Here is a 47,967-nt window from a genome sequence, read left to right on the forward strand (position 1 = left end):
CGCGCGCAGTGTCGCCAATCTCGCCGGAACGCGCGTTTGGAGAGTCTCAATGCTGGTTTCATCGACATGATCGACGTTTCAATGTCGATTTCATCGACATTGACCTCCACACTCCGGGGTTCAAGGGGTTGAAGCGATCTCATGTCAATGCCGGAATCGCCGGCATAGCTTCCATATACGAGTTTATGGTCGCCCGGACAGATGAACAGATCCTCGCTTGCATTCCAGAGGGCACGTTTGTCCGAGCTTACGCCGATGTCCCACATGCGTCTGTGTCCCATATTCGGCACCCTGACGGCACAGGGTTGAAGGTTTTTTCAGCCGATTAGCAGGCCTGCGAATGGAAAGTGATTCCTTTACGGTCTGAATGAGTCGGATAAGGTCTGGAACGGGCGAGTGATCGAGCAACTGGTAAGTCAACTCACCGACAATCTGACGGAACTGGTGTATGTGGCCGATCCGGCTAGCGAGCAAATAAGCCTTTAGCTGGTCACTCTCCAAATGCCTGCTTGCCATGTGTTACATGCGGAACGTGAGCTCTTGCGTGACATGCCCCATCTTTCGCACCATTGATGACATAGAGGTGAAGGTTTTTGAACCGGTTGACAGGCCTGCAAATGGAGACAGCTCCCTTGTACTCTTGGCGTGGTGAGGCCGGTGACCGCAGGCGCGACTTCTCTGATCGCCGCCATGGCGAAGGAATTGGCCTGGCCGACATAATCGATAGATGCTGCGAATGGGACCGGACGAGATGCATAGTCTCGCCTGGACAGGCCGTCGAAGCCTTGGCAATCCGCATCCTCTCGGATCAGAAGGCGCTCTACCGTGTCGAGGAGTTCTACGAAGGCAAAGACGTAGAGGCGCTCTTCGGCGCAGGCGGAAACAGGGTTCTTGGGGAGGCGATCTCCTCCGCGCTTAAGGCGCATGACGTCGCGGTGGGTTCGGTTCACCTCGATACGACAAGCCTCTCAGTGTGTGGAGAGTATGAGAATCAGGACTGCGAGAACGCCATCCAGGTGGTCCTCGGATACAGCAAGGATCGGAGGCCTGATCTAGAGCAGACCAAGTTCGGAATCGGAGTGACTCGCGTTTGACGTCTGTCTACATGAGCAATTCCAATCGGGTATAATGAACTCGACGACCTATCCATGTCAGAGTGTGCCCGACGCCGCAAGTGGGCAAGAACCCATTCGGAAGGAGGTAGTGGTATGAGCATGGTTGAAGTCAGTGAGCAGGTCTTGAGTTGGGCGCTGAATCGCGCCAATCTCACTGAGGACCATCTTGTGAACAAGTTTCCAAAGATCCATGAATGGATTTCCGGAACAAAGCAGCCCAGCCTTAAGCAGCTCGAACGCCTTGCGCAGACCACTCGCACACCACTCGGATACTTCTTTCTGGATGAGCCGCCCGAGGAAAGCCTGCCGATTTCCCACTTTCGAACTCTGGACGATGGGATGCCGAGTCAACCCAGCCCCGACCTAATAGAGACGATCCACACAATGCAGAGTCGCCAAAATTGGATGCGAGAGTCTTTCATAGAAAGGGGTCAGGAGTCGCTGCCTTTTGTGGGATCGGTTCATATGGGTGAAGATCCAAAAACGATCGTGGAAAGCATGCGCCATGCATTGGGCTTCGAAGCGGGCTGGGCTGCATCGTATTCGAATTGGAGTGAGGCTTTGCGCGCTTTGCGAGAGGCCATGGATGAGATTGGAATTCTGGCCGTCGTGAACGGAGTTGTGGGGAATAATACCAATAGAAGACTCTCCCCAGATGAGTTTCGCGGATTTGTCCTGGTGGATGAGTACGCCCCCTTGTTGTTCGTGAACGGCAGAGACAGCAAGGCGGCGCAGATGTTCACGCTTGCCCATGAGCTAGCTCATGTTTTCTTTGGCAGCAGCGCTGCTTTTGACCTACGCGGCATGCAGCCGGCCAAGGATCCCATGGAGAAAGCCTGCAACCGTGTAGCCGCCGAGTTTCTTGTGCCAGAAAGTGAGTTGCGACGAATCTGGCCGTACGTTCAGAGCAATCCAGAACCACTTCAAGCGGTTGTCTATCAGTTCAAAGTGAGTACGCTCGTCGCAGCGCGCCGAGCGTTGGATCTGTTACTGATAAGCAAAGATCAGTTCTTCAAGTTCTATAATTCGTACCTAGATGATGAACGCAGAGTGGCTGATGGCAAAGAGAGCGGCGGAGATTTCTATGTGAACCAGAGTCTGCGTGTCGGGCGAAGATTTGCTACGGAAGTCGCTAATGCTGCTGCAGAGGGCCGATTGCTTTACTCCGAAGCTTATGATCTGACAGGGCTGCATGGAAACACATTTCATCGGTATATAAACTTGATCGGGATGGATGGAGTATAGCGATGGAGTGTCCAGTCTATGTCCTTGATTCCAACGTTTTCATACAGGCGGTGCGTCAGTACTATGCGTTTGATCTCGTTCCAGACTTCTGGGAAGGGTTGATTTGGCACGCCAATGAGGGAAGAATACAGAGCATTGACCGCGTCAGAAAGGAATTGGAGAAAGGGAAAGATGAGCTCTGGAGTTGGGTGCGTGATCATTTCAGCCACGCGTTTGCCTCTACAGATGATGAGGATGTCATAAGAGTGTACAGGGATATCATGGGGTGGGCACAACGACAGCCCCGGTTTACCTCCGCGGCTAGATCAGGTTTTGCCAACGGGGCAGATGCTTGGCTGGTTGCATATGCCAAGGCAAGGGAATGTGTTGTCGTGACTCATGAAACGTCGGATCCGAAGAGCAAGACACGGGTGAAGATTCCGGATGTATGTGATGCTTTTGGAGTGCCTTTTACGAACACATTTGACATGTTGCGCGAGCTAGGCGGATTGGGCAACCAGGTTGCTGCAACGAGTGATGACCTTTGACTGACCGCTGCGTTCGATGGTCATGTACTGTCTACCTACGGCATATGGGCTATTGCCCGCATAGCTGAGGCGAAGATGCATGAACAGAAACGCGCGGCATGAGGGCACGAGCGTCAAGCTGCATGGTTGCTGATCTTGGCTGCTCATCAAGCAGGGATAGGATTCTGGAGCGCCATTGGCCCGAATTCCAGGAGGAAGACCGCGATGAGTATGCACGTTACTCCAACCAATCACCCGCCTCCGTGCAGGATCAACTGCCATCGGAGGCGATCGACACCAGCACCAGTGTAAGCTGGTCCTGCCCATTGTCAACCACATCGTATGGCGCCAGGCGCGCCGTGTCGGACGCAGCCCACAGCAGATCTCCTGCTCCCAGGCTACATGTTGAGGCATTAGGCAGCGAGAACATTGCATGCCCATGCCAGCAGTAGGCCAGGGCATGCTGCGCGGTGTCTTCCGGTCGCCAAGTAAGGCGCTCTCCGGGCGCGAGGACGATATGGGTCAGACGTCCGGCCCAACCTGTGGCAAGCATCAGGTTGAAGTCTGTTGCCAGCCCATAGCTGATCATAGGCGTTTCGCCCTGAAAGACGTGCTGTTCGCCCGGATGCAGCACTACTTCCAGGCCAGCGGCTGGCCGTAGGCGAAGCTCACCCGCCAACAGAAGCAGGCGCCGCTCGTAGCCGGGCAAGCGTGTGAACTCACTAGTCATGACGGCCACTGTGGCTGAGCTCACGCGCCAGGCGAAATCCCGAGCCGCGTAATGGCTGTGGAGAGGGAAGATGGCCAACTCGGTCGTTTCGCCGCCACTCCAGGTACTGATGCGGTGCTCGTCTCGGCGCACCACGCGCACATCTGCGAACATGCTGCAGCCTCCTATTGTGATTCGGAGAGCAGGTTACCGACACCTGACCCCCTACGGCTGAGAAACCCTTCATCCTGTGACGTCAAGGGTGCTGAATACCGACTGTAGTTAGAGCAAAATCCAATTTCGTCAGAAACGAAGAAGGAGACAAGGGAATGGTGTCGAAAGATAGCACTAAAATTAGTTGGGTTACTAAACAAACCAAAGTAGCCCCGCTGTGTTGAGGTAGTGTTCCATGGAGATGAGTGGACGCGTAGACTGGCTAATGCCTGTTCAAACAGGGAATCAGGGATTCGTGAAGGGCCTAAACAAGGCTATAGTGCTCAACGCCATATGGAACCAGCCCGACATATGCCGTGCAGAGATCTCGAGGCTATCGGGGCTGAACCGCGCGACAGTCTCTAGCCTGGTCGAAGAGTTGATTGCAGATGGGTATGTAGTGGAAAACGGAATGGGCGAATCGGCTCTTGGCAGGAAACCGGTGATGCTCCAGGCCAATCCCAACGCATGTTTGATGGTGGGTGTGGATCTGGGAGTGGACTATGCCAAACTCGCCATGGCCGATTTCACCATGAAGGTGCTGGCCACAGAAACACTGCCCATTGGCGAAGATCCACGTCATGAAGACGTAGTTAGCGGAATCAACGCGTGCATTCGTCAGTTCGTTGAAAGGGCTCCTGCGACAGTACGGGGGCTGGCGGGGATCGGGTTGGGAGTGCCTGGCCTTGTGGATTCCGACAGAGGCGTGCTTGCTTTCGCCCCTAACCTGCATTGGGAGAACGTGCCGCTGAGGGAGCTTGTTCAGTCTCAATTCCACGTTCCAGTGTTTGTTGACAATGAAGCAAATGCAGGCGCCATAGGAGAGAAGTGGTTTGGAGCAGGGAAGGGCGCTCAGAACATGATCTACTTCAGCGCCGGCATAGGAATCGGAGCGGGGATCTTCGTAAATGGGGGGTTGCTGCGCGGTTTCAGAGGATACGCGGGTGAGGTCGGCCATTTCACTGTGATCCCGGGCGGGCTCCAGTGCGGTTGCGGCAACCATGGCTGCTGGGAAACGGTGGCATCGGAAAGCGCCGCGATACATCGGGTCAAGTCATCCATTAAGGCTGGGCGACAAACGCTCTTGCAGGAGGCCATTTCTTCGCGGCGCAGCCATAGCAGCGGTTGTCGCCTTACCGCGGATGACCTGCTTGAAGCCTGCGAGAAGGGCGATGCAGTGGCGATTGAGGCTTTGAAGGAGACGGGACGAAGCCTTGGAACTGGCATTGCCGGTTTCGTAAACGCTTTCAACCCTGAACTAGTGATTGTGGGCAACTCCATGGGCCGCATGATGGGTTTCGTATTGGAAGAAGCAGAACGGGAAATGCGCAAACACGCTCTAGTGCAGCTTGCCGACGGCTTGCAGCTTGTGCCAGCGATGCTAGGGGCAGACGCATGTGTCATCGGAGCAATATCTATGGTTCTCAATCAGATCCTAAGTCTTCCAAACATATACTCATAGTGTGCATCGTGCATGCTGTCAAAGGGGGATAACGATCCAATGCAGAGTCGAGTCAAGAATAGCGTCGGGATATGGGCCTTTGGCCATAATGCCACACGTTTCATGCCGTCAGGCTATCATCCTGAGGCCCATGCTGAGGCTATGCCCGACAGGGTTCGCAGAGTAGTTGATTCACTGGGCGATCTAGTTGATGGATACGAGTTTCACTATCCAGGAGAGGTAGACGAGAACACCATTGACAAGGTCATGGATGTGCTTCGCCCGGCAGATCTCTATGCGGTTGCACTTGGGTTGTTCTCCAATCCTAGATATGCGTCGGGCTCATTCATCAATCCTGACCCTGCCATCCGCAAGGAATCAACCGAGATTGCCAAGAGAGGTGTAGACCTAGCAGCGTCGGTTGGCGCCAAGTTTATTATCTGGCCGGGCGGCGAGGGGTACAACTATTCGTTCCAGATCAGGTACGGTCAAGTATGGGATCATTTCGTATCTGCCATAGCCGAGATTGTGGCCCATGCCAATGAGCGCGGCGTAACGGTTCTTTTGGAGCACAAGAACTCCGAACCCGCGATGAGGATACTTATGAGGGACATCGGCATGACGATGTTTGTGATTCGCAAAGTCAAGGAGTTGGGAGTCAACACCGACAACCTCAAGATAAACATGGACTGGCAGCATCTGATCATGAATGGTGAGCCTCTTGCTGAATACGCTGCTTTGCTTGCCAAAGAGAACCTGCTCGGTCACAACCATGGGAACTCTGGCTGGGGCACATTTGATGACGACAACATGGTGGGGTCGTCTTTCTTCATGCAGACCCTTGAGTTAGCCCTAGAGCTGCGCAGGAATGGCTACGGCGCCAATGGCGAGCGAGTGGGATTCGATCTGTTCCCATACACGGAGGACCAGATTGAGGCAGTTCGCCAGAACGTGTACCAGTGGGAGTTCATAGACTCACTGGCTGCGCGAGTTGACTCCGACACGCTTGCTCGAGCACAGGAAGCACACGATGCCGTAGGCGGAAGCAAGATAGTGTTCAGGGCCTTGGGCCTCGACAACGAATTCGTCAAGTCGGTTCACGCAAGCCGGAGCCGAGGTTAGGTGGGCGAAGTGGACGGGTTTTTGGGTATTGATGTGGGAACCACCGGCGTCAGAGCCATCGTCATAGATGTAGAAGGCAAGGTGGCAGCAGAGGGGAAGGCGGATCACGCACTGCACATTCCCAGGCCAAACTGGGCGGAGCAGGATCCCGCCGATTGGTGGAACGCAACCATCAGAGCTGTGCATGCCTGCATCGAGCGAGCATCGGCCGTTGATGGGGGGCGTTTGCCTCGGGTCATGGGAATCGGTCTCACAGGGCAGATGCATGGCACGGTATTCCTCGACGCCGATGGTGAAGTCCTCCGCCCGGCCATGCTCTGGTGCGATCAACGTACCGATGAGCAGTGCAGTGAGATCGAGGAGCGTGTTGGAGGCCGGGAAGCCTTGGTAGAACTCACGTCAAACAAGGCGATCAACGGCTTTTCAGCTCCAAAGATCTTGTGGGTGAAGAAGAACGAACCCCACGTTTACGCGCGAACTCGCAAGGTGCTTCTGCCAAAGGACTACGTTCGTTACAGAATGACAGGTTCAATGGCGACCGACGTATCTGACGCTTCCGGCACTCTGCTGTTCGATGTGGCAAACAGAAAGTGGTCGTCGCAGATGCACGCCGCATTGGGGATACCGGAATCATGGATGCCCGACTGCGCTGAATCGCCTGAGATCGTGGCCAGAGTCACACATGAGGCCAGTCAGGCACTGGGAATCCCAGCGGGTACGCCTGTGGTTGCTGGCGCAGGCGACCAAGCGGCGGGAGCAGTGGGCAATGGTATCGTAACCACGGGAGCGGCCTCATGTGCCTTGGGCACCAGCGGGGTCGTGTTCTGGCACTGCGATGAGCCTGTGTTCGACCGCCAGGCGCGGCTGCACTCGTTTTGCCACGCGATCCCTGGCAAATGGCACCTTATGGGCGTAACTCTGGCTGCAGGAGGTTCGTTGAGATGGTTCCGCGATACGTTGTGCCAGGAGGAACTGCTTCGAGCTGGCGCAACTGGTGAAGATCCATATGACCTGATGACGGCTGAGGCCCAAAAGGTCGAGCCGGGCAGCGAAGGATTGCTGTTTCTGCCATATCTGGCGGGCGAACGCACACCCTACACCGACGCTAACGCGAGGGGAGCGTTCGTAGGGTTGTCGCTGCGACACGGCAAGGCGCATATGACTCGCGCCGTGCTGGAAGGCGTAGCCATGAGCCTGAGGGACTGCGTGGAACTGGCAAGAGAAGTGGGTGTTGAGGCTGATGAGATACGCGTCACTGGCGGCGGAGCAAGGAGCGAGCTATGGCGAGAGATACTGGCGGCCACGATGAACACGGCTGTCAACATCACATCAGTTGATGAAGGGCCAGCCTATGGAGCCGCCATACTGGCAGCTGTGGGTGTGGGAGCCTTCAGCTCAGTGGAACAGGCCTGCAACAGCCTTATCCGCGTTTCAAAGAGCGTGCGAGCTGATGACAATCAGGCCAAAGCCTACGATGGGATCTACTCGCTGTATCGACCGCTCTATGGGGCGTTGAAGCCGTTTTTTGAGGATTCGGCACACATGTTTGGAAGGCCCTAAGGGGCCATTGGAGGTTGCTGGCGATTGCCCGGGCACATGAAGTACAGGGTCGAGGCAATGCAAGGCTATTGGTTGGGATATAAAACAAACTAAGTATCCAGCATACTGCCTTGGCAATTGTCAGCACATTCTTAAGGGAAAGGTGATGATGCTGCAGGGTTGGGGATCTAGCATCGGGCGCCTCGTTCTCCGGTATGGTTAGGTGTCTGGGTGGGTAGGAGTCTACCAGAAGCTCGACATCGGAACAAGACTAAGACATGAGGAGGATCCGTAAATGCGCAAGTTGCTTACAATCGTAATGACTGCTGTTCTTGTTGTGACCATCGCGACGATGGGCTTCGCGGCGAAGAAACCCGTGATCGCCTTCTCACAGTGCGCCATGAACCACCCCTGGAGAGTGGCCATGACCAACGACATCAAGTTCTGGGCCGAGAAGCTCGGAGTAGAGCTGATATGGAACGACGGCGAGTGTGACGCAGCAGTTCAGCTCACCAAGGTGAGAGACTTGCTGCTCAAGAATCCCGACGCCCTGATCATGTCGCCGTTCCAGGCCGCGGCGCTCGATCCAGTCAAGAAGATGTGCGACGAGAAGGGAATACCGTTGATCTGCATCGACAGAAGTATCGAATCGAAGCCTGGCAGCGGCAAGTACGTTGCGTTCATCGGCAAAGACAACCTCCAGATCGCTGAAGAGTTGGGCAAGTTCGTTGCTGAGTCCCTCAAGGATACCTACGGGCAGTACAAGGGCAACATCGTGGAGATCCAGGAGATGATCGGCTCGTCGGCGACCATCGAGAGGTTCCAGGGCTTCAGAAACGCGATCAGCAAGTACCCCAACATCAAGATAATTGCCAGCCAGACCGGCAACGGCAACAGGGCTGACGGTACCAAGGTCATGGAGAACTACTTGGAGCGCTTCCCCAAGGGTAGCATCGATATCGTGTACACCCACAGCGACGAGATGGGCCTTGGTGCTCTGCAGGCCATTAAGGCAGCTGGCAGAACCGAACTGATCGGGCGCCTTGTCACCATAGACGGCCAGCGTGCAGCCATCAAGACCGTCGTGGACGGGGAGCATCTAGCCATTTCCGACTACGCGCCCCACTTCGGAGAGGCCGCGATCAAGACGGCTCTGGATTACCTGGCGGGCAAGCCCGTGCAGCCAGTGCAGATGCTGAAATCGAACTTGTACCAAATGAAAACACCTGCTGGCAAGTCGTTCACCGTGAACTACTACAACAGGATGCTGGCAGAGGATCTGTTCTACTAGGCATCAGCTTGGGGGGCCATAGCCCTGGGCTTCGGCCCCCCTTCTAGACTCTGCGGGCCATATAGACTAAGGGATTGAGGTAGTGAGCATGCGATGCGCTTCATCACGCGTGATACTTGTGATAGGTGTTGCGCTGATCATGTCGATGTGCGGGGTGGCCGTGGCGGATGACGCTCCCGAGATTCCCATCCCCACAACTGACATTTCAAGATTGGGCCCAGAGGATCTGGAGACAAACTACTATGGGTTGATCGTCGAATGGACCCAGAAGGCTTCACTGGCCGACAACGTTTCAGTTGAAGTGTGCTATGTAGATCCCAAACTGGCTCTGGCCTCAGCCGTAGTTGAGGGTGAGGTGAGCGAAGACAATCTTCGGGAGTACACAGCATTGCTAGAGGAATCATACGCAGTACAGACTCCCTTCAGAATCAGGCTATCGCACGGCAGCGACACGCAGAAACTTGACATCAGCGCGTGGGACTTGACTGTTAGGAACGACAAGGGTGCTGAGTTCGGCCTGGTTGATGTTTCCGGAGGAGAGCCTGAGCTCCGAACCAGTTACAGCCGGGGAACCTACTATCAGGCTGAGTACAACGCGGCTTTCTCCACTTCAGGAGAGCAGTTCATAACCTCCGACACCGAGTGGATATCAGTGGCTTTTTCAAAAGATGGCGTCAATCACGAGTTGAAGTGGGATTTCAGCAGCGGCGTTGCTGCGGAGGAGTCCTACGTGTTCGAAAATGCCGTCAAGAGCGTGACTGTAGGTTTGCTCGTGCTTGTTTGCCTGGCGTTGATCGTCACCCGACCAAGAACTGAGCACAAGGGGGATGAGTGTCGATGTACGAGAGACTGAGAGCTGCTCTGAATGAGCGAAAGGACGAGTACCTCAACTATCTCCTGGAGTTGCTATCCCGTGATACTCAGGTCATAGGCCATGGTATACAGGGCGGACGCGAGAAAAACGGCCAGGACTATCTTGAGAGCTTGCTCCAGAGCATGGGGGCGGATGTGGTTCGCGAACCCCTTGAGGAGAGTCTGGTTCAAAGGGGAATTGCGGAATACCAGGAGGGGAATCCCGATCACAACTATGACGACCGTTACAACCTTGTAGCCAGCTTCAAGGGGTCGGCAGGCGGCAGGTCGCTGATGTTCAACGGCCATGTTGATATCATGCCTCCAGGCGACTTGTCCTTGTGGCACAGCGACCCGCTCAAGCCTGAGATTAGAGATGGGATGCTGTACGCGCGCGGAGTGGCCGACATGAAGGCAGGGCTCATGGCAAGCGTACTAGGTGTGAAGCTTCTGCAGGATGCAGGCGTCGAGCTTCCTGGCGACGTTACCCTGCTATCCGTCGTGGATGAAGAGGGCGGGGGCAATGGGACCCTGGTATCGATGCTCAACGGTCGTCGGGCAGATGCCTCAGTGGTGTGTGAGCCCACTTGCAGAAACGTGATTGTGGCGCATATGGGGTTCATCTTTTTTGAGGTCAACGTCACTGGCGTTGCTCTGCACTCGTCGTCAAAGTGGAAGGGCGTCAACGCCATAGACAAGGCCATATTCCTTATCGATGCTCTGCGCGAATTGGAGAACAAATGGCTCATGACATGCAGGCATCCTGTATTGCCGCCGCCAACCTTGAACGTGGGCGTGATAAGTGGAGGCACTGCCGGAAACGATGTGCCCAACAGCTGCACCTTCAAGTTCTGCCTGCACTACGTTCCTAGCTTGATGACACACGGCGCCGTGATAAAGGAAGTCAAGGATACGTTGCTCCTGCGTTCGCAGGGCGATGAATGGCTGCGCAAGAACCCGCCCACTATCAGCATATACCAGCAGGGGCTGGGATTCGGAATGGATCCGGATCACTGCTTCGTACGAACGGCACATGCGTGTTCCTCACAGGTTCTGGGGGATGAAACCGTGGTTACCGGCAGCCCTGCCGCGAACGACGCCAGGCTGATGCGGAATATCGGCCAGATGCCCACAGTCATTATGGGGCCCGGGAGAATGGAAGATTGTCACGTGGTCAACGAGTCAATTCCTGTCGAGGAGTTCTTCGATTTCGTGTTGATCTATGCCGCGTTGATCTTCAATTGGTGCGGTCGGCGCGATGCTGAATGATGCTGGCCATCGCCGCACAGCAGTCATAGGAGGAGTGCGACATGACAGTCAGACTAGTCGAAGTAGAGTTTCCAGAACCTATGGCGCCCATGGAAGTGCCCGCCATAGCCAAGAGCGTATATGATGACCGTATCAAGCGAGCAGTCGGCGCCATGCAAGAACGCGGGCTATCGCATCTGGTGGTATACGCTGACCGCGAGCATTTTGCCAATATGCACTTTCTAACCGGATATGATCCCAGATTTGAAGAGGCGCTCCTCGTCATATCTCCGGGCAATAGGCCCGCCCTGTTCGTTGGGAACGAGGGCATGGCGTATGCAAGCATATCCGAAGTTGAAATGGATGTGGCACTCTGCCAGTCCTTCAGCTTGATGGGCCAGCCCAGGGGCAAGAGCCCTTCACTCAAGCAGATGCTGAATGATGCAGGCATCGCCAGTGGGGCAAGGGTGGGCATGGTGGGATCGAAGTATTATGGTCCCCGTGAAGTAGATGACCCAGAGCACGCAACTGATGTTCCAGGCTTGATCGTCGATATTCTTCGATCTCTCGCAGGTTACGAAAACGTCGTCAATGCAGCCGATATGTTCACAAACCCAGTGAACGGGCTTCGCGTTTGCCTGAATGTGGATGATATCGCCTTCTTCGAATACGGGGCCGAGGTAGTCTACAGTGGGGTGAATCGTGTTCTGAAAGGGCTAAGGGAGGGCATTTCGGCTCTGGAGGCGTCCGCTCTGTTTGGCTATGCAGGCTATCCGCCTCTGTCATGCCACCTTACCATGTCCTTCGGGGAGCGCGCCATGCTGGGTCTGGCTTCGCCGTCGCCCGGCAATAAGTTGAAAATCGGCGACTTCGTGAACTTCGGTTACGGCGTATGGGGCGCCAACATGGCGCGATCAGGATTCGCAGTAGAGAACAAGGATCAGCTAGCCTCTGAAACTACAGGGGTGGTGGAGGATCTCTATATACCGTATTTCAAGATGATGGCCAGATGGTATTCCAGCCTTGCGGTGGGTAAGGCTGCTGGCGAGGTATATGAGGCAGTCAAGGACTTCGTTGAGGATCAGCAATATGGAGTGGCACTGAACCCCGGTCATCTGATACACCTTGATGAGTGGCCTCATTCGCCGTTTTCACCAGGCTCCACATGCGAGCTGAGATCGGGCATGGCGATGCAGTGCGACATTATATCGTCTACAGGCGCTCCATATTACGGTGTTCACGTTGAGGATGGCCTGGTTCTGGCAGATGCTGCTCTAAGAGCCGAACTGATCAGCAGATACCCGGCGACTGCCGAGAGAATGCAGCAGAGGAGACGACGCTTCACCGAGACGCTCGGCATCAGGCTATCAGAGGATGTTCTGCTGATGAGCAGCATTCAAGGCGTTCTCAGCCCGTACATGCTAAGGCCTGAGCTAGCACTTGGGCTGCAACTGTAGCAGATCATACGTTGAAAGGACGCGTGCGCTGTGGCTGACAACAATCCTGTTCTTAAGATGGAGCAGATCACCAAGGAGTTTCCAGGCGTGAAGGCTCTAGAGAACGTGAACCTCGAGCTGAGGTCCGGCGAGGTCCACTGCCTGATTGGTGAGAACGGGGCCGGCAAGTCCACTCTAATAAAGATAATGACCGGCGCACTTTCCAAGACTTCTGGGAGGATCCTGTCAAACGGAGAACCTGTGGAGATAAACGGCCCGCAGGACGGTAAAGCCCTGGGGATAAGGGCCATCTATCAGGAACTTGACCTCCTGCCAACACTGTCGGTTGCGGAGAACATATTCGTGGAAAGCAGACCCACGACTCGTGCAGGTCTGGTGGACTGGGCCGAGATGAACCGACGGGCTCAAGAACTCCTGGGCCGGTTCAACGTTCCCATCGACGCCCGGGCCAAAGTGAGGCAGCTGACAGTAGCAGAGCAGCAGATAGTAGCCATTGTCAAGGCTCTATCACAGGATTCGCGAGTGCTGATAATGGATGAGCCTTCGGCCGTACTCACAGGCGCCGAACTCGAGCGCCTGTTCAGCATCATTCGTCAGCTCCAACAGCAAGGCGTGGCCATTGTGTACATCACGCACCGATTGGTGGAAGCTTTCGAGATAGGCGACAGAGTCACGGTGCTGCGCGACGGGAAGTATGTCGCCACTGCCGAGATGAAGGACGTGAGCATGGAGCAGCTCATCAAATGGATGGTAGGCCGCGAACTCGAGGAGCAGTTCTATAAGGAGAGAGTCGAGATCGGGCACACGGTGCTTGAGGCCAAGGGGCTCACCGTGAGCGGCAAGATCAAAGACATCGACTTTCAGCTGCGCGAAGGCGAGATCCTGGGGATAGCCGGCCTTGTGGGGGCAGGAAGAACAGAGCTGCTCAAGACGTTGTTCGGCGCCTACAAGCCAGACGGGGGTTCTGTGGCCATAAACGGCAAGCCGTACCCCATCACTTCGCCAAGAAGCGCCATCCGGCATGGCCTAGGTCTCGTTCCGGAAGACCGAAAGAACGAAGGAGTAGTGCTCTGCCGCAGTATAGAGGAGAACATCTCCGTAGGGGTGCTTGTGCACAGGGTGTTCAAGTTCATAGTGCGCTTTCCCCAACTCTTTGCCAGGGTAGCGCAGTTAGCCAACTACGTTGGCGTCAAATGTCATTCACTGAAGCAGGAAGTAGGAACGCTTAGCGGAGGAAACCAGCAGAAAACGGTTCTTGCCAAGTGGCTGGCCTCTGAATCCAGGATCCTACTGCTTGATGAACCTACGCGAGGAATTGACGTCGGCAGCAAGTTGGAATTCTACAAGCTCATAGCTGCAATGGTGCGGGAACGCAAATCCATCATACTGGTGTCGTCGGAGTTGCCCGAACTCATGGCGCTGTCTGACCGGATCCTTGTGATGTCGAATGGGCAGATCAGGAAGGAATTCATGGCGGATCAGGCAACCCAGGAAGACATCCTGAAATACGCGATTCCTCAGGAATTGAGGCAATCGCCGGCGGTCAGCTGAGTAGGGGTGAGAGAGGTGTTTCAAGTGCAACGAGACCTCGAAAGAAAGACCGCTGCTGGTCTTCTGGGCAACATGTTCTTGCCTTTGACTCTTGCAGTGATCATCGTGGTGTGTGCCTTCATTTCGCCGCCGTTCCTTACGTACGAGAACCTCAAGAACGTCATTATTGGTTCTGCGACATTCGGCATATTGGCGTGCGGGATGACAATGGTGTTGGTTACTGGCGAGGTTGATCTGTCGGTAGGATCGCAGGTGGCGTTGACCTCAGTGATAGTCGCAACACTGGCGCCAAAGAGCCTGGCCCTGGCGGTTGTCACGGCAGTCGCGGCAACTACTGTGATTGGCTTGGTAAACGGAGTGCTGCTGACGAAAACCCGGATGCCCTCATTCGTGCTGACCCTGGGCGCCATGGGCGTCGTGCGCTCCATGGCCCTGGTCATTGCCAACGGACAGCCGGTTTACGGAGTGCCACAGAGCTTCACCGCTCTGACTAGTTCCATGGTGGGGAAGATCCCGCTTGTGGGAGTAGCTATGGTTGTCATGTATGCCCTAACGTGGTTCTTCTTGAAATACACGAGCCTGGGGAGGTCCGTATATGCCGTAGGCAGTAACAGTGAGTCCGCCAGGCTATCGGGCATAGGTGCAGAGCGAGTCAAGATCGCAGTCTACGCCATATCGGGGTTCTTGGCGGGCATAGCTGGGTTGTTCTACACATCCTATGTCACCCTGGGCCTGCCTGATGGAGGCGTAGATTATGAGACTCAAGCCATTACCGCAGCCATAATCGGGGGCACGAGCTTCTTTGGAGGCGAAGGCGAGGTCCACAACACGTTCTTGGGCCTGTTCATAGTCGGTGTTGTCAAGAACATTCTCAACCTGGTGGGAGTGTCGCCTTTCGTGCAACCAGTTGCCATCGGCGTTCTCATCATAATCGCAGTGATCCTTAGAACCAGGAAGCCGGAGTGAACATAGCACAAGCCAGAAGTGAGGAGAATCGACTATGGAACTCTCAGCCGATACGAGCAAATCGAGCTGGTCGCGGATACTGGCGATCCTTGGCAGGAATCCCCGCCTGTCGGTGCTCTTGCTGCTAACGGTGGTATCGACGGTGCTTTCAAAAGGCATCTTCCTGAGCCCAGCAAACCTCCACAACATGCTGAGGCAATACGCCGGAATAGGCATCATGGCCGTGGGCCAGACTTTGGTCATTCTGCTGGCAGGTGTAGATCTATCACAGGGATCAGTTGTGGCGCTAGTATCCATGGTTGTTGCCTACCTGAACACCAGTGGATACGGCATCATCTGGCCGCTGGTCATCGGCGTATCAGCTGGCGCTGCATGCGGCCTCACCAGCGGGTTGATTGTCACGAAAGGCAAGGTTCCGCCGTTCATTGCCACACTGGCCATGTCGAGCATTGCTCGGGGCATCGCCACCCTGACCACCCAGGCTCGACCCATATACGGCCTTTCGAAAGAGCTGCTAGTGTTCGGACGAGGAACTGTGGCCGGCATTGGCATACAGATACTTGTGTGGGCGAATACCGCGCTGTTGGGTGTATTCCTCTTAGCGAGAACGGTTTACGGACGCGAGGTATACATCGTGGGCGGGAATGAAAAATCCGCCAACCTTTCTGGCATCAGCACCCACAGAGTTAAGCTGATTGCGTACATCCTCTCAGGCGTATGCGCGGCTCTAGCAGGCATCATGATCACATCCAAGATGGACATGGGCGGCCCCTACATCAGCCTGAACGACAACGTTCAGTCAGTGGCTTCAGTCGTAATTGGGGGCACGAGTTTCGCCGGCGGGCGCGGATCCGTATCAGGCGCCATAGTGGGCGCCTTGATAATCGCCATGATAAACAACTTGATGAATCTGTTGCTCATCAACCCATACATTCAACAGGGAATCATCGGGGCCATCATACTTCTGACAGTCACAATGAACCAGCGTAAGATGGGCGTGAGGTAGAACACACACGACCATAACACTTGGCGCGGAGGCGATGAAGGGTATGACAGCCACTAAGGCGCTCATAGTTGGCGAATCATGGACCAGTGTGGAAGCGCACTGCAAAGGGTTCGACTACTTCATGACGGTATCCCACAACGAAGGAGTCAAGTGGCTCAAAGAGGCCCTTGAGGATGGCGGAATCAGTGTAGACCACCTTCCATCACAGGCGGTGGCGACGAGCTTCCCTGCGGATCTCGCTGAGTTGAAGAAATACGACGTGATAATGCTCAGCGACATCGGAAGTAACTCGTTCCTGCTGCATCCCGATACCTATGTGCGTTCGCAACGCACGCCCAACCGACTAAAGCTGCTTCGACAGTATGTGAGCGAAGGCGGCGGGCTGTGCATGATCGGGGGCTACATGACGTTCCAGGGCATCGATGGACGGGGCCGTTGGCATCGCACGCCCGTAGAGGAGTGCCTCCCGGTGACCATCCATGAGTACGACGATAGAGCCGAGGCGCCTGAGGGCTTTGAACCACGAGTAGTTGACCCGGAGCATCCCGTTCTTCAGGGCATCCCGGGCGAGTGGCCGTTTTTCCTGGGCTACAACCAGGTTATCGCTAAGCCCGAAGCCCACGTGCTTCTGGAACACGAAGGCGATCCTATCCTGGCAGTTGGGGAGTACGGCCATGGCCGCACGATGGTTTTCACGTCGGACTGTGCGCCGCACTGGGCGCCATACGCTTTCCTTGAGTGGGGCCACTTCGGGCCGTTTTGGCAACAGGCAGTCAACTGGCTCGCCCAGCGGGCATAGTGACGATCTCCGCCGCGCCAGGAGTTGAACTACCTTGCTGGAGGTGCCTCTATTGGAGACTGGGAAATGGACTGAGACCGGTCGCAAGGCCATGTTGGCTGAGGCTGAAGCGATAAGCGCCGTGGCTGATGGCCTTGATCACAGATTCGACGAAGCAGTGGCCCTGCTGATGAGTTGTACCGGAAGGGTAGTCGTTTTCGGACTGGGCAAGTCCGGCCATGTAGGCCGGAAGATTGCGGCCACTCTGGCGAGCACTGGCTCACCTGCGTTCTTCGTCCATGCAGCAGAGGCGTTTCACGGTGATTTCGGCATGATTACCGTTGACGACGTAGTGCTCGCAATATCCAACAGCGGTGAGACGGCCGAAGTGGTGAAGGCGATACCTCACGTACGCGGGATCGGCGCGCGGGTCGTGGCGCTGACGGGCAACGCAGGATCATCGCTTGCCGCGGTTAGCGACGCGGTTCTGCTTTGCCCGGTGAAGAGGGAAGCCGATTCGCTTGGCTTGGCGCCCACCAGTAGCTCGACCGCCATGCTGGCGATGGGGGATGCAGTGGCTGTAGCCTTGATGACGGCGAAGCAATTCGATGCACAGGGATTCGCCGTATTCCATCCTGGCGGGAGCCTAGGCGGAAGACTTGGAAAGCACGACGACAGGAGTGAGTGAGCCTTGGGACACACGCCCAGAGTCGCAGTTGTGGGCAGTTTCATCATGGACATGGTTGTGAGGGCTCCGCGAAGGCCGGCCAGGGGCGAGACCATCGTCGGTAGCAGTTTCGGCATGTTTCCCGGAGGCAAAGGAGCTAACCAGGCGGTTGCAGCTGCCCGGCTAGGCGCCAAAGTGAACATGATTGGGTGCCTGGGGAATGACACTCTCGGCAGTACGTTTCTCAGTCTCATGGCCGAGGAAGGCATAGATGCGAGTCGCGTCGTGGCAGATGATGTTCTGGGCACTGGTGTGGGTAATCCGGTGGTCGAGGATACGGGAGAGAATAGCATCATCATAGTGCCTCAGGCCAATTCCAAACTGAGCGTGGACGATATCGAAAGGGCTTCTGAGGCCATAAGAGGCGCCGATGTGCTGCTGCTTCAACTGGAAGTGCCCATGGAAGCGTCGATGGCGGCGGCACGAATCGCGTATGGAGCCGGGGTGAGGGTTGTTCTCAATCCCGCGCCTGCTAGGAAGCTACCCGACTCATTCCTGAGCATGACGAGTGTGATCGTGCCCAACGAGATCGAGTTCCAGTGGTTTACAGGCGCCGCCCCTGACGATCTGATGGCGACGGCGGCCGCATCCAAATCCCTTATGGCGAAGGGGCCTGGCACAGTCATCGTGACTCTGGGCTCCAGGGGCGCCTATGTTGTGGAGGCTGGCAACGCGATTCACGTGCCAGCCGAAAAGGTTGACAACGTAGTGGACACCACTGCCGCCGGTGATGCGTTCTGTGGAGCACTTGCCTTTGGAATAGCATCGGGCGCGACGGTGGTTGACGCGGTTCGCTACGCTAACAAGGCAGCGGCAGTAGTTGTAACTAGGCTGGGAGCGATTCCATCGCTGCCCAGAGCAGATGAGATACGGTAGAGAGACGACAGTTTTGAAGAGGGAGCGTCCGAGTGTGGGGTCGGGGCTTACCGCATCAATACCCACATCCCGGGTCGTGCGGCCAGACTCGCAGGCTAGCGATCCGCGGCCACACAACGCCGGTTGTTAAGTCTCCACTGTGTATTGGATCTTACGATTCTCAGGGGTCGCGATTCACTTGAGGAATGGTAGTGCATACCGACGGCGCCCCGGACGACTGGTCTTCCCGGCAAAGTCATAGATATCCCCAAGCAAAGGTTAATGAATGCGCTGCAGGTGAGCAAAGTCGAATTACCCCTCAACCAGGTCGGCCGCAACCGAGTGCCCAGCCCCGCGGCGGGGATCATCGTGGTCTTGACCAGAGACATCAGCCAAGCCTCCGCACAGTCGTAACACATATCCCATGAGCGTGTTCTGGCGCCCTGGCGAGCAGGTCTGGCGATGGGGCACAGATGTGATGGGCGATGAGGAAGGCTATCATGGAAGGTGTTTCCCGCGCGGATACGAATATTCCCGTAGAGAAGCTGGGCATTTCAATCTGACCTGACGCGCTTCGCTGCACAGACGTAGCTGCTTCTGATGCCTCTCGGGCACGAAGAGTGGCGAAAAGATTGGCCATAGGCGGATTCGGGAGTCTTCGCAGCGTCTGTGTGGAGATTGCGGTTGATCTCGCTGTCGCGGCTCCACAGCTTGCTGTGTCGCTACAGAGCATACTCCATAGCATCCAACTCTGCGACGGCGTATCTGAAGTGGGGAGGAGCGAACGGTGGAAACCAGAACTGAGTTTGTTCAGGTATCCTGTGGAGCGAACCCTGCAACCCTTGTAGCATTACCGGGTCCTAGCGCCTACCCTGTGGTCATCGTGCGGACTGTCTACGGGCGGCACAACCTGCCGGGCTTTGGCAACCTCTCTGGCAGTCACGGCTACGCCACTGTGATCCAGGGCGTGCGTGGAAGCGGCGAGTCGTCTTGGCTTGCTCACCTATGAGGTGCGCGACGGCCAATGCGAGATCGTCACCTTTGCGCTGAGATTCTACCATAAAGCGGGTTTCCGCCTGGTTGCGGTTCATCGGGATGCCGTGACTCTGGCTCGGCGAATCAAGCCTGAGATACCCTTGATTGGGGAGGACGAGATACCGATTTGCGACGAGGTCGAACTTGAGATGATACTGGATCTGGATGACGGCAGCGTATAGAGGCGAGAGAGTAACGGTGCGAGAGCCATCACATATGCGCTGACCGACAGCGTCGCCAGGGCCGGTGTGCCATGGCTCGACGATCACCCTCGTCGAGTTTCGGAGGGATGATTATGACTCTGTGTATAGACGTTCTGTGCCTGGGAGAACTGAATGTGGACATAATTGTAGACGCCCAAGACGCCAAGATCGAGATGGGCAGTGAACACCTCGCTCGGTCATACAAGCTGTGCCTGGGGAGCTCCACCGCCATATGCGCAGTGGGCCTCGCGCGCCTTGGCGCAAGAGTCAGGTTCGTGGGGGCAGTGGGCGATGACATGTTCGGCGAGTTTGTCCTGAGAGCGCTGTCGTCGGAGGGAGTGGATGTATCCCACGTCAAACAGGTGGGCGGCGCACCGACAGGCTTGACTCTCAGTTTCACGAACGGAACGGACAGGGCCCTGCTGACCATTCCAGGCCTGATCTCCAGCGCTGCCGCAGAGGATTTGGACGTGATGAGTGTCTTGGCCCAAACGGGGGCGCGACACCTCCACTGTTCGTCCTATTACCTTCAATCTGGCTTAAGACCCTCGCTGCCGACAGTCTTCAGAGCCGCAAAAGATGCAGGGATGACAATATCACTCGACACAGGGCACGACCCGGATGAGATGTGGGAGGGCGGCATCCTTGACGCGTTGCCCTATGTGGACGTATTCTTGCCCAACGAGGTAGAGGTCAGGAGCATTGCAGCAAAGCTCGGCCAAGATACTGAACCAGAGCTAACTTACAAGGCTGCGGCAAGGATCGCTGCGCTGACTCGCATGGTGGTTGCAAAGATGGGGCATCGGGGGGCAATGGCGGTTTCGAGAGACGGCGACGGATATGAAGTAGCCGCGTGTCCGGCCAATGATGTGCAGGTTGTGGACACAACAGGCGCCGGCGATGCGTTCAATGCAGGTTTCATCTACGCCATGCTTCGAGGCCGCTCGACCCGTGAGTGCCTTGCAATAGGAAACGCATGCGCAGGTCTTTCGACGATGGGCACAGGCGGAACCGAGAAGATGGCGAATCTAGAGGCGCTTGCGCAGTTTCTGCATGATCACGGCGCGCCGGGGCTCGCAGCATCACTGAAACCGTGAGGCGAAATCGGAAGTATTGCTGTGGATCTTCAAGACATTACAGCCTTGCTGAACTCCGTTGAAGACGGTCAAGCCATAGCAGCGTTTAGCCAGATCCGCTGCAAGCCAGAGAATTCGTGCCTAAACTGCTTCGACCAGAAGCACGAAGTCACTGTCGCCCGTGACCCGATAGGAAATGCGGGCTTCTCTACAACGCCTAGACATCGCGTGCCTCGCGTGAACTGGGCGAGCTGATGGATGAAGTTTAGCGGCTCTGAACCTGAGGCTAAGTCACTCAGCGAGCATGACTTGGGGTAGTATTTGGGGCAATATGGTGGGCGCAAACGACAGATTCAACTACGTCCACTGAACTATATGTCCACTTAACTGATGAAATGGGGCGGCGTGTTGCGATACGACATAGGCGACATCAAACGCATGGAACGGGAAAGCAACCGGTTGATTGGCGAGATGAGGTTCGCCGAGGCTGAGGCCATGCTGAGGGAGGCATTGCAGGTCACGTCGACGCCTCCTGTTCTGAACAATTTGGCGTTCTGTCGCTTCTACCAGAACGATTCCGAAGAGGCACTCGAGATACTTCAGCCCAACCTTTCGACTGGCGTTCATAATCCCTTCGCTCACGCACTTGCAGCCCAGATATGCGTTGCGTTGGGACGCCGGGATGAGGCCGAGAAGCACCTGGAAAGCGCCATCCGCGATTTTGAAGATGGCCTGCCCAAGGCGCGCTTGGCCCCGGCTGCAATAGCCAAACCGTGGCGCCAGTACAGTGTAGCGTTGAAAAGGGCAGCCGGCGACCTCGGCCGCCATCAGCTGGTAATTGATCTGTACCGTCGCCACGAAACCTACCATGCCGGCGTAGAAGATCGCTTCTTGGCAGGTGTTGCCGAGTTTAACCTCGATCGGATCGGAAGAGCCATTTCCTATTGGAAGAAAGTGCCCTGGCAGTTTGCAGCTGATTACGTCTACGTGGCTCAAGCAGTGGACATGGGGGTGGTCCCTCGGTTTTCTCTCGAGTATCGCCTACCCGATCTTGGTGGCACATATCCCCAAATGGCCGCTAAGGGCGCTGGCCGCATGATGATCGTTCATAGTCTGCTGGCAGGAGAGACGATAGGCGGAGACACGCGTGCAGCCAGCGCCATGCTTAGCCTAGCTGTGGACGTGGATCGCGAATGGGGTTTGCAGCTTGCGAAGAACATTATCGAGTATCCCGCGGCGTCGAGTGCGGTGAAAACGGCTGCGCTTGGCATCTTGGTGGACTGCGGCGTCTGCCAAAAGGGCCAGCTCATCGATGCGGTGGACGAGAATGGGAGAGAAACTCGCGTGTCGGTCCAGGAGAAGATAATCACTTTTGACACTGACGAACAGGACAAGGAGGCCATTCTCAAGGCGGCTGAGCTCGGCGACGCCGACAGGTTCGATGAAGCAATCGAAGTGCTGTGTGAAGCAACAGATGCTCATGAAGTCAGTTTCCGAGTGTACCTTGCCCTGGCGACCACATACATGTACAAGGGTGATCTCGACCGAGCCCATGATCTGCTTTCCATGCTTCGTGACATAGCGCCTGATCACCCCATGCTTTTGTTCCGTTTAGCTGAGTACTACACGAAGTCAGGCCGTGTTGATGAGGCCATTCGCTGCTTGGATCGCATAGATCTGGAGACCATGTCCCCAACATTTCGAAAGGGAATCGCGGATCTGCGCGAAGCGTTAGGTCGGGCTTCAAACTAAAACCGAGCTCACAGGGGGTATACAGAAGGCGAGCTTGAATGTCACGTGCAGCAGATTTGGGGTTGATCTGAACCCAGCCCAGATTGTGAAGATAGGTGAGCTGTTGCAGAGTAGCCAGATTCAAATGACCGAGCGGCGATAGGGATATTCCTGGATATTCTGGGTATCTACACGGTGAGCTTCGGGTTCGGGCTCAAAGATGAGTATTTTCACGCTCCCGACGAGTTCTTTCGTATAAGCAGCTGGGATCGAGGCCAATTGGCCTACTGCAGGCTGTTTGAGCGGCTTGGCAAGGAAGGGCTGCCAATTGGGCTAGAAGGAGTCTGGGTCTTAGTACAGAATATGGGGACACGTGCGGAAACATGGGCTGCAAAAATCTGGCGGCACTTGTGCCGCTGGCCTCAACAATGATTGCTGACGGGCTACTGGCGATGTGAGAAAGTGAAATCAAGGAGGGAACTGGACCATGAGACCAGTGCGTCTGACGGGAAGGCATCTCCGGCTCATCTCCATAGGGGCTCTGTTGGCAGCTTTGACGCTCATGCTGACGGGGTGCTTTGGACCAAACCCGCCAAAGCCTCAGTTTGTATCCCTCTCGGGCACGGTGTCGGCTCCGCCCGATGAACCCTACCAGGGGTCGTCGCATTCGATAGTAGCCTGCGCTGTTGACCACACGCCAGTGAATGGGGCGAGCGTCGCGGCGTTCGACTTCGCCAACGGCAAGCAGGTGGGGGTGACGGCGACCACCAGCTCGAATGGCGGATACACGATTTCCAACATTCCCAAGGGCATCGATGTTGTGGTCATAGCGACCGCGGGCACGGGAACTCGCAATGGGTCCGGCATGAGGCTGTCTGCGTTGATTGCCGACGCGAGCCAGGGTGCAGGCGGCGATATTGATGGCGTGACTTCGCTTGTGGCGGAGGCATGGGGCAAGTTCTTCCGCCAGGCGCGCAACGTGGCGATCACGGACCTTCGTACGACTCATTTCGCCGCCATGCGGGTTCTTGAACGCCTGGGCTGGCTGGATCTTGCTCCAGACGGGGCCATTCTCTACAGAGACTACGGCAATGGCCTGAAGCCAGACGGAGCTGTAGGCGAGGTCACGGGCTCAGTCCCTGGCGAGAACGACAGCCAAGTCTGGCCCGCTAAGGAAATGATCCAGGACCTCAGAGACGCTGGCCTTACCCTCAAGGGTACATACGAGCAGGAGATCGCGGATCCATCCGGACACATTGCTACGAACGTGGCGCCCTATCTTGAGGCAGTGGCCATGCACGTGGGTGGATTGCATCCGCAGGTCATGCAGCAGCGATCGGGCTGCAGGTACCGAGAGAAGGAAGACGGAGAATTCGTGTGGGCAGGGCCGTATCTCGAAGGGAAGTGGCTCCTTGAGAGGTTCAACGAGCCGTACGAAGAGGAGTGGACCAAAGTTGGGGTTATTCCTCTATCGGCAAGCCTGCCCGAACGGTGGACTCTGCGCGATGTGGCTTCAGGCGAGATCGCGTTTGAAGTCAAGAATACCGCCGATCGGTTTTTCGTGTTCAACGGCCGCCTGAGCGTAACTATGGATGATTCCGCAGGAGGTCTCCCAACCGAGGCTCACATTGATGCGGAGCTTAGGGATCCCGAGAACCCGTTGCTGGCTGAGGCAACCACGCTAACGGGAGAATACCATGGCTCATTCGGCGATCAGCCACCGACCGTAGAGGTTTCAGTAGAAGGCGCCTTCCGTTCGCCGCATGTCAATGCCGATGGGACGTTGACCATTTCAGGGGACTTGGATTCTAGCGGCGAGGTGGAATTCTCCGGATCCATACGTACAGATGAAGTCACGCTGAGTGGAAGCATCGAGCTCTCGGCAGTGAAGAGCAATGTGATCACGATTGGTGACATTCCCTTGTTGGCGCCCAATGATGTGAGGATTAACGGCAGTTTCGCCAAAGTTGGCGTGACCGAGCCGATCTTCGAAGGTAACGCTCACATCACGCTCACCAATGCTGCTGGCTTTGATTTCCGCAACGATCCCGCCCCTGGCAACTGGCCAGAGGGCACGGTGGACTTCAGCGGCTCTGTGAACCCGCCTGGCAAGGCCAGCGTGTTGGCGCATATCGTGGTGTCGACTCGAAGCTACAAAGCCTTCACTGCTACGGTGCGCTACGACCATGGCAGCCGGTGGCTGGATGGAACGGCCAGTTATGACGGGTCCAATGACGCGAGACACACGGGCGCGCTTCAGATCCAGAACCAGGCCGGGCTGAAGGTCAACATACAGATGGTTTACATTAGCGAACGCTTTGAGGCGACGGGCACAATCAAAAACGCGAGCAATGCCGTGATTGGCGAAATAGAGACTGACAGCGATGGGCTCGTGAGGATTATCTACGAGGATGACTCCTGGGAGTCGCTTTCCTAGACGATCGTACAACCAGAATCTGGGAGGGGGAGACCCCTCCCAGACTGTTAGGTGCGCCCGGCATGATCGTTGTCTGAGGGGTGAAAGTCCCCGATGGTGAAGGCAGCAGTAGCCATAGCTTAAGGCAAGGGTGTCCGCCGCGAGGCGGAATCTGGCGGGAGCGCCTAGCCCTTCTTCGGCGCGAACCACAGAGCAACCCGGGGAGAACACGCAGAGACTCATGGAGCTCATCGTATCCAATTCCAATGTGGTAAGCGCGTGCAAACGCGTGGAGCAGAACAAAGGAGCTGCGGGGATCGATGGGATGCGAGTTGGCGAACTACGCCCATACTTGCATGTCCATTGGGCTGAGCTCAAGCAATCGCTGCTCAGCGGGACCTGCAGGCCAAGCCCTGTACGCCGGCACGAAATCCCGAAGCCGGGCGGAGGCGTAAGACTTCTGGGGATACCCACCGCATTGGACCGTTTCATTCAGCAAGCCGTTCTACAGGTGCTGACGCCGCTGTTTGAACCCACGTTCTCTGAGCACAGCTACGGCTTCAGGCCGGGCAAGAGCATGGCCAGCCGCATTCGCGAGCTCAACTCCTACCTGCGAGGTTGGATGGGATACTACCGAATCGCGCGGACCCCGAGCGTATGCCAGGAGATGGATCAATGGATACGACGACGTCTGCGGATGTGCCTGCTGAAACAATGGAAGAGGCCCAAGACGGTGCGGCGAAACCTCGTCGCTCTGGGCATTCCCGATGAGTGGGCACAAAAGATCAGCGGGTCGCGTAAAGCATACTGGCGACTCGCTAACACTCCGCAGGTGAACAAAGCCCTCGGCATCGCCCACTGGCGCAACCAAGGGCTTCTGAGCTTGACGGATCTCTACGCGCAGAATTCCTAAGGTTTCATGAACCGCCTTATGCCTAACGGCACGTACGGTGGTGTGGGAGGACGGGGGCTAGACGCCCCCTCCTACCCGATTGTGCGAAATGTGTGCGAACGAGCTGAGAGTGTGCGTGACCGCTGTGTAGTTATCCGAAGAGCATGCCCTCGAGTTTGTTCACCGCGCTCTGCTGCATGTCGGGCAGCACGTGCGAGTAGGTGTCGAGCGTCAGCTGGGTACTGGCATGCCCTAGCATGTCGGACACGATCTTGGGATGCTCGCCGGCGCCTAGTAGGAGCGTGGCACACGTATGACGGAGATCATACAGGCGTATGGCATCCGGCAATCCTGCAGCTTTGAGCGCCGGCTTGAAATGGCGGTTCACCAGGTTGTGGCTGTCTAGCGGCTGGCCATTGTCTGCCGCGAACACGAGGTCCAGGTTCTGTTACTTGATCCCAGCACCCAGCCTCTGTTCAGCTTGCCTGCTCCTGTGAACCCGCAGGGCATGGACCACCGTGGGCAGGAGTTTGACGGTGCGCCTACTCTTCGGTGTCTTGGGCTCATCGAAACGCCATTCTGCCTTGTTCCTCACCAGACTCCGGCATACGTGGATCATGCTTTCATCAAGGTTGACGTCCTTCCACTGCAGCCCTAGGTATTCCCCTGGCCTCATGCCGGTTGTGACTGCCAGCAGGAACAGGGCATACAGCGGGCTGCTCTCTGCGGAACTGAGGAACTGGGCTACTTCAGTTCTCGACATAGCGCGCATCTCGGTGTGCTTCTGACGCGGTAGATCAACATACTCAGCCGAGTTCTTAGGAAGCAGCTGCCACTTCACCGGCTGTTTCAACGCACTGCTCAGGACCGCATGGGTGTACCGAACGGTGCGCGGCGATAGCCCCTTCTCCAACATGCTGGTGTACACCCCCTGGACGTCGAGCGGGGTTATCGACGAGAGGGTTCGTAATCCCAATGATGGTCTCACATGGCGGTCCAACAGGCCACGGTAATCTGTCAAGGTCCGGCCCCTGACGCGCGGGGCGGCTGACGTCTCCAACCACCGATCCAGATACGCGTTCAGGGTCTCCTTCGAAGGCTCAACGAAAGTGCCCCGGTCAAGGTCATTAAGTACGGATGTTCGATAACGCTGGGCGTCTTTCTTCGTGCCTCTGATGGTCTTGTTGTGATAGACTCGCCCTCCGGCCTCATCAACACCAATGCAGACCCTGACTAAGTGCCTATCCTTGCCCCTGGTGATTATCTGGCCTCGTTCACGCATTCCTGACCTCCTCCCGTTAACTGAACTATAACGATGGTAGAGCCGGAGGATGCCTACTTTCCATTGCCTTCATCGCGGTCGCTGTCTCGGGCCTGTTCGATGAGCTCCCTTATCACCTGTGCCAGGCTCTTTCGGGAGTGAAAGGCAACCAGCCTAAGCCATTCGTAGGCATCATCTGGAAGCATAATGTGCAAGTCCTTCATGATGGCGCCTTCACCTGGACTATAGTCCATCACGAGTGAATGATCAACGCTCGATTGGGATGCAGGACTGAGCGTACCGTCTCGGCACCTGACTGCATCATGTATGGAGCAGGACGGTAGACAATCCGAGGAATATGCTTGAAAGAGTTGCCATGAACAAGGCGCCTGTGGAGCGCTTCGGAGCCCCCCCATGCCAGGTTGCACCCCACCTACAGATCGAGTCTCCCTGGGCCTCGCAGGGTAGCGTAACGCTGTCCGTAACGGTACGCCTGACAGAGGCTCAGCAAGATCCGCCGCGAGCTTACCCACACTCGTCCAGACAACTTGCGCAAGAGGAGCAAACAACTGAATATCTGTGCAAGGTTCGCCTAGACAATCGTCTCTGAGGAGTCGGTCAAGCCTAGGCCTACAATCACCCTAGACATCCCTGAGATCACCCTCGTGAAGCTCTCCAGGGGGCTCAAAGGGGGCTTGGAATCGTGTATGTCGGCTTGATGTTGTGATGGTGATGGGATAGGGTGGTCGGGGGCGGTGTGCACGCATGTGCCGGTACTCCTGCGGCATGGGGATCGATGCAGGGCCCATCGCTAGGTTCCGAGGGCGAGGTGAGGGGCCCTCGCCATGTGGTCGTGTTCTGCGTGTGGTGGCTGTTGGTTGGCAGGCCCTGGGACTCAGTCCCTACCTCCGAGCTCGCGCCACTGCTCCTTCAGTTCTGCAGCCCGCCGGCGCCTTTCATCCGCCTCGCGCTTGCCGCGTTCTGCGGCCTCTGCCTCGAGCTGCGCAACCCTGCGCTCATGAGCTGTCTTAAGGTTCATGAACTCGTCAGGCGAAGTGAGTATCCCTTGCTCTACCTCGCGCCTGATGCAGTCATACTCGACCGGGTAATCGTTCTTCATCCTACCATACAGCATTGCGCCTGACCAACCCCAGGACCGGCCCTGCTTGGTGATTTCCGCGGCATCCTCCAGGTGCATGAGGATACCTATGTAGCCTCGGTTCTCCCACTTGGTCTCCTTCAGACGATCACGGACGAATTGCGTCCTGATGCCTGTAAAGCTTCTTTGCGGCGTCAAGGCTTTCACGAGACCCCTAGCAAGCTCGTCTTCCTCCCTGAAGTCCTCCTTCATACGGCACACCTCCTTCCAGGCGATAGATTCGCCTCTCGAACTGGATGATACGCCAGTTGCGTGGGGTTACCTTCCTGGTAAGCCAGACTCATTCGCAGGATTCGTCGCGGGCTCGAGATCCAGACCACCGCTTTCGGAAGAGCGTGATCGCCAACTGGCAGGCACAATGGTGTAATTGTCCACAGATGGCTGAGCGGGCCAGACTCTTTTGTGAATGGCATGCCTTGGCGATTGAGCGTCGGACCTCAGGGAGGAGTGAGCGGTGATGGGTGATGACATGGAGATGCTGGCGCATGCGGAGAGCATCGCAAGAACGCTGGAGCTGTGCTCCCCTCTTATGGAAACACAGCGCATACGTGAGTGCTTCGCCGAGCTTGGGCGGAGGTTCTCAGACCTAGTCACTATCGGAAAAGAGCCCGGAGGCGCTGAAATTGTTGCCGATCCCATTAGGAACGCTATCCGAGAGGCAGAGCAGGTGCTGGACGGGCTTATCAGGATGCCCGAACACTAGTGGCGTGTCGCGTTCGAGCCATACGATTGGTGCACCATCGAATCGATGTGGATGTACGAAATACAACTCAAGACTAAGCCTGGCGCGTGGCAACACGACTTGGAGATCCGGCCTCGTTATTGCCAGGTTCACCTGCTGCCACGCGTCTTGCCTATCCGCACGATATCGAAGTCGAGGACAGGCAAGCGGTCGCGCCACCAATGAGAAAGCTCGGTCGGCGCATTCCTCCCGAGCTCCCCATGTCGGTCATACACTCATCCAGTAGTTAGCTGATGCGCCAACGGCTCCGCAGGCCCGAACACGGCCTATCCCGGCAGAGCAGTAGGGCACGACCGTACATAACAGCCGTGGTATCCCACTAGTGTCCGGGGAGGATCAAAATACGTTCTAACATAATCATCACCTCCAGAAAGTGAAATCCGAAGCTGATGTTGACATGAAATCTGCGCAGCCATATGAGTCAGGGGCAGGTGCTACGGAGTACACCACATGAATTGGTGAACAGGCCGACATTCAGCAAGAGTATTCCGAGTGAATATGAACCACTCAGTGTATACATAATACTACTAACTCATATCAAACCCGACAAAGTCCTTACAATTTGATGGCGAATATGTTACCATCACTAGTAGGTCTTAGTTGCAGGACAACCAGGAGGTAAGCAAATGCCTAACGAACCTGAGAAATGGTCAAGCCTTGAGGAGATAGCCGAACACCTCGGCGTGAGTAAGGACACAATTCGCAACTGGATTAAGAAAGGCGTCATCCCGCACCGTCGGATAGGCAAGCAGTTCAAGTTCAGAATTTCTGAAGTAGACGCTTGGGTCGACAGTGGCAAGAGCGCTGAGATTGAATAAGCCACCGATGGCAATTGAGGTCAAAGGGGCGTGAATGGGTGATCAAAAACTATGGGCTTAACTATGCCGTACAACGGCTGCCTGACTGGTGAGCAGTTCCTGTTCTACGAGATGAGGATTGTTTCAGAGCAGTATCTTGAGGGCAAGCCGATTGAAGAAATAACCGAATACATCAAGCGGGATAATCTGTTCCAGTACCCGACGGAGCGCAAGATAAGTAAACTCGTCCGCGTCTGTCACAGGCGGATTGTCGCGCTTGGCAACGAGAATCTGGTCTACGAGGTGGCGAACGCTCCCGTCGAGGTGGCGAAGCAGATTAACCTCTATGCGATGATGCGGTATAACCGCCTTGTCCGTGAGTTTATGGTTAATCTTGTCGGCGAGAAGTACCGTCAGCAGGACTTTTCTTACACCCGCAAGGACATCAACGTGTTTTTTTCCCGTCTGCAGGAGCAGAACGACAATGTAGCCGCTTGGAGCGAGCAGACGATAACCAAGTTGAAGCAGGTGCTGACCAAATGCCTGATTGAAACGGAGATGCTCGACAGCGTTAAGGATACGACGCTGAACCCAATCTTCATCAGCGCGGAACTGGAAAGCGGCATCCGCCAAAACAACGACTTGACTGCGCTTGCCGCTTTCAACTGTTTCAGATAGGAACGTGACTATGGAAGACATCAAACAGAAACTTGATAAAATCAAGGGGCGAATATCCGACGCGAACTTCCTCGCCAATAAGGGGCTTTCCAACGAAGTTGGTATTCACGTCTTCAAATACGCGCCGGAGTATGAACTCATGGTCCGCGACTACATCGAGCGGCTCGTCAGTACTCCGTCCGACGATTATAGGGTCATCGAGCAGGATATGTACAAGATACTGCTTGAGATCTTGGAGGAGAAGCGGGTGCTTGGCACGGTGCCGGGGCTTGAGGAAAAGAAGGGTAAGGACTACCTGCTCGCCCAACTCCAGAAGATAGCGACGCCGGAGGCGTTCCTTGCCAAGATGAAGTATGAGCCGCACCAACGCGGCGACGTGCTATTTTTGATGGGTGTCGGCAAAGTGTATCCCTTTATGCGGTCGCATAAGATGCTCGACAGTATGCAGCAGATGTTCTCGGATATACCGATTGTGATGTTCTATCCGGGGGAATTCAACGGGCACAGCCTAATCCTATTCAATAAGTTCCACGACGGTAACTATTATAGGGCGTTTAATTTACTTTAACCGGAGGAAATCACAATGAAGATTCAGAGTATGTTTCAAAAGGACATAAACCGTGACATCAACGGCGTTATTAAGGTGGCGCAGGACGACGAGTACAGCCTACAACAGGAACTTGGCGAGTACATAATTACGAAGGAACTCCGCCGCCACTTTAATACTTTTTTTGATAACTACTCCAAAGCCATCGACCACCCGACCGACAAAATCGGGGTCTGGATTTCCGGTTTCTTTGGAAGCGGTAAATCCCACTTCTTAAAAATCCTGTCCTACTTACTGTCCAACCGTACGGTCGGTGGTAGAACCGCCGTCGACATCTTCAAGGACAAGTTCGACGACCCGATGATGTACGCCACGGTTGTCCGCTGCACTAATATTCCCACAGAGTCGATTCTCCTTAACATAGACATCGAGGGACCCATTAACAAAGACAAAACGGCAGTTCTGCGCGTGTTCGCCAAGGTGTTCTATAACCACCTCGGCTTTTACGGCGAGGATTTGAAGATAGCGAAACTGGAACGCTTTGTGGACAAGCAGGGCAAAACCGAGGCATTTCGCAGAGTGTTTGAGGAAGTAAACGGCGCACCCTGGTTGGAGAGCCGCGCTTCCTACGCATTCTTTGAGGACGACATTGTGTCTGTTCTACAAAGTGTGCTTGGCATGAGCGAAACCGCCGCCCGCAACTGGTTCAACAGCGAAGAGAACGCCAACATGAGCATCAAGCAGCTCGTCGAGGAAATCAAGGAGTATGTGGACAGCAAAGGCAAAGACTTCCAGCTTCTATTCTGCGTGGACGAAGTCGGACAGTACATCGGCGACGATGGCGACCTGATGATAAACCTGCAGTCTATTGTCGAGGAAGTCGGTAGCAAGTGCCGGGGCAAGGTCTGGGTTATGGTAACGAGTCAAGAAGCCATCGACTCAGTTGTGAAAATCAGTGGCGATGACTTTTCTAAGATTCAAGGGCGTTTCAATACCCGTCTATCCCTTTCTTCCGCTTCGGTGGACGAGGTCATTAAGAAGCGTATCCTTGAAAAGACAGAGGACGCGGACGCACTTTTGAGTATGGTCTACGACAAGGAACGCGCCGTGTTGAAGAACCTTTTCACGTTCAATAACGCGGTGCTGGATATCAAAGGCTATGAGGACGGTGCTGAGTTCTCCGCTACATACCCGTTCGTGCCTTATCAGTTTATCATCATTCAGAAGGTACTCACCGAAATCCGCAAGCACGGCAATTCAGGAAAGCACCTATCGGGCGGCGAGCGTTCTATGCTCTCCGGCTTCCAAGAGGCGGCGCAGAAGGTACAGGGCAATTACGAGAATGCCCTTGTATCTTTCTCGCAGTTTTACGACACGGTGCATACCTTCCTTGAAAGTTCGATACGCCGAGTGATAGACCGTTGCCAGACCGCCGCTGACAAGCGCGACGGCTTGGAGCAGCGTGACGTGAACGTTCTGAAACTGCTCTACCTCGTGCGATACATCGACGACATCAAGGCGAACATCGACAATATCGCCATTCTGATGGTGGATGACATCCGCACGGACAAAATAACCCTGAGGCGTGAAATCGCTGAATCCTTGGAGCGTCTGGAAACGCAGAACTACGTCGCCCGCAACGGCGACACCTACTCGTTCCTAACCGACGAGGAGCAGGACATCGCCATCGACATCCGCAACACGTCCGTGGACAGTGCGACAATCGTCCAGAGCATCGGGCAGACGATCTTCAGCGAGATTTACCCGTCAAAGAAATACAAATATAACAAATACGACTTCGCTTATGACCAGTACATCGATGAAACCCTCGTTGGTGCGGCTACGGGCGGGGTACGTCTGCGTTTCGTCACGGTGGCAAGCGACTATTACAACGCACCCGAAGCGCGGCTGATTATGGACTCGCAGGTTAACAACGAGGCTATCGTCCTACTATCGAACGACGCCCTATACTTCGAGGAACTTGAAACGGCCGCGAAGATTCGCAAGTACATCAAGCAAAAGAACGTATCTCAGTTGCCGGAGAGCATTCAGGATATTATCCGCAAGCATCAGGCACAGGCTCGGATGCTGGAAGAGAGTGCAAAGGTACAGATTGACAAGGCTATCATAGACGGGGTGTTCTTCATTTATGGCGAGAAGGTCGACATAAAGTGCGGCGACGCCAAGACTAGACTGGACGAAGCCTTGAAGCAACTGATAGAAAGTGTCTACTCGAAACTGAACCTTGTGAACACGTTCAGTGAGAGCGACGCGGATATTCTAACTATCCTCAACGGAGAGCCGCAGCAGAGCGGACTGGTCGGAATTGGAAGCAATAACGAGTTTGCCTTAAACGAGGTCAGCCAGTGGCTTGAGGACCGCCATATGAGCCACGTCCCCGTTTCGATGGGCGACGTACAGCGCCGCTATCAGGCAATTCCCTACGGCTGGCGTGAGGTGGACATCGCCGCGCTTGTGGCAAGGCTTATCGTCGCACAAAGAATAGAAATCCGCTACGGCGGCGCGATCGTCGGCAAGGACGACAAGAACCTCGTCCGCTATCTGCGCGTCAAATCCGAGATTGACAAGGCAAGCGTGAGCCGCCGAATCGCTCCATCAGAGGAAGATATGCGGAAAGCAGTCAAGTTTCTGCGCGACTGGCTCGGACAGATGAGCATTGCCGAGGACGAGGACGGCTTGCTGCAGTTCGTCAAAGACACGCTGACCGATAAAAAGAACCGCTACGAAGCCCTGATTGCCGAATACACTCACGACCGCTACCCGCAAAAGGAAGTCGTGATGAGCGCCCGTGACTTGATGAGTGACATTCTCTCGCAAAAGAACGACAATGTAGCTCTCTTGAAACGCCTGCTTGCAAGGCAGGACGACCTGCTTGACAGCATCGAAGACATGGAGGAGATCGAAACCTTCTTCAAGTCCCAGAGGGGCATCTTTGATGCGGCGCGAAAACTTCAAACCGACCTGCAAAGTGAGCGGGACTACTTCGTCACTGACCCTAACACCAATGAAAAAATCAGCGAGATTGCCGCTATCCTCGGTATGCCGAAGCCTTACGGACGGATCAAGGACCTCTCCGATCTGATGCAGTCCATCAAAACCGCCTATGGCGTTCTTTTGGAGCAAAAGAAAGAGGAAGTGCTCGGCATCATTACTCTATGTATGGGTGATGTCCACACACTTGCGGGCGTCAGATACAGAGCTAGCGACGAAGTTAGGAAGTCAGATGACCACTTCATCGAGTACAAGCAGAGAGTCGCCGACGCTACGAGCCTGACCGTGCTTGACGCAATGATAACGCAGCTACAGAACTGTAAAGACCAAGTTTGCAGGCGGGTGGAGTCCATGCTCCACGAAGACCCCGTGCCATACGGAACGGGCGCTGAAAAGCCGAAGCCGCAGAGAATCGTGCAAGTGCGCCGTTACGATGTGTTTCCCGTCAAGCGGCTGACCTCACGCGAGGACGTGGACGGCTATCTTGATATTATCCGCAAGAAACTGTACGACACCTTGGAGGCAAATGACGGAATCCAGATTAACTGAGCGAGGGCAATGACATGAACAAGAACGCCATACAAAAATATGCGGTATGGGCTCGGAACGAGCTAATCGATCAAGTGAAGCAGCGCGCCTATCAATACGGCATCAGCGACAAAGGCTACGGCGACGAAAACGCATCAGTTATAGCCGGGCGTGTGCTGTCGGCAGACGAGAAGCGGCAACGCTGTGAGTTTGTCACGCTGATAAAAGAGAACGGTTATCAGCAGGCTGTTGAGGAAGTGGCGTACACTTGGTTCAACCGCTTTGTTGCCCTGCGCTTTATGGAGGTCAACGACTATCTGCCTTCCCACGTTCGTGTGTTCTCCGACGCGAATGGCGAGTTCAACCCCGAAATCCTGAAAGAGGTTCTGCACCTTGACTTGCCGGAGTTGGACAAGACGAAGGTGTCTGAGCTGCTGAACGCTAACCAAACCGAGGAACTCTACCGTTACCTCTTGTTGATACAGTGCAACGCACTAAACGCTGCTCTGCCGGAGATGTTCGGGAAACTGGGAAGCTACACCGAAATGCTCCTGCCAAACAACATTCTCAAACAGGACAGCGTACTCGCCCGCCTTGTGAAGGATATTCCCGAAGAAGACTGGCGCGATGCTGTGCAGATTATTGGGTGGCTATACCAGTATTACAACACCGAGCCGAAGCAAGCCGTGTTCGACGGCTTGAAGAAGAACATAAAAATCACGAAAGATAAAATTCCTGCCGCGACGCAGCTTTTCACACCAGACTGGATTGTACGGTATATGGTGGAGAACAGCCTTGGTCGGCTGTGGGTCGAACGCTGCCAAGTTGAATCCGGCTTGGATTCAACCTATATGAACGGCAGTTACTTTGGTTGGAAGTACTACATTGAGGAAGCCAAGCAAACGCCAGAAGTCGCAGAGCGTCTACGCTTTCTACGTTCGCAGTCTCCCGTGAAGTCGCCGGAGGATATTCGCCTAATCGACCCGTGCATGGGCAGCGGCCACATACTGGTTTACGCTTTTGACGTGTTGATGCAGATATATGAGATTGAGGGCTACAATCCCCGTGACGCGGCGAAGCTGATACTCGAAAAGAACCTCTATGGTCTAGACATCGACCGCAGAGCTTATCAACTTGCCTATTTCTCGCTGATGATGAAAGCGCGGCAGTACAACCGCCGCATTTTCACCGAGGACGTAAAGCCGCAGGTCTACCGCCCTACGGGATTCCTGGACGGCGAGGAATACGGCTCACTCGTGAAAGTGGAGTCGATACCGCCGAGGCCTGTTGAAAAACCAGGGCAGTTGAGCCTTGAAGATACCGCCTATGCTCTGCAACTCAATGCTTGGAACTTCAAGCGTCTTTTGGCGCAGAAGTACGACGTTGTAGTAACCAACCCGCCGTATATGGGCGGTAGGGGTATGGGCGCGAAGCTATCTAAGTTTGTGAAGAAGAACTACCCTGATAGCAAGAGCGACCTTTTCGCCGTGTTTGTTGAGAAGTGCGGCGAACTGCTGAATGCCACGGGCTATCAGGCGATGATTACGCAACACACTTGGATGTTCCTGTCGAGCTATGAGAAACTGCGCGGCAAGCTGATTCATCGCGACATCGTTAATATGACGCACCTCGGCGCAAGGGCGTTTGAAGAAATCGGCGGTGAAGTCGTGCAGACGACCGCCTTCGTGCTGTCAAAACGCAATATCGCCGACTTTGAGGCGAGCTATGTCCGCTTGGTGGATTACAACAGCCAACAAGCGAAAGAGAAAGCGTTTTTGTCCGGTACCAACCGCTACACCGCAATAAAAGAGAACTTCGAGAAGATACCCGGCTGCCCTGTGGCGTATTGGGTGGGGGATAATATTATATCAGCGTTCACTTTTGGAAGTAACTTTGGTGATGCTGTAAAGTTCTGTGTAGGTATATCAACAGCCGACAACAATAGATTTCTACGGTATTGGCACGAGATAAGAAATTCCGACTTTGCAATGCCTGTCGAAACAACAGATGAAGTTAAACGTGATAAAAAGTGGTTTCCTTTTAACAATGGTGGAGAAACGAAACGATGGTATGGTAATAATTTTTTAGTAATCAACTGGGAGAATGATGGCAGGGAGATAAAAGCGACTGGTAGAGCGTCAATCCGAAACAAGGATTACTATTTTCAAGCTGGTTTTACATGGTCAGATGTTTCAACAGGGAGAATAGGACTAAGACAATTCTCATTCGGCCATATTTTCTCGACGGCAGGATTATGTGTTTTTGGTCACGAAAATCTGAATTTCGTTGTTGCATTCCTTAATAGTGTTGTTAGTAAAGCGTTGTTGGAAATTCTTTGTCCTTCGATTCACTTTAATATCGGAGACCTTGCCAAAATTCCTATATTAGAATATTCCCTGTATAGGTTAAGAATCGACTCGTTAGTTGGTAAAAGCGTTACTGTCTCCCGTGCCGACTGGGATGCGTTTGAAACCTCGTGGGACTTTAAGGCTCATCCGCTCGTTGCCTTTCGACTCGCGGGAGCATCCGCTTGGGGTGACAACGAACCAGTTCGTCGGATTAGCTCCGCATATAAAGCGTGGGAAATGCTAGCCGATGGTCGTTTTCAGACCCTCAAAGCCAACGAGGAAGAACTCAACCGCATATTCATTGACATCTACGGTTTGCAGGACGAACTCACGCCAGAGGTTGAGGACAAGGACGTAACCGTGCGCCGCGCCGATTTGGGGCGAGAGGTTCGCAGTCTAATCAGCTACGCCGTGGGCTGTATGTTCGGACGGTACTCGCTCGACGTGGAGGGGCTTGCCTACGCCGGCGGCGACTGGGATGCGGGCAAATATCGGTCGTTTATCCCCGACAAGGACAATATCCTTCCCATCTGCGACGATGAATATTTCGATGACGACATTGTGGCACGGTTCACGGAGTTCGTCCGTGTGGTCTACGGTGCGGAAACCTTGGAGGAGAACCTGGAGTTTATCGCCGACGCGCTCGGAGGCAAAGGTACTCCGCGCGAGGTCATTCGTAACTACTTCTTGAATGATTTCTACAAAGACCATGGCAAGACTTACCAGAAGCGCCCGATTTACTGGCTGTTCGACAGCGGTAAGAAGAATGGCTTCAAGGCCCTGACCTACCTACACCGCTACTCGCGTGACCTGCTCGCCAAACTGCGGACGGATTATGTCCATGAACAGCAGGAGCGTTACCGCACACAGCTTACGCACATCGCCGCCGCTCTGAACACCGCGACGGGACCGGAGCGCGCACGGCTGCTCAAACAGCAGGATAAACTGACAGAGCAGTCGCGTGAAATAGGAGTGTATGAAGAAAAGGTTCACCACCTCGCCGATATGAACATCGCAATGGACCTCGACGACGGCGTGAAGAAGAACTACGGGATTTTCGCCGACGTTCTTGCGAAGATATAGTGGGAGGTGAACGGACATGCGGGGATACATCACGATTGAGGAACTGCTGAATGCTCCCGAAGGCGAGCATTTCGAGTTCAAGGAAGCAAAAACGCGCTTTGATTCAAACGAAGCCGCGAGATACTGCTGCGCCCTGTCAAATTGGGGCGGCGGCAAGTTCGTGCTTGGCATCAGCGACAAACGTCCACGCCAAGTGGTCGGAAGCAACGCCTTTGACCAGCCGGAGCGCACTCGCCAAGGCTTAATGGATAAGCTGCGCGTCCGCGTGGACTTTGATACTCTTGAACAAGACGGCAAGCGCGTACTGGTATTCGATGTGGCGGGTCGTCCGTTAGGTCTGCCCGTTCAAGTGGATGGTATTGCTTGGTGGCGCGATGGGGACAGCCTTGTTCCGATGCCGGAGGATGTGCGCCGCAGGATTTACGATGAAACGGGCTTTGATTTTTCGGGTAGTGTCTGCCCCGGCGCAAGTATTAAAGACTTAGGCGAGAACGCAATTAACGCTTTCCGTAGTAAATGGGCTGAAAAGAGTGGCAGCAGCCGCGTTAAGAACCTGTCAGCGGAGCAACTGCTCATCGACTGTGAGGCAATATCGGGCGGTGGCGTGACCTATGCGGCATTGGCGTTGTTCGGCACACGCGCCGCACTCGGAAAGTATCTTCCGCAATCTGAGATAGTGTTTGAGTACCGCTCGTCGGATGCTTCGGGTCCGGCACAGCAACGTGAAGAGTTCAGGGTGGGCTTTTTCGCCTGCTACGACCGCATATGGGAGCTTATTAACCTGCGGAACGACAAACAGCATTATCAAGACGGTTTGTTCGTCTTTGATATACCGACGTTCAATGAGCGTGTCGTGCGCGAGGCCCTGTTAAATGCTGTCAGCCACCGCAACTACCAGTTTAGCGGAAGCGTGTTCGTCAGGCAGTATCGCGACAGGCTTGTTGTCGAGAGCCCCGGTGGGTTCCCGACTGGTGTGACGCTCGACAATATCCTTGACAGGCAATCGCCACGCAACCGTCGTATCGCCGAGATACTTGCGCTCTGCGGTTTGGTCGAGCGTTCGGGTCAAGGTATGAACCTGATTTACGAGTTGAGTATTAAGGAAGCAAAATCGCTCCCCGACTTTCGCGGCACGGACGATAACTTCGTCACCATTACGCTGAACGGTTTGGTGCTTGACCGAAAAATGTTGTCGCTGATAAACAAAATCGGCAATGAACGACTCGAAGCTATGGCGACCGACGATTTTCTTGTAGTGAACGCCCTGTTCCATGAGAAACCGCTGTCTGACACCCTGCGGCTGCGCACCAAACGGCTGATTGAGTTAGGCTTGGTTGAACACGTCAGCCGTAACAAGTTCGTATTGGCTCGCAGTTTATACGAAGCCACGGGCAAGTCAGGCGTTCATACTAGACTTTCGGGTTTGGACCGCGATACGAACAAGGAGTTGATCCTGAAACACATTCGCAAGAACGGCGAAAACGGCACGCCCTTCAAAGAGTTGGAACAAGTTCTGCCAAGTCATTCGAAGAACCAGATAAAGGTGCTGATGAGAGAGTTGAAACAAAGCGACCAGGTTTATGTTGTCGGCAAAACCTCGTCAGCAAAGTGGTTCGCAAGATGACTTGGAACTAAGCTTGGAACCATCTTAGAACTAACTTGGAACTAAAGGTTCCAAGTCAACGGAGGAACACTATGCTGTCAGGAACGATAAAACTAAGGCTTGCGGAACGGTTCGCCGCGCCGCTGCCGGAATTTCATAAACGCCGAATTGTCTTCTGGCACGATGAAGACGGTGAGTTTGCGGATGCAGTTGACGAACTCGACTTGCCCGGCGTGAGCCTCGTCAAACTTGATGGTAGGAACAACTTCGCCGTCAAGAAGCTGTTGTCAAGCGACGACCTGACAGGAGACTACCTTATCTATGACCCGCTGTCCTACGAGAAAGACCTCAAAGACGACTGGCTCTTGGACATCAAGCTGTTCAGCGAGGAGTTCCGCGCCGACCGTGTGTCACTCCAAATGGAAGAACTGCTCGTTGAGCCGTCCTCGCCGATGCGCAAGGCGATGAAGCTGTACGCAAAGTTCCTTGACAACAAAGACCGCAAAGCAAAACTACGAAGAATAGGCAGAACGTACCAGACCCCGCTGCAACTCCACATCGACATTATGGCGGTGCTGTGCGGTCTGGCCGGCGGCTCGGCTCAGGACGTGATTATTGCCGTCCTGTCGGCGGATTTGGAGAAAGAGAACAACGACGCACTGGTCAACATAGAGAAGTTCGGCAACATCGAGGCGTTCTGGCAGCTGGTACAGAAGTACACAGGTTATGTGAACGCAGAGGACCGCCCGCTTTCCGACCTTGCCGCCCATGTCCTTATCACCGCCCTGTCGCAGACGATGCCCGTTTCTGCTCTGCGCGGCCTGGAGCGGTATGTTTCTGACTCTAACAAGGCGTACTGCTATCAGCTTGTCCACGAGTGGCAGCGCGGCGACAGCAGCGACGACTTGGCGGAACTTTGCCGCTATGTGGAGCGAGAACTGCGTCTTGCTGATCGTTTTGACAAGATCGAGACAAATGCTCTCTTAAAGAGCGACGCATTCCCCGCCATCGATGAGAGTATACTGAAACGCTTTTTCACCGAGATTGGTGAGCAAGTTATTAAGGTTGACGCTATCCTGGAAGCGGTGGAGAACCGCCGCGCTTCCAGCTGGTATCCCATGACGGATAACTACTTTGAGTGTCTATACTACATCGCCAAGATGCAGGAGTTTTACTTGGCACACATCGAAGGTTTTCACATTGTAGAGCCCGCTAGGGTTTGGAAACTCTACACGACGGACGCTTACCAGATGGACAGCCACTATCGGCATTTCCATTATTATTTCGGTAATACCCTGAAAGCCCCGAACGCTCTATTGGAGGACTTTTTGAAGAAGTGTTCCGACGTGGTCGAGGGCTTGTACCGTGAGTGGTTCTTAAAGGAACTTACTCTTGCTTGGACAAAAGCCATAGCGGGTGATTTGAATACGCTCGGCTATGTTTCTGAGATAAATGAGCAACGCCAGTTCTACAGTCGTTACGTCTCCCCAAATGTGAGCAAGGGAAACCGCGTGTTTGTGGTGATATCCGACGCACTGCGCTTCGAGGTTGCCACCGAACTCTCCGAAGCCCTCAGCCGCAACACCAAGGGCAAGACGACACTGGAAGCCGTGCAAGCCGTGTTCCCAACCATTACGAAATTCGGAATGGCGGCCTTGCTCCCCGGCAAAGAGGTATCAACAAACGACAAGATTGAGGTATTCGTGGACGGGAGTGCGACCGTCAGCACCGCCCAACGCGGTGCGATTTTGAACGCCGCGGACAAAGAAAGCGTCACCATCCAATATCAAGACATGCTCCAGATGAAGCAAGCCGACCGCCGCGCTTTGGTACAGGGCAAGGCTATCGTCTACATCTATCACAACACGATTGACGCGCTCGGCGACAAAGCTGCCACCGAAACAAAGGTGTTCGAGGCTTGCGAGACTGCGATTGACGAATTGACAGCCATCGTGAAGATAATCGTGAATGACCTGAGCGGCATTAATATCCTCATCACCGCCGACCACGGCTTCCTATACACCTACAAACCGCTTGAGGAAAGCCAGAAAATCAGCCGCCAGACTTTTAACGGCGAGATACTCGAACTCGGTCGGCGTTACGCGCTTGTGCCGCCCGAAACGAGCGCCGAATACCTCCTGCCTGTCAAGACGGAGCGGACGTTTGGCGGCGTTCCGATGAAAGGCTACGCCCCGCATGATACCGTCCGTATCAAGGTACAGGGCGGCGGTGCAAACTACGTCCACGGCGGTATCAGCTTGCAGGAGATGGTCGTGCCGGTCATCGTCTACAAGGGTATGCGGACGGGTTATAAGAAGTATGTAGAAGTGCAGAATCCGGGGTTGACACTGATTTCTGAGAGCCGCAAGGTGTCAAACCTGATGTTCTCCCTTGACTTCCTGCAAAAACAGCCCGTTGGCGATAAGGTGCAACCCTGCAACTACACACTGCATTTCACCGACGATGAGGGCGTTCCCGTCAGCGACTTCCAGACGGTTATCGCCGACAAGGGCAACAGCAACGCTTCCGAGCGCGTGTTCCGCGTGAGGTTCACGCTAAAGCCGATGCAGTACAACCGCAACAAACTATACCGCCTTATTATTGCGAACGAAACCGATGTTCCCGAAGAAGTCGAGTTCCGCATTGACATAGCGTTCGCCGATGACTTCGGCTTTGACCTGTAAGAGGAGGACTTCGCAATGAATTTAGAACAGACAAGCTATATGCCGGAAACGGATGACGCGAATGAGGTCATCTATCGGAAACTGCGCCAGCATTTCGACGGCAAGATTGTCCGCAAAGATCTGACCAAGGCGATCAAGGAGGGTGCGAACGTTCCTGTCTATGTCTTAGAGTTTTTACTTGGACAATATTGCAATTCCGACGACCCGAAGATAATCGAGGAAGGCGTGAAAAATGTCAAGCGAATTCTCTCGGAGAACTTCGTACGCCCCGACGAAGCGCAGAAGGTGCTGTCCGGCTTACGTGAGCGCGGCAGTTACACGGTTATCGACCGCATAACCGTCATCCTGAATATCAAACTCGACCGCTACGAAGCCGATTTCTCAAACCTCGGTATCCGTAACATTCCCATATCCTCGGATTATGTATCGAAGTACGACCGCCTGCTCTGCGGCGGCATTTGGTGCATTGTCGGGCTTGAATACGAGTATGTCGAGGAAGACAAGAAGTCCACGCCGATTCGAATTGTGAAACTCACGCCCATTCAGATGCCTCACATCGATATGCACGAAATAAAAGACGGTCGCCGTGCCTTTACCAAGGACGAGTGGATTACCGTCCTGCTCCGCTCCACGGGTATGGAGGCAGACCGTTTCAGCGACAGAGAGAAGTGGCTACAACTTGCCCGTATGCTTCCGCTCATTGAAAACAACTTCAACCTCTGCGAACTGGGGCCGCGCAGCACGGGCAAGTCGCACCTTTACAAGGAAATCTCGCCGAACAGTATCCTCGTGTCCGGCGGGCAGACCACGGTCGCCAACCTTTTCTACAACATGGCGAGCAAAACCGTGGGGCTTGTGGGCTTGTGGGACTGCGTCGCGTTCGACGAAGTAGCGGGTATCACATTCAAAGACAAAGACGGCATTCAGATAATGAAGGACTACATGGCTTCCGGCTCGTTTGCCAGAGGAAAAGAGGAAAAGGCGGCATCCGCGTCGATGGCTTTTGTGGGCAACATCAATCAGAGTGTGGACGTGCTGCTGAAAACATCGCACCTCTTTGACCCGTTCCCCGAAGCGATGGCGTATGATACGGCATTCCTTGACCGTATGCACTGCTATATCCCCGGCTGGGAGATACCGAAATACCGCCCCGAATCGTTCACCAACGACTACGGCTTTATCACGGACTACCTCGCGGAGTTTATGCGCGAGATGAGGAAAGAACCGTTCGGCGACGTGTGCGACAAGTACTTCCGTTTTGGCAGGAACCTGAACCAGCGTGATGTCATCGCCGTCCGCAGAATAGTGTCAGGCTTCACTAAGCTGCTCTATCCCAACGGTGAGTTCAGCAAGGAGGACATCGAGGAAATCCTGACCTTTGCCCTCGAAATGCGTCGCCGTGTCAAGGAGCAGTTGAAGAAAATCGGAGGCATGGAGTTCTATGATGTGAACTTCTCTTACATCGACAACGAGTCCTTTGAGGAACGTTATGTTTCCGTGCCGGAACAGGGCGGCGGCAAGATAATCCCCGAAGGGCTGACAAATCCGGGTAACGTCTACACCATCTCGCAGGGCAAGAGCGGGATGATAGGCGTGTACCGTCTTGAAACGCAGATGCTCCCCGGCAACGGAAAGTTCGAGCGCACTGGGCTTGGCTCCGACCGTGACGCAAGGGAAGCCACGAACACGGCGTTCAACTTCCTGAAAGCCAGCGGAAACCAGATAAGCGGCTCGATAAGCACGACGACAAAGGACTACATCAGTAACTATCAAGACCTCAACGGCATCGGAATGACTAAGTCGTTGACCCTGCCGACCGTGATTGCCCTCGCATCCTGCGCCCTCGGCAAGCCGACACTTTCAAGCCTCGCCGTACTTGGCGACATTAGTATCAGCGGCACAATCCTCAAAGTCGAGGAACTGGCAAGCGTCTTGCAAGTCTGTCTCGACAGCGGCGCGAAAAAGGTGCTGATTCCGATAACATCTGCCGCCGAACTTGGCGCAGTTCCGGCAGACCTCATTGGAGCGTTCAGCCTCATTTTTTACTCAACCCCGCAGGAAGCTGTGTTTAAGGCTTTGGGCGTGGAATAGACAGTACGGTGTTCAAATCACATAAACAACTGAGTAATGCGATAACATACGGCCACTGGCTACGATGCCAATAACTCTGGGGGCTACCAATACAGCCGGTATTGCGTAAGCGTCAAATGGTGCCCACATAGTCGAAGGCCAAACCACATGAGATAATCGCCCCTGAAGGCATAGATGTTGGGGGAGATGTTCATGTCGCAGGCCGAAAAGTTACTTGAGTGGAAAGCCAGGATAGCCGAGTTCAGAGCCAGCGGGCTCAGCGGATCCAAGTGGTGCGAGAAGAATGGCTTCAGGAAGAAGCAATTCTACTACTGGCTCGCCTACCCAGCTCGAGACTCCAGCACAGTGGCTGCGGGTGCAAGCGTGCGAACCGGAGGCCCTCGCCAGCACTATTGAGATCAGGATCGGCAAGGCAACCGTGGAAGTGAAGCCTGACTTCGATCCCCAGCTGCTCGTTAGAATTGTACGCGCCCTCGAGCTATGCTGAACGATGCCATTGCCGAGCGTGTTTATCTGGTCTGTGGCAGCACTGACCTGCGCAAGTCCATCGATGGCCTGGCTGCCCTTGTCAAAGAAGGCTTCGAGCTTGATCCCTTCTCTCCCTGCCTGTTCGCTTTCTGTAACCGCCAGCGCGACAAGATCAAGATCCTGCAGTGGGACCACAATGGGTTCTGGCTGCACTATCGCCGGCTGGAACGGGGCCGGTTCAAGTGGCCGCAGCAGGGAACTGGGGCAGTTGCGATCACCCGCAGGGAGCTTCGCTGGCTGCTTGATGGTCTGTCGCTCACTCAAAGGCAAGCTCATCCTGCCGTGACCGCCAGAACCGTGCTGTAGGAATCCGCGCCAAAGTATTTCCTTGAAAACGGCCTGGGCTAGCAGGTACTCCGTGGACGATGTCGAATAGATCAAGTATAAGTAACACAGAGGCAAATGCCACCTTAATGACGGATCTCGAGAAGGAGATCGATCGGCTGCGGCGGGAAAACGCCGAACTGCATGCCAGACTCAAATGGCGTGAAGAGCAGTTCCGTTTGAACCAGCAGCGTCGTTTCGTCGCTTCCAGCGAACCCTCTGATGACACGCAGCTGCAGCTCTTCAATGAGGCTGAGTCGGAGGCGCAGGCTCTGCTGGCCGAACCCACTGTAAATGACAATCGAAAAGTTGACCACTAAATCCTACCTATTTCGGACGGCGCCGGCTGATCTGAGCATGCTCCGGGATCCGCCATCTTCGTCACCCCGCTTCGTGTCTTGCTTTGCTTTAGTCGGTATGATTGACCCGTTAGGACAAAGGTATGAACGTGATGAGTCAGCCGATCTAGTAAGGCGGCCGTCATGGTCACGTCTCCGAACACTTCAGCCCACCGAGAGAACTCCAGGTTACTGGTGATGATCAAGCTGGACTTTTCGTACCTTTGAGCGAAAAGCTGAAACAGTAGAGGACCCCCGGGCCCGAGGCTGACGCAGCCCAGTTCATCAGCGATCAGAAGGTCAACCTTCTCCCACGACTTCAGTAACTTGGGGAGGCGGAACTCCCTTTCTGCCTGGATTAGTTCCTGAACTAGAGTTGGCACGGTCGCGAAACGCACCCGGTAGCCAGCCTGGATAGCCCTCACACCCAGGCCAATGGCAAGATGGGTCTTGCCCAGGCCGGAGTTCCCCAGGAGAACGAGGTTCTCGTGTTCGCGGACGAAACTGCCGTCAGCCAGGGCCAAGATCTTCGTCTTGTCAAGGGTCGGAACAGCATCGAAATCAAAGGAATCCAGAGTCTTGACCGTGGGGAATTTGGCCAGCTTCATCCTCGTAGCCATTGCGCTTTGATGTCTGCCTTCGATTTCGTGGGCAAGACAGGAACCCAGGAACTCGACCATCGAGTAGCCGTTTGCCTGCGAGTCCCTCAGGATCTGCCTGAAGCCCTTGCGTAGAGTCGGCATCTTAAGGGCTTTGCAGTACAGTTCGATCATGGCTTCCGCAGCTTCGTGGTTCACCATGCGGATACGCCTCCCCCCAGGGCGTCGTACTCCGAAAGGTCAGGAGCCGACACCGTGACCGCCGCAAGTTCAGCCGGAACCTCAACCGCTGCCGGCAGCTGGGTTCCAGTGATACTCAATGCCAGCTGGTGCACGACGCTGACCTCAAGGCTGCCCAACTCCATGGCCTTTGTCAGAGCCTCTTCCACAACTGAATTGGAGAACTGCCTGTGTAGCAGCAGGATCTCAGCGAACTTGCGGTATTCTGTCGGCCCTTGCTGATTCAAACACTTCAGGAATTCCGTATGTATCGGTGAAAGGTTTCTCACCACTGACGCATGCATTACGCTGCGTCTTTTTCGCTGTATCTCGTCCAGGTAGTGATCGAGGCAGAGCTCATCGTGGTTTCTGCCTAGCGCTCTGGGATGAACTGCAACCAACTGATCCTTGTGGAATATCTCGACCCGGTCAACGAACGCCTCCAGCCTGACGTTCGCATGCGCGTACGCAGCGGGAACCGAGTATCGGTTGCGTTCGAAGTGCACTAGGCTCAGCTTGTTCGCCTTCAGCAGGTGAGTGATCGAACACTTGAAATCGTCCTGGGGCAAAGGCATCATCGCGCCGCGTTCGGCAATCCATGATTGTCCTCGCTTGCCTCGATCCTTGTCGCACCACCGCGGCAAAGTCGCATTTAGCTCAATCAATGATTCAACGTTCGGCACGGGGACAAGAGCATTTCGCCTTACGTATCCGACGCCGTTCTCCACTGAGCCTTTCTCATTCCCTTTTCCGGGGGCGCAGAAGATGGAATCGAACAGGTAATGGGCGCGAAGCGCGCTGAACACGGGGTTCTCCTCCCTCATCGGGCCCAAGAGCACCTTCAGCACGGCTGTCTTGATGTTGTCGTATCTAGCGGTCCGCGCCACACCGCCAAACCATTGAAAAGCCTGCACATGGCCTTCGAAGAAGGCCTCCGCCTTCTCGAACGGGTACGCTTTGGCGAAACATGCACCACTACACCTAAGCCGCATGACGAACAAGTGGATCTGGCGCCTCTCGCCGTTGATCAACGCCCACGCTTGGCCCCAGTCCACTTCCACTACCTCCGCGGGATCGGCAGTGAGCGGAATGAAAACCTCAGGCCTCAAGTTCCTCAAACGCGCCAAATACCTGCGAACCGTGGATTCCGCACCCGTAAATCCGCGATCCTCGCAGAGCCGATCGAAAACGCGCCTTGCAGTGTGGTATTGCTTTGGGGGCGCCTCTTGATCATCCCTAAGCCACTTGAGGATCACCTCACGATGGGGATCCATCACTGGGCATGCTCGCGGCTCGGACATGGTGTACGATCGTTTGACCTCCCCGCGGATGGCCTGCCTGACTGCTTGGCGCGAGACGCCCAGTGTTCTCGAGATCTCTCGGATCGATCTGCCTTCACGTAGGCGCATCTTTCGGATAGACTCAATAGTGACCATCTTAAGCAATTCCTTT

The 47,967-nt window shown here is 55.0% G+C and carries 40 protein-coding genes and 1 pseudogene; 34 read left to right on the forward strand and 7 right to left on the reverse strand.

Annotated elements, in window-relative coordinates; genetic code table 11:
* On the reverse strand, nucleotides 1-281 hold a 281-nt coding region (locus VB144_03500; GenBank protein ID MEA4882724.1), incomplete at its 3' end, for a hypothetical protein.
* Between the two features lie 351 nt (nucleotides 282-632).
* Here VB144_03500 and VB144_03505 point away from each other — a divergent pair.
* The 3 genes from VB144_03505 (at nucleotide 633) to VB144_03515 (ending at nucleotide 2,887) form a co-directional block, all read left to right on the forward strand.
* Nucleotides 633-1,094, forward strand: coding sequence for a DUF4277 domain-containing protein (locus tag VB144_03505; GenBank protein MEA4882725.1), 462 nt, complete (start codon nucleotides 633-635; stop codon nucleotides 1,092-1,094).
* Between the two features lie 114 nt (nucleotides 1,095-1,208).
* Entirely contained in the window at nucleotides 1,209-2,360 is a 1,152-nt protein-coding gene (locus VB144_03510; GenBank protein ID MEA4882726.1) for an ImmA/IrrE family metallo-endopeptidase, read from the forward strand.
* Nucleotides 2,361-2,362: 2 nt separating this feature from the next.
* Nucleotides 2,363-2,887: a DUF4411 family protein gene (locus tag VB144_03515; GenBank protein MEA4882727.1), complete on the forward strand. Its 525-nt coding sequence runs from the start codon at nucleotides 2,363-2,365 to the stop codon at nucleotides 2,885-2,887.
* A gap of 250 nt (nucleotides 2,888-3,137) precedes the next feature.
* Here VB144_03515 and VB144_03520 read toward each other — a convergent pair whose 3' ends face one another.
* The gene (locus VB144_03520) at nucleotides 3,138-3,749 is read right to left on the reverse strand and encodes a HutD family protein (protein ID MEA4882728.1); all 612 of its coding nucleotides are present in this window, start codon (nucleotides 3,747-3,749) and stop codon (nucleotides 3,138-3,140) included.
* 235 nt (nucleotides 3,750-3,984) lie between these two features.
* Between VB144_03520 and VB144_03525 the strand changes: the two genes are divergently transcribed.
* From VB144_03525 to VB144_03615, 19 genes are all read left to right on the forward strand, one after another.
* Nucleotides 3,985-5,250, forward strand: a complete 1,266-nt coding sequence (locus VB144_03525) for an ROK family transcriptional regulator (GenBank protein MEA4882729.1) — start codon at nucleotides 3,985-3,987, stop codon at nucleotides 5,248-5,250.
* A gap of 39 nt (nucleotides 5,251-5,289) precedes the next feature.
* Complete coding sequence (locus VB144_03530; GenBank protein ID MEA4882730.1) at nucleotides 5,290-6,351, forward strand: TIM barrel protein; 1,062 nt, start codon at nucleotides 5,290-5,292, stop codon at nucleotides 6,349-6,351.
* Nucleotides 6,352-7,911 (forward strand): xylulokinase, encoded by a 1,560-nt coding sequence (xylB, locus tag VB144_03535; GenBank protein ID MEA4882731.1) that lies wholly within the window; start codon nucleotides 6,352-6,354, stop codon nucleotides 7,909-7,911.
* A 274-nt stretch (nucleotides 7,912-8,185) separates the two neighbouring features.
* Nucleotides 8,186-9,181, forward strand: coding sequence for an ABC transporter substrate-binding protein (locus VB144_03540; GenBank protein MEA4882732.1), 996 nt, complete (start codon nucleotides 8,186-8,188; stop codon nucleotides 9,179-9,181).
* An 88-nt stretch (nucleotides 9,182-9,269) separates the two neighbouring features.
* Nucleotides 9,270-10,034 carry a hypothetical protein gene (locus VB144_03545; protein MEA4882733.1) on the forward strand — a complete coding sequence of 255 codons (765 nt, stop codon included), beginning with the start codon at nucleotides 9,270-9,272 and terminating at the stop codon, nucleotides 10,032-10,034.
* Complete coding sequence (locus VB144_03550; GenBank protein ID MEA4882734.1) at nucleotides 10,019-11,302, forward strand: ArgE/DapE family deacylase; 1,284 nt, start codon at nucleotides 10,019-10,021, stop codon at nucleotides 11,300-11,302. Before VB144_03545 ends, VB144_03550 begins: the two co-directional genes overlap by 16 nt.
* 41 nt (nucleotides 11,303-11,343) lie before the next feature.
* Nucleotides 11,344-12,738 (forward strand): aminopeptidase P family N-terminal domain-containing protein, encoded by a 1,395-nt coding sequence (locus VB144_03555; protein ID MEA4882735.1) that lies wholly within the window; start codon nucleotides 11,344-11,346, stop codon nucleotides 12,736-12,738.
* Nucleotides 12,739-12,768: 30 nt separating this feature from the next.
* Entirely contained in the window at nucleotides 12,769-14,289 is a 1,521-nt protein-coding gene (locus VB144_03560; protein MEA4882736.1) for a sugar ABC transporter ATP-binding protein, read from the forward strand.
* Nucleotides 14,290-14,313: 24 nt separating this feature from the next.
* Complete coding sequence (locus tag VB144_03565) at nucleotides 14,314-15,255, forward strand: ABC transporter permease (GenBank protein ID MEA4882737.1); 942 nt, start codon at nucleotides 14,314-14,316, stop codon at nucleotides 15,253-15,255.
* A gap of 34 nt (nucleotides 15,256-15,289) precedes the next feature.
* Nucleotides 15,290-16,261, forward strand: coding sequence for an ABC transporter permease (locus VB144_03570; protein MEA4882738.1), 972 nt, complete (start codon nucleotides 15,290-15,292; stop codon nucleotides 16,259-16,261).
* A gap of 43 nt (nucleotides 16,262-16,304) precedes the next feature.
* A complete protein-coding gene (locus VB144_03575) occupies nucleotides 16,305-17,060 on the forward strand; it encodes a glutamine amidotransferase (protein ID MEA4882739.1) in 756 nt (251 codons plus the stop codon).
* 43 nt (nucleotides 17,061-17,103) lie between these two features.
* Nucleotides 17,104-17,727, forward strand: a complete 624-nt coding sequence (locus tag VB144_03580; GenBank protein ID MEA4882740.1) for an SIS domain-containing protein — start codon at nucleotides 17,104-17,106, stop codon at nucleotides 17,725-17,727.
* 3 nt (nucleotides 17,728-17,730) lie between these two features.
* A complete protein-coding gene (gene rbsK, locus VB144_03585) occupies nucleotides 17,731-18,642 on the forward strand; it encodes a ribokinase (protein MEA4882741.1) in 912 nt (303 codons plus the stop codon).
* Nucleotides 18,643-19,408: 766 nt separating this feature from the next.
* Nucleotides 19,409-19,630: a hypothetical protein gene (locus VB144_03590; GenBank protein ID MEA4882742.1), complete on the forward strand. Its 222-nt coding sequence runs from the start codon at nucleotides 19,409-19,411 to the stop codon at nucleotides 19,628-19,630.
* Complete coding sequence (locus VB144_03595) at nucleotides 19,617-19,838, forward strand: hypothetical protein (protein MEA4882743.1); 222 nt, start codon at nucleotides 19,617-19,619, stop codon at nucleotides 19,836-19,838. Before VB144_03590 ends, VB144_03595 begins: the two co-directional genes overlap by 14 nt.
* A gap of 113 nt (nucleotides 19,839-19,951) precedes the next feature.
* Nucleotides 19,952-20,956, forward strand: coding sequence for a carbohydrate kinase family protein (locus VB144_03600; protein MEA4882744.1), 1,005 nt, complete (start codon nucleotides 19,952-19,954; stop codon nucleotides 20,954-20,956).
* Between the two features lie 387 nt (nucleotides 20,957-21,343).
* Complete coding sequence (locus tag VB144_03605) at nucleotides 21,344-22,687, forward strand: tetratricopeptide repeat protein (protein ID MEA4882745.1); 1,344 nt, start codon at nucleotides 21,344-21,346, stop codon at nucleotides 22,685-22,687.
* A gap of 466 nt (nucleotides 22,688-23,153) precedes the next feature.
* Entirely contained in the window at nucleotides 23,154-25,103 is a 1,950-nt protein-coding gene (locus VB144_03610) for a carboxypeptidase-like regulatory domain-containing protein (GenBank protein ID MEA4882746.1), read from the forward strand.
* A 220-nt stretch (nucleotides 25,104-25,323) separates the two neighbouring features.
* Entirely contained in the window at nucleotides 25,324-25,995 is a 672-nt protein-coding gene (locus VB144_03615) for a group II intron maturase-specific domain-containing protein (GenBank protein MEA4882747.1), read from the forward strand.
* A 130-nt stretch (nucleotides 25,996-26,125) separates the two neighbouring features.
* On the opposite strand, the pseudogene VB144_03620 reads toward VB144_03615, so the two are convergent.
* The 3 genes and pseudogenes from VB144_03620 to VB144_03630 form a co-directional block, all read right to left on the reverse strand.
* A pseudogene (locus VB144_03620) lies at nucleotides 26,126-27,256 on the reverse strand (tyrosine-type recombinase/integrase).
* A gap of 53 nt (nucleotides 27,257-27,309) precedes the next feature.
* Nucleotides 27,310-27,459, reverse strand: a complete 150-nt coding sequence (locus VB144_03625; GenBank protein ID MEA4882748.1) for a hypothetical protein — start codon at nucleotides 27,457-27,459, stop codon at nucleotides 27,310-27,312.
* Nucleotides 27,460-28,130: 671 nt separating this feature from the next.
* Complete coding sequence (locus VB144_03630; GenBank protein ID MEA4882749.1) at nucleotides 28,131-28,586, reverse strand: hypothetical protein; 456 nt, start codon at nucleotides 28,584-28,586, stop codon at nucleotides 28,131-28,133.
* A 265-nt stretch (nucleotides 28,587-28,851) separates the two neighbouring features.
* Between VB144_03630 and VB144_03635 the strand changes: the two genes are divergently transcribed.
* From VB144_03635 to VB144_03690, 12 genes are all read left to right on the forward strand, one after another.
* Nucleotides 28,852-29,097: a hypothetical protein gene (locus VB144_03635; protein ID MEA4882750.1), complete on the forward strand. Its 246-nt coding sequence runs from the start codon at nucleotides 28,852-28,854 to the stop codon at nucleotides 29,095-29,097.
* A 665-nt stretch (nucleotides 29,098-29,762) separates the two neighbouring features.
* The gene (locus VB144_03640; protein MEA4882751.1) at nucleotides 29,763-29,954 is read left to right on the forward strand and encodes a helix-turn-helix domain-containing protein; all 192 of its coding nucleotides are present in this window, start codon (nucleotides 29,763-29,765) and stop codon (nucleotides 29,952-29,954) included.
* A gap of 51 nt (nucleotides 29,955-30,005) precedes the next feature.
* Nucleotides 30,006-30,611, forward strand: coding sequence for a DUF1819 family protein (locus tag VB144_03645; GenBank protein MEA4882752.1), 606 nt, complete (start codon nucleotides 30,006-30,008; stop codon nucleotides 30,609-30,611).
* Between the two features lie 10 nt (nucleotides 30,612-30,621).
* Nucleotides 30,622-31,179 (forward strand): DUF1788 domain-containing protein, encoded by a 558-nt coding sequence (locus VB144_03650; protein MEA4882753.1) that lies wholly within the window; start codon nucleotides 30,622-30,624, stop codon nucleotides 31,177-31,179.
* A gap of 15 nt (nucleotides 31,180-31,194) precedes the next feature.
* Nucleotides 31,195-34,719: a BREX system P-loop protein BrxC gene (gene brxC, locus VB144_03655; protein ID MEA4882754.1), complete on the forward strand. Its 3,525-nt coding sequence runs from the start codon at nucleotides 31,195-31,197 to the stop codon at nucleotides 34,717-34,719.
* Nucleotides 34,720-34,733: 14 nt separating this feature from the next.
* On the forward strand, nucleotides 34,734-38,129 hold the full coding sequence (pglX, locus tag VB144_03660; protein MEA4882755.1) for a BREX-1 system adenine-specific DNA-methyltransferase PglX: 3,396 nt from the start codon (nucleotides 34,734-34,736) through the stop codon (nucleotides 38,127-38,129).
* 16 nt (nucleotides 38,130-38,145) lie between these two features.
* Nucleotides 38,146-39,753, forward strand: coding sequence for an ATP-binding protein (locus VB144_03665; protein ID MEA4882756.1), 1,608 nt, complete (start codon nucleotides 38,146-38,148; stop codon nucleotides 39,751-39,753).
* Nucleotides 39,754-39,824: 71 nt separating this feature from the next.
* Complete coding sequence (gene pglZ / locus VB144_03670) at nucleotides 39,825-42,416, forward strand: BREX-1 system phosphatase PglZ type A (protein MEA4882757.1); 2,592 nt, start codon at nucleotides 39,825-39,827, stop codon at nucleotides 42,414-42,416.
* Between the two features lie 15 nt (nucleotides 42,417-42,431).
* Complete coding sequence (brxL, locus tag VB144_03675) at nucleotides 42,432-44,507, forward strand: protease Lon-related BREX system protein BrxL (protein ID MEA4882758.1); 2,076 nt, start codon at nucleotides 42,432-42,434, stop codon at nucleotides 44,505-44,507.
* Between the two features lie 192 nt (nucleotides 44,508-44,699).
* Nucleotides 44,700-44,903, forward strand: coding sequence for a hypothetical protein (locus VB144_03680; GenBank protein MEA4882759.1), 204 nt, complete (start codon nucleotides 44,700-44,702; stop codon nucleotides 44,901-44,903).
* An 84-nt stretch (nucleotides 44,904-44,987) separates the two neighbouring features.
* Complete coding sequence (tnpB, locus tag VB144_03685) at nucleotides 44,988-45,341, forward strand: IS66 family insertion sequence element accessory protein TnpB (GenBank protein MEA4882760.1); 354 nt, start codon at nucleotides 44,988-44,990, stop codon at nucleotides 45,339-45,341.
* Between the two features lie 107 nt (nucleotides 45,342-45,448).
* Nucleotides 45,449-45,679: a hypothetical protein gene (locus VB144_03690; protein MEA4882761.1), complete on the forward strand. Its 231-nt coding sequence runs from the start codon at nucleotides 45,449-45,451 to the stop codon at nucleotides 45,677-45,679.
* Here the strand turns inward: VB144_03690 and istB are convergent.
* A complete protein-coding gene (gene istB, locus VB144_03695) occupies nucleotides 45,676-46,497 on the reverse strand; it encodes an IS21-like element helper ATPase IstB (GenBank protein ID MEA4882762.1) in 822 nt (273 codons plus the stop codon). The genes VB144_03690 and istB overlap by 4 nt on opposite strands.
* Nucleotides 46,491-47,967 (reverse strand): IS21 family transposase (gene istA, locus VB144_03700; GenBank protein MEA4882763.1); only part of this gene is annotated, 1,477 nt, incomplete at its 5' end. The genes istB and istA, both read right to left, overlap by 7 nt.

The sequence above is a fragment of the Clostridia bacterium genome, assembly GCA_034926675.1.
Taxonomy (GTDB): Bacteria; Bacillota; DTU025; order DTU025; family DTU025; genus JAYFQW01.

Excerpts from the sequence above, each read along its gene's own strand:
- VB144_03510 (MEA4882726.1), top strand. The coding sequence starts at position 1,209 with ATGAGCATGGTTGAAGTCAGTGAGCAGGTCTTGAGTTGGGCGCTGAAT.
- VB144_03515 (MEA4882727.1), top strand. The coding sequence starts at position 2,363 with ATGGAGTGTCCAGTCTATGTCCTTGATTCCAACGTTTTCATACAGGCG.
- VB144_03520 (MEA4882728.1), bottom strand. The coding sequence starts at position 3,749 with ATGTTCGCAGATGTGCGCGTGGTGCGCCGAGACGAGCACCGCATCAGT.
- VB144_03525 (MEA4882729.1), top strand. The coding sequence starts at position 3,985 with ATGGAGATGAGTGGACGCGTAGACTGGCTAATGCCTGTTCAAACAGGG.
- VB144_03530 (MEA4882730.1), top strand. The coding sequence starts at position 5,290 with ATGCAGAGTCGAGTCAAGAATAGCGTCGGGATATGGGCCTTTGGCCAT.
- VB144_03540 (MEA4882732.1), top strand. The coding sequence starts at position 8,186 with ATGCGCAAGTTGCTTACAATCGTAATGACTGCTGTTCTTGTTGTGACC.
- VB144_03545 (MEA4882733.1), top strand. The coding sequence starts at position 9,270 with ATGCGATGCGCTTCATCACGCGTGATACTTGTGATAGGTGTTGCGCTG.
- VB144_03550 (MEA4882734.1), top strand. The coding sequence starts at position 10,019 with ATGTACGAGAGACTGAGAGCTGCTCTGAATGAGCGAAAGGACGAGTAC.
- VB144_03555 (MEA4882735.1), top strand. The coding sequence starts at position 11,344 with ATGACAGTCAGACTAGTCGAAGTAGAGTTTCCAGAACCTATGGCGCCC.
- VB144_03570 (MEA4882738.1), top strand. The coding sequence starts at position 15,290 with ATGGAACTCTCAGCCGATACGAGCAAATCGAGCTGGTCGCGGATACTG.
- VB144_03575 (MEA4882739.1), top strand. The coding sequence starts at position 16,305 with ATGACAGCCACTAAGGCGCTCATAGTTGGCGAATCATGGACCAGTGTG.
- VB144_03600 (MEA4882744.1), top strand. The coding sequence starts at position 19,952 with ATGACTCTGTGTATAGACGTTCTGTGCCTGGGAGAACTGAATGTGGAC.
- VB144_03610 (MEA4882746.1), top strand. The coding sequence starts at position 23,154 with ATGAGACCAGTGCGTCTGACGGGAAGGCATCTCCGGCTCATCTCCATA.
- VB144_03615 (MEA4882747.1), top strand. The coding sequence starts at position 25,324 with ATGGAGCTCATCGTATCCAATTCCAATGTGGTAAGCGCGTGCAAACGC.
- VB144_03625 (MEA4882748.1), bottom strand. The coding sequence starts at position 27,459 with ATGAAGGACTTGCACATTATGCTTCCAGATGATGCCTACGAATGGCTT.
- VB144_03630 (MEA4882749.1), bottom strand. The coding sequence starts at position 28,586 with ATGAAGGAGGACTTCAGGGAGGAAGACGAGCTTGCTAGGGGTCTCGTG.
- VB144_03635 (MEA4882750.1), top strand. The coding sequence starts at position 28,852 with ATGGGTGATGACATGGAGATGCTGGCGCATGCGGAGAGCATCGCAAGA.
- VB144_03640 (MEA4882751.1), top strand. The coding sequence starts at position 29,763 with ATGCCTAACGAACCTGAGAAATGGTCAAGCCTTGAGGAGATAGCCGAA.
- VB144_03645 (MEA4882752.1), top strand. The coding sequence starts at position 30,006 with ATGGGCTTAACTATGCCGTACAACGGCTGCCTGACTGGTGAGCAGTTC.
- VB144_03650 (MEA4882753.1), top strand. The coding sequence starts at position 30,622 with ATGGAAGACATCAAACAGAAACTTGATAAAATCAAGGGGCGAATATCC.
- brxC (MEA4882754.1), top strand. The coding sequence starts at position 31,195 with ATGAAGATTCAGAGTATGTTTCAAAAGGACATAAACCGTGACATCAAC.
- pglX (MEA4882755.1), top strand. The coding sequence starts at position 34,734 with ATGAACAAGAACGCCATACAAAAATATGCGGTATGGGCTCGGAACGAG.
- VB144_03665 (MEA4882756.1), top strand. The coding sequence starts at position 38,146 with ATGCGGGGATACATCACGATTGAGGAACTGCTGAATGCTCCCGAAGGC.
- pglZ (MEA4882757.1), top strand. The coding sequence starts at position 39,825 with ATGCTGTCAGGAACGATAAAACTAAGGCTTGCGGAACGGTTCGCCGCG.
- brxL (MEA4882758.1), top strand. The coding sequence starts at position 42,432 with ATGAATTTAGAACAGACAAGCTATATGCCGGAAACGGATGACGCGAAT.
- VB144_03680 (MEA4882759.1), top strand. The coding sequence starts at position 44,700 with ATGTCGCAGGCCGAAAAGTTACTTGAGTGGAAAGCCAGGATAGCCGAG.
- tnpB (MEA4882760.1), top strand. The coding sequence starts at position 44,988 with ATGCTGAACGATGCCATTGCCGAGCGTGTTTATCTGGTCTGTGGCAGC.
- VB144_03690 (MEA4882761.1), top strand. The coding sequence starts at position 45,449 with ATGACGGATCTCGAGAAGGAGATCGATCGGCTGCGGCGGGAAAACGCC.
- istB (MEA4882762.1), bottom strand. The coding sequence starts at position 46,497 with ATGGTGAACCACGAAGCTGCGGAAGCCATGATCGAACTGTACTGCAAA.